The sequence below is a fragment of the Cellulosimicrobium protaetiae genome (assembly GCF_009708005.2).
GTDB classification, from domain to species: Bacteria; Actinomycetota; Actinomycetes; order Actinomycetales; family Cellulomonadaceae; genus Cellulosimicrobium; species Cellulosimicrobium protaetiae.
Window position 1 is genome coordinate 863,940 of record NZ_CP052757.1, and the last position, 57,671, is coordinate 921,610.

A 57,671-nucleotide genomic window follows, 5' to 3' on the forward strand; every position below is an offset into this window, starting at 1 on the left:
GAGATCGCGAAGGCCACCACGAAGGACGGCGCGTACGGGCTCGGGTGGGGGCTCGCGAGCCCGACGGCCGCGTTCATGGCGATGGCCCCCGGCTTCGGCGGCCAGTACTTCGAGGGCACCGGCGCCGACGCGAGCATCACCATCGGCGAGGGCGAGATGGCCCTGCCGGAGCTCGTCGACGAGATGGCGCACACGGACAGCACGGTGCTGCCGGTGACGCTCACGCAGTCCGGCTCGGAGACGCTCGCGTCGTTCTACGCGGGCCAGGTCGCGATGACGATCCAGGGCTCGTTCCAGGCCGCGAACATCGCCAACGACGCGCCCGACGGCTTCGACTGGGTCGTGCTGCCCCCGCTCGAGGGCCCCGACGGCGCCGAGCAGGCCGCCAACCCGCAGACGCTCTCGGTGAACATCGACTCCGAGCACGTCGAGGAGTCCGCGGAGTTCATCGAGTTCTTCACCGACACGGAGAACCTCGCCGCGCTCAACGAGGCGGACGCGCTCATCCCGGCCACGACGTCGGCGCAGGAGGCCATGGCGGCCTCGCTCGGCGACGAGAACGGCTGGTCGACGATCCTCTCGTCCGGCCAGTTCCTCACGTCCGCGCCGTACCTGTTCGTCGACGCGTACGCGCAGTGGAAGGACACGGTCGCGACGCCCGCGTACCAGAAGTTCCTCGCCCAGGAGATCGACGCCGACCAGCTCGCGACCGAGCTCGAGGCCGGCTGGGACGAGATCACCAAGTAGCACCTTGACCGCTCGCCACGGGTCCGCGCCCCCACGGGTGCGGGCACGACGAGCACCGAGCAGCAGCGGCCGGGGCGGCCGCGACCGTGACCGCCCCGGCCGGGAACCGCGGCCCGTACGGGTCGCACCGGGCGCGACCTGCGCCGTGGAGAGATCGACAGGGAGTGGACCGTGACCTGGCTGGACGACCGAGCGGTGGCAGTGATCACCGGAGCGGCGGTGGGGGACGCGCTGGGGGGCGCCACCGAGGGCTGGACCCCCGAGCAGATCGAGGAGCGCCACGGGGGGCGCGTGACGGGGATCGTGGAGCCCTGGTACCCGAACTGGCAGGACGCGCGTCCGATCGCGCCCTACCACAAGGGTGACGGGCACATCACGGACGACACCCTCATGACGCGCGCGCTCGTGGAGGTGTACGCGAAGCGTCGCGAGCACCTCGACGCGTACGCGATGGCCGAGGACCTCGTGCCGCTCATGATCGGCGAGCCGCGCTGGATCCCCGAGCTCGAGTCGACCGCGCTGCTGCTGCAGCGCGTGTTCCTCGCCGAGAAGTGGATCGTCGCGCGTCTGCACTACGGGCACGTCGACCCGCGCGAGGCCGGGGTCGGGAACGTCGTCAACTGCGGCGCCGCGATGTACGTCGCGCCCGTCGGCCTCGCGAACGCCGGCGACCCGCGCGGCGCGTACGCCGAGGCGATCGACCTCACCGGCGCGCACCAGTCGAGCTACGGCCGCGAGGCCGCAGGCGTCTTCGCGGCCATGGTCGCCGCGTCCGTCGCGCCGGGGGCGACGGTCGACGACGTCGTGCACGCCGCGCTCGACGTCGCCCACGACGGCACCGCCGCGGCGCTCCAGGCCGTCGTCGAGGCCTTCGACGGCTGGACGACGGCCCCGACGACCGACGAGGAGGAGCGCGCGCTCGCGCGGCTCGTCCGGGAGACGGTCGCGCCGTTCGACTCCGTCGGTCCCGCCTACCGGCAGATGTCCATGGACGCGCGCCGCCCGTCGCGCACCAAGTCCATCGAGGAGCTCCCCGCGGCGCTCGGCTTCGTGCTCGGGCACCGCGGCGACTTCCGCGGCGCGGTGCTCGGCGCCGTGAACTACGGTCGAGACGCCGACTCGATCGCCGTCATGGCCGGCGCGGTCTGCGCGGGCCTCGGCGGGACCGCCGTCGTGCCGGACGAGTGGCTCGACGCGATCGAGGAGGCGAGCCGCATGGACGTCCGCGAGACCGGCCGCCTCATGGCGTCCGCCGCGGCGGACATCCTCCGCTCCGACCGGGAACGCGCCACGTCGCGCCTGCGCGCGCTCGCCGAGCTCGGCGGCGCGGCGGTGGACGTCGACGGCCTCGGGCTGCCCGACGGCGCGGCGCAGGCCGCGCGGGCGGGTGACCCGGCGTGAGGCTCACCTGGGCCCAGCCCGAGGACCTGCTCGCGCACGAGCTCGTCCAGGCGGCGGCGGAGGGCAAGGACGCCGCGGCGCTCGCCGACGTCCGCGACCGCTGGGTCGCCGCGGGCGGCGACCCCGTCCCCGCCGTGAGCGGCGCCGGTCCCGTCTCCGCGACCCCGGCGCTCCGTGCGCTCGCGCGGGACCTGCTCGTCGAGCTCGACGCGCTGCCCGCGGCGCCCGCGCCGGACGAGCCCGACGACTGGGACGCGATCCTCGCCACGCTCCCGGCCGCACCGGACCTGCCGCGCCGACCGGGCGGCGTCGGTCGGGCGGCCTCGACGGACGTGAGCCGCGACGCCGCGTACGCCGACCGCGTGCTCGGCGCGTGGACGGGCCGTGCGGCGGGCTGCCTGCTCGGCAAGCCGGTGGAGAAGATCCCGCGCGCGGGCATCGAGGAGATCCTGCGTGCGACCGGCCGGTGGCCGCTCGACCGCTGGTTCACCGCCGTCGGGCTGCCCGACGACGTCGCCGCGCGCTGGCCGTGGAACCGGCGCAGCGCCCCGACGTCGCTCGAGGAGAACATCGACGGGATGCCGGAGGACGACGACCTCAACTACCCGATCCTCGCGCTCGCCCTGCTGGAGCGGCACGGGCGCGGCTTCACGACGGACGACGTCGCGCAGCTCTGGCTCGACGCGCTGCCCGCGGGTCGCGTGTTCACGGCCGAGCGTGCGGCGTACCGCAACATCCTCGACGCGCGGCCGGTGCCGGAGACGGCGACGCACCACAACCCGTTCCGCGAGTGGATCGGCGCGCTCATCCGTACCGACGTCCTCGGGTGGGTCTCGCCCGGCGACGTGCGCGAGGCCGCGCGCCTCGCGTGGACGGACGCGCGGCTGAGCCACACGCGCAACGGCGTGTACGGCGCGATGTGGGCCGCCGCGCTCGCGTCGGCGGCCATGGTCTGCGAGACGGTGGACGAGGTGCTCGACGCTGCGGACGCCGTCGTGCCGCCCGGCAGCCGCCTCGCCGCCGCGATCCGGCTCGGCCGTGACGCGGGCCGCGGCGGCGACGCGTCCGAGGCGGGCGTGCGTGCCGGCCTCGACGCGATCCACGCCGCCTACGGCGACCTGCACTGGGTGCACGTGCTCAACAACGCCGCGGTGGTCGCCTACGCGCTCACGGCAGGGCGCGGGGCGGACGGGCGCGGCGACTTCGGCGCGAGCGTCGCGATCGCCGTCACCGCGGGCTGGGACACCGACTCCGCGGGCGCGACGGTCGGCGGCGTGGTGGGTGCGCTGCAGGGCGTCGACGGGATCGGCCCGCAGTGGACGCGCCCGCTCGACGGTCACATCGCGACCTCGCTGCCCGGTGGCGAGCAGAGGATCGTGGACCTCGCGGCGCGGACGGTCGCGCTCGCGGCGCCGCCGGTCGCGGTGGCCGGGGGAGCCGCGCAGGGAGCCACGGAGGAGGCGCACGCATGAGCACGACGGCGGACGCGGGGCAGGGTGATCGGGTGCCCACGGGCGCGGCGACCGGTGCGCGGGACGACGTGGCCCCGTCGGAGGACGTCGGGGCCGGGCGGGTCGTGGTGGTCGGGTCGGCGAACGTCGACCTCGTCGTCGACGTGCCACGCCACCCCGGCGGCGGCGAGACGATCCTCGGCGGCGACCTGCGCCGGAACCCGGGCGGCAAGGGCGCGAACCAGGCCGTCGGCGCGGCGCGCGCGGGCGGCGCGGACACGACGTTCGTCGGGGCGCTCGGGCACGACGACGCCGCGGACCTGCTGCTCTCGTCGCTCGACCGCGGGGGCGTGCGCACCGACCTCGTGGAGCGCGTCGACGTCTCGACGGGGACGGCGCTCATCACGGTCTCGCCCGACGGCGAGAACGCGATCGTCGTCGCTCCGGGCGCGAACTCGCACGTGACGATCGGCGCGGCGCAGGCCGAGCGGATCGCCGCGGCGGACGTCGTGCTCGCGCAGCTCGAGATCCCGCTCGACGTCGTGCGCGCCGCCGCGGCGGCGCGCCGCCCCGGCGCGCTGATGGTGCTCAACGCCGCGCCGTCGCGCGGCCTGCCCGACGACGTGTGGGACACGATCGACGTCCTCGTCGTCAACGAGCACGAGGCCGCCGACCTCGCGGGCGTCCTACGTGCGGGCGCGTCTCCCGGTGACGCAGGATCGGCCGACTCGCTGGACAACGACGGCGCGCCGGGCGCTCCGGGTCCCGAAGAGGCGAGGGCGCACGAGAACGACCCGAGCGGCCTCGCGAGTCTCCTGCTCCTGCGCGTCCCTGCCGTCGTCGTGACGCTCGGCGGCCGGGGCAGCCTCGTGGCCGAGCGCCTGCCCGGCGGAAAGCTGCTCACCGACGTCTCGGCGATCGCTGTGGAGGCCGTCGACACGACCGGCGCGGGCGACACGTTCTGCGGCGTCCTCGCCGCTGCCCTCGCGCGCGGCGCGGACCTGCCCGACGCCGCGCGCCTCGCCGCCGCCGCGGGCGCGCTCGCGGTGACCCGGCCCGGGGCGCAGGACGCCGTGCCCGACGCGGCGGACGTCGTCGCGCTCGCGCACCGGGCCGAGGGCCTCACCTGACCGACCTGAGCCACTTCGCAGCACGACCGAGCGCGGGCCCGCCCGCCGAGGGAAAGGCACCATGACGTACACGTTCGACCCGCTCGTCCCGCGACCGATCGACAAGCCGACCGAGGTCGCGCTCGACGGGGCGTTCACGCCCGAGCAGTCCCTCGCGCTCGACGAGGCGAAGATCTTCGTCGGCCCGGCCGACCCCGCCCACCGCCCCGCGTGGCGCGAGCGGCTCGCCGCCTGGCGCGACGACGCGCGCCGCCGGCACGGGTACACGGGCGCGGCGTACGACCGCCCGGAGGCGACGTGGGCCGCGGGCTGCTCGACGGTCGCGCAGGTGTGGCTCTGGGACGAGCTGCTGTACTCGTTCGACGAGCACCGGTTCACGCCCGAGCGGTTCCTCGCGGACGCGCGCGAGCGGTTCGGCGGCCTCGACGCGGTGGTCCTGTGGCACGCGTACCCCGTCATCGGGATCGACGACCGCAACCAGTGGGACTTCTACCGGGACGTCCCGGGGATCGTCGACCTCGTGCAGACGTTCCACGACGCGGGCCTGCACGTGTTCGTCGACTACAACCCGTGGGACGTCGGCACGCGCCGCGGCGACGACGACCTCACCGAGCTCGCCGCCGTCGTGCGCGACCTCGGCGCCGACGGCGTCTTCCTCGACACCCTGAAGAAGGCCGAGCCGGAGCTCGTCGCGCGGCTCGAGGCGGCGCGTCCCGGCATCGTCCTGGAGGGCGAGTCCAAGCTGCCGGTCGAGCGCATCGAGGACCACTCGTCGTCGTGGGCGCAGTTCTTCGCCGACTCGCCCGTGCCCGGCGTGCTGCGCGCGCACTGGTACGAGCGCCGGCACATGCAGCACCACGTGCGCCGCTGGCACCGCGACCACTCCGAGGAGCTCCAGTCCGCGTGGCTCAACGGCGTGGGCGTCATGGTGTGGGAGGTCGTGTTCGGCGTCTGGGTCGGCTGGTCGCCGCGCGACGCCGCGACGGTCAAGCGCCTGGTCACGGTGCAGCGCGCGGCGCGGCCGCTGCTGCTCGACGGCGAGTGGACGCCGCTCGCCGAGCTCGCCCCCGAGGCCGAGGCGGCAGGCGTGTACGCGTCGCGCTGGGAGCTCGACGGCACCACCCTGTGGACGCTGGTGAACCGCGGCGACTCGGACTACGACGGCCCGCTGCTCCCGGCCGACCAGCCCTCCCGTCGAACCCTGGGTCCCTCCCCAGCCGGGGCGGTCGGTGGGGAAGAGCCCCGGGCTCGGCGCGACGTGCGGGTGCCGGGGCGGGGGGTCGCCGCGGTGCTGCACGTGGCCGACGGCGCCGGTGAGCCCGACTGGCTGCCGCACCTGCGCGACGTCGTCGCCTCGCTCGACGAGTCCGCGCCCCACGACCCCGACGCGCGGTTCCCGTACCGGATCGCGCGACGGCTCGCATCGGGCGGCGACGTCGGGCTGGGGACGGCCGGGGTGACGGACCGGACCGGGCCGAGCGCCGCCGTCGGGCAGGGCGGGACCGCGGCGACGGGCGCGCCCGAGCCAGGCGCCGTCGTCGTCCCCGCGGGGCCGTACGTGCTGACGGTGCGGTACCGGGCGCGCGAGACGGGCATGTACCAGGGCGCGCCGTACGTCGACGAGTGGAAGCCGCTGCCGCCGCGCCTGCACGACGCGCGGACCCTCCAGCGCGACGGCGAGCTCGCCGCGCCGGTCGCGGTCGGGGGCGACGTGACCAACGCGGAGTTCGCGGAGTTCCTCGCCGCCACCGGGTACGCGCCCGCGGTCGCGCACCGCTTCCTCGCGCACTGGCCGGACGGGCGTCCCACTCCGGGCACGGAGGACGAGCCCGTGACGTTCGTCGACCTCGACGACGCACGTGCGTACTGCGCGTGGCGCGGCGGGCGCCTGCCCACCGAGGACGAGTGGCAGCTCGCGGCCGAGCAGCCCGGCTGGACGCGCCGCGAGCCTGCCGTGTGGAGCTGGACGGGCTCCGAGCACTCCGACGGCCGCACGCGGTTCGTCATGCTCAAGGGCGGCAGCGACTACCGCGCCGACGGCTCCGACTGGTACGTCGAGGGCGGGCGCCACGCCCCGGACTACGCGGTCAAGCTCCTCGTCCCCGGCCTGGGGCTCGCGCGCGGCGCGACCGTCGGGTTCCGCTGCGCGTGGGACCTCGCCGCCGACCAGCCCGCCGAGGAGGTGACGGCATGACGGACGCACCGCGCGTCTCGCGCGACCCCGCCGCGGGCGCGCTCGCGGGCCTGCGCGTCGTGGACGCCTCGACGCTGTTCGCCGGGCCCATGGCGGCGATGCACCTCGGCGACCTGGGCGCCGACGTCGTCAAGGTCGAGCACCCGACCAAGCCCGACCCGTCGCGCACGCACGGCGCCGCGAAGGACGGCGTGAACCTGTGGTGGAAGACGCTCGGGCGCAACAAGCGCACCGTCACGGTGAACCTCGGGAGCGACGGCGGCCGCGAGGTGTTCCTCGCGCTCGTCGCCGAGGCGGACGTCGTCGTCGAGAACTTCCGGCCCGGCACGCTCGAGCGCTGGGGCCTCGGCTACGACGAGCTGTCCGCGCGCAACCCGCGGCTCGTGCTCGCGCGCGTGAGCGGGTTCGGGCAGGTCGGGCCGTACCGCACCCGCCCCGGGTTCGGCACGCTCGCCGAGGCGATGAGCGGGTTCGCCGCGATGACCGGCGAGCCCGACGGCCCGCCGACCCTCCCGCCGTTCGGGCTCGCCGACGGCGTCGCGTCGCTCGCGACCGCGTTCGCCGTCATGGTCGCGCTGTCCACGCGCGAGCGCACCGGGCACGGGCAGGTCGTCGACACGGCGATCATCGAGCCCATCCTCGCGATGCTCGGGCCGCAGATCACGCGCTGGGACCAGCTCCGCACCGTGCAGCCGCGCACCGGCAACCGGTCCGCGAACAACGCGCCGCGCAACACCTATCGCACGCGCGACGGGCAGTGGGTCGCGGTGTCGACGTCGGCGCAGTCCATCGCCGAGCGCGTCCTGCGCCTCGTGGGTCGCCCCGAGCTCGTCGACGAGCCCTGGTTTGCGAGCGGCGTCGAGCGCGCGCAGCACGCCGACCTGCTCGACGAGGCCGTCGGCGGCTGGATCGCGCAGCGCACGCGCGACGAGGTCGTCGCCGCGTTCGAGGAGGCCCAGGCCGCCGTCGCGCCGATCTACGACGCCCAGGACATCGTCGACGACCCGCAGTTCCGCGCGCTCGGCACGATCCACGAGATCGAGGACCCCGAGCTCGGGCCGATGCTCATGCAGGGCCCGCTGTTCCGGATGTCCGAGAACGACGGCGTCATCCGCTTCACCGGCCGCGCGCACGGCGCCGACACCGACGCCGTGCTCGGCGAGCTCGGCTTCTCGACCGAGCGCGTCGCGGAGCTCCGGGCGGAGGGGGCGGTATGACGGGCCGGGACGACCGGTCGGGCGGCGCGCCGCCGCTGACGCTGCTGTACGTGCCCGCGGACCGGCCGGACCGGGTCGCGAAGGCGCTCGCGTCCGCGGCCGACGTCGTGCTCGTCGACCTCGAGGACGCCGTCGCGCCGGCGCGCAAGGACGAGGCGCGGGCGCACGCCGTCGCGCTGCTCGACGACGCGGCGGCCGCGCGCGGGGTCCAGGTGCGGATCAACCACCCGGCGACGCCGTGGCACGCCGACGACGTCGCAGCCCTCGCCGGGCTGCCGCTCGCCGTCGGGGCGCGCGTGCCGAAGGTCGAGTCCGCCGACGAGGTGCGGGTGCTCGCGGCGGCGCTCCCGGGGCGGGCGCTGCACCTGCTGGTCGAGTCGGCGCTCGGCGTCGAGCGGGCGTTCGAGCTCACCACGGCGTCGCCGCAGGTCGCGTCGCTCGGGCTCGGCGAGGCGGACCTCCGCTCCGACCTGCGGGTCGACGACGAGGCGGGGCTCGCGTGGGCACGGAGCCGGGTCGTCGTGGCTGCCCGGGCGGCGGGGCTGCCCTCGCCCGCGATGTCCGCGTACACGCACGTGCGCGACCTCGACGGGCTCGCCGCGTCGTGCCGCGTCGGTCGCGCGCTCGGGTTCTGCGGCCGCACCGCGATCCACCCGCGCCAGCTCGACACGATCCGCGACGCGTTCCTCCCGACCCCGGACGAGGTGGACCGCGCGCGCGAGGTCGTCGAGCGCGTGGGCGACGCCGCGGCGTCGGGCACGGGCGTCGTCGCGCTCGCGGACGGCACGTTCCTCGACGTCGCGATGGTCGAGCGAGCCCGCACGGTCCTCGCGCTCGCGGCGCAACACCCCGCCGGGTAGTGCCCGGCAGAGCACGACCCTGCCCGCGGTCGAGCACGACTTGAAGGTCGCTGTCGGCCCGATCACGACCCTCAGGTCGTGCTCGGCGGGCGGGGGAGGGGGCAGCACATCACCGGATCTCGACGAGGAGACACGATGGACGCAGCACCACGAGACGTCGCACCACGAGGTACCGCGCCGCGCGACGCGGCACCACGGCCGGGCCGACGGCCCGGGACGACGGCGGTCGGGACCGCGCTGGCCCTCGCCGTCGGGCTGGGCGGGCTGGGGCTCGCGCTGCCCGCGACGGCCGCGGAGCAGGGCACGGTCGAGCCGGGGCGGGTCGCCGACTCCGCGGCCGGGCCGATCGACTACACGGTCTACCTGCCGCCCGGCTACGACGACGCCGAGCAGGAGTACCCGACGCTCTACCTGCTGCACGGGCGGGGCGACACGCAGGCCGCGTGGCAGCAGGTCACGGGCGACCTGGACGAGCTCATCGGGGCGGGGGAGATCCAGCCGATGGTCGTCGTCATGCCCGACGCACCGTGGAACGACCGCGGCTCCTGGTACACGGACTCGCCGTACACCGGGGACGCGACGGGCGCCGGTGCCGGCACGGCGGTCGAGACGGCGTTCACGCGCGACCTCGTCGCGCACGTCGACGCCACGTACCGGACGGTCGAGGACAGGGAGGCGCGCGCCGTCGGCGGCTACTCCATGGGCGGCGCGGGCGCGCTGCGGTTCACGCTCGCCCACCAGGACACGTTCTCCGCGGGCATCGTGCTGAGCCCTGCGGTCTACGTGCCGCAGCCCCCCGCGGACTCGTCCGCGCGGGACTATGGCGCCTACGGCGTCGGCACGGCGCTCTTCGACGCCGACCGGTACACCGAGCTGTCGTACCCGGCGTCCCTTGCGGCGCTCGACCCGGCGCTCTCGGTGCACCTGTTCGTCGCCGTCGGCGACGACGAGTGGGCCAACCCCGACCCCGCGGAGGCCACGCACGACATCGACTTCGAGTCCGCGCGCCTCTACAACCAGGCGCGTCGCGTGCCCGGCGTGACGGCCGAGCTGCGCGTGCTCGACGGCGGCCACGACTGGGACGTGTGGCGACCCGCGTTCCGCGAGGGGATCGTCGACGTCTCGGCGCGCCTGCGCACGACCCCCGCGACGCCGTGGGACGCCGAGCTCGTCGGCTCCGCGGGTGACGACCGCGCGGGCGGCGTCACGGCCCTGCCCGACGGCGGCACCGCCGTCGCGCTGAACCTCGCCGGGGCGTGGGACGGTTACGAGCCCGCGGGCGGGCTGGACGCGGTGGTCGTGCGGCGCGACGCCGCGGGCGCCGAGGTCTGGCGGCACGCGGTCGTGACGGGCGCGGACGACCGGGCCTACGGCGTCGTGCCAGGCGCCGGCGGCGGCGTGCTCGTCGCCGGGTACACGCGCGGGGACCTCGACGGCGAGCACGCCGGGGCGTCACGCGACGACGGGTTCGTCGCCGCCGTGACCGCCGACGGCGAGCGGGCCTGGACGCTGCAGACCGGCGACCCGGGGTCTGCCGACCGCTTCTACGCGGTCGCGTCCGTCGGCACGGGCGGCGCCTACGTCGCCGGGTACACGAGCGGTGCGGTCGGTGACGTCCCGAGCGCGGGGGACAAGGACGCGCTCCTGGGCCGGGTCTCCGCCGACGGCGAGCTGCTGTGGCTGCGCCAGGTGGGCGGCCCCGGCGAGGACAAGGCGCTCGCGGTCGCGGCGTCGCCCGACGGCGCGGTGTACGTGGGCGGGGTGTCGGGCGGCGGGATGCCCGGTGCCGAGCATGCCGGTGCGAACGACGGCTGGGTCGCGCGGTACGACGCCGACGGCGGGCAGGCGTGGCTGCGGGCCGTCGCGACGAGCGAGAACGACCAGGTCAACGGCCTCGTCGCGCGCTCGGACGGGTCGGTCGTCGCGGTCGGGCACACGCGCGGCGGGCTCGGCGAGGACGGCAACCTCGGGGACAACGACGTCGTGGTGCGGGCGTTCGACCCTGCGGGCGAGGTCCTGTGGACGACGCAGGTCGGCACGTCGACCGACGACCGCGGCGTCACGGGCATCCTCGGCGCGGACGACGCCGTGCTCGTCGTCGGCACGACGTACGGCGCGCTGGGCACGGCCGTCGGCGGGGTGGACGTCGTGACGTTCCCCGTCGCGGCCGACGGCACCCCGGGCGAGGCGACGCAGACCGGCTCGCGCGAGCGCGACGGCGCCGACGAGTGGGACGACGCGAACCTGTTCGCGGCCCCGGCCCCGGCCTCCTTCGGTCCGGGCTCGGCCAACTCAGCCGACTCAGCCGACCCGGTCGGCTCGACCGGCGAGGGAGCCGCGTTGCTCACCGGGCTCACGTACGGCGCCCCCGCGGGCACGACGAACGCGGGCGCTGCGGACGTGTTCGTCGCGCGCGTGGCGTGGGACGCCGTCGTGCCGGGCTCCGGCCCGGGCGAGCCGCCGGCGACCGTGACGGCCGAGGCGAGGTGCCTCGCCGGGAAGGCGTACGTCGCGGTGCGCGCGACGAGCACGGCCGTCGTGCCGGTCGACGTCGAGCTCGCCACGCCGTACGGCACGCGGCTCGTCGCGGACGTCGCCCCGGGCGCGAGCGCGTACCAGTCGTTCCCCGTCCGCGCCGCGACCGTCCCCGCAGGCGAGGCGACCGTCACCGCGGAGGGCCGCACCGCCGTCGTCCCGTACGCGGCTCTCACCTGCCGCTGACCGCAGCCGCTGCCGACCACGACCCTGCGCGCTGCCGAACACGACCTGGGGGTCGTTGTCCGGTCGACAACGACCCCCAGGTCGTGCTCGGCGCGGGGTGACGGGGCGGCGGGTGGCGGGGGCGACGACGTCGGGCGGGCGGCGGGGATGCTCAGCAGGTGAGGTGGTCGCCCGTCGTGGTGCCGACGATCTCGACGTAGTGGCGGAAGAGGCGGACGCGGTTGTTCATCTGGCGGGGGTTGCCGCCCTCGCACTCGAGCGGGCCGTTGATGGAGCGGATGGTCTCGGCGAAGCCGTGCTCGCCGACGATCGCGTCGTGGCACGTCATCGACGCGGTGCCGGGCTGCGTGTTCCAGTACCAGAGCGCGGTCTGCCACGCGACGGTCGGGTCCTGCTCGACGAGCCACGGGTCGGCCAGGAGGTCGATCCCGAGGGCCTCGCCGGCCGCCCGGTAGTTGAAGTTCCAGGAGAGCTGGAGCGGGCCGCGGCCGTAGTAGGCGTCCTGCCCGGCCGGGCACCCGTACGGCTGCGCGGGGTCGCAGTAGTGCGGGTAGTTCGCGGTGTTCACCTCGACGACGTGCACCAGCCCGTGCGTCTCGTGGCTCACGTTCGCGAGGAACGCCGCCGCCTCGCGCCGCGCGACCCGCTCACCGCCCGTCGTCGCGAACTCCGGGTACGCCGCCGTCGCCGCGACCAGGCCGGCGTAGGTGTAGAACGGGCTCCGCTCCGGGAACATCGCCTCGAACTGCTGCTCGGTCACGACGAACGTCGGCGAGCGGTCCGACGCCGGTGGCGAGGCGTGCGTCGTCGGGATGAGCGAGGGCGTCGGGTCGGCCATGGGGTCCCCTTCGTCGGCGGCGGGCCGCGGCGTCGCGACCACGGTCCACCCTACGGGATTCGTGAGGACGCCTGCGTAAACCCGAAGGCCGGGAGGACCGACCGTCGTACCGCCTGAGCGACACACCCTCCGCCCGCGCTCGACCACGACAGTGCCCGCATTCGAGCACGACATGAGGGTCGCTATCGACGCGATGACGACCCTCATGTCGTGCTCGGCGGGGTGTGGTCAGGAGGTCAGCCGCAGGTCGTCTCCGGGTACGGCGCCGTCGACTCGGTCTGGACGCCCTGGCCGTCGACGTTCTTGTACGCCGTGAGCGTCGCCTCGCCCGCGTCGAGCGTCTTGCCCTTGACGGAGAACGTCTTCTCGACCGTCTCGCCGACGGGGATCTTCGAGAACTTGTGCTCGCCCGAGACGGTCTTCACCCGGACGTCGATCGGCACCGTGTCCGTGTTCGTCACGGACGTCGTGAGCCAGAGCTGCTTGCCCGCCGCCTTGCACGACGGGGTCGCCGTGCCGGTGAAGAGGACGGCGGTCGCGCCCGGCTCGGCGCCGATCTCGTCCGCGGTCGCGGACTGGTCGAACGACGCGTTGCCGTAGGTCGCGAACCAGCCCTGGGCCGTCGCGAAGTCGTCCGTGAACGCGCGGGACAGGAGCAGCAGCAGGCGCGCCTTGACGGCCGTGAGGTCGCCCCCCGCGAGGATGCCGTTGCCGCTCCCGTACGACGACCCGGACCCGGTGCGCGTCGTCGACACGAACCACATCCCCTTGTCGCGGATCGCGGCCGAACGGGCCTGGCTCATCGCGGACGAGATGCCGCCCGCGCCCGTCCCCGCGGTGACGATCCCCGCGACGCCCGCGTTCGCGAACGCCGTCACGGCCTCGCCGCCGGCCTGCTGGTACGACATGAGGATCTCGACGCGCGGGAGCGACTTCGGGTCGGCCTCCGCGAGGTCGAAGGGCGTGAACCACTCCTCCGTGTCGCACGACATCACGCGTGCCGGCGCGCGGCCGAGCGTGATGTTGTCGCCGTCGATCCAGCCGAGCACGCCGTACTCGCGCGTCTGGAACGTGTCCGTGCGGTACGAGTTCGACTTGGTGACCTCGCGGGCCGCCTGGATCTCGTCGTTGAGCATGAGCACGGTGCCGAAGCAGAAGGTCTGCTGGGACGCCGCGACCTTGATCGCGTTGTACAGGTTCGCGGGCGCGTCGGTCCCGAACACGAGGCTCGAGTCCGGCCCGGCGCCCGACCCCCACGGGCGCATCGAGCCGGACGTGACCACGGGCTTGCGCGACTGGACCGTGAGGTCGAGCCAGTAGGCGAACTCCTCCTGCGTGTCGGTGCCGGTCGTCACGACGACGGCGTCCGCCGTCTCGAGCTGCTTCTCCACCTCGAGCGTGAGCGCGTGGAACTGCTCGATCGAGTAGCCGGACGAGCCGGCGTTGCCGAACTGGACGGCGGTGACGTCGGCGACGGCGTCGAGCTCGGGCCGCAGCGTGTTCAGCATGTCCTCCATGAGGTACGTGCCGGCGCGGTAGCTCGTGAACGTGTCGCGGCCGGTCGCCTTGCCGGCCATGGTCCCGCCCGTCGCGACGACCACGACCTTCGGCTTCTCGGCCGCGGCGGTCGCCGTGGCCGTCGTGTACCGGGCGGACGTGATGCCGAGCGGGTTGGCCGCGGCCGATCCGGACGCGAGGACCGGCGCCGCGGCGCCCGCGGCACGCGCGGCGGCGGCGGTCGCACGGGAGTCGGCGACGGCGTACGCGACTGTCGCGGCGAGAGCGGCGCACGCGAGCACGAGCGCGACGACGGCCGCGACGGCGCGGCCGGACAGGGTCAGTGTGAACGTTCTCAACAGGGGGCCTTCCGTCGGGGGAACATCTGGCCCGCCTGACGCTAGGCACCGTGTGTTGCCTGATGATTGCCTGGGCGTAAGAAGTACGCGCGTCCAAGATCGACGCCACGGCGGTCGAGTGGCCGGTCCCGGTCCACCGCGGTTGACCCGCGCCCGACGCGGGTCCAGCCTGGCGGGAGGGGCCGGCGTCGGTCCGGCCCGGTCAGGAGCGGTCATGGACGATCGCGACACCGCCCTCCTGCGGGCGCACGAGCACGCGGCCGCGTGGCTCGACTCCCTCGCGACACGGCCCGTCCCGCCCCGGGCGACCGTGGCCGACGTCGTCGCCGCCCTGGGCACCGACCTGCCGGACGGCCCGACGTCGGCCGCGGACGTCGTCGACCTGCTCGCCACCGCGTGCGGGCCCGGGCTCACGGCCATGCCGTCCGGCCGCTTCTACGGGATGGTCATCGGCGGGAGCCACCCGGCGGCGCTCGCGGCCGACTGGCTCACGAGCGCGTGGGACCAGAACTCCGCGCTGCGCACCGTGACCCCCGCGCACACCGCCGTCGAGGACGTGACCAGCGCGTGGCTGCTCGACCTGCTGGGCCTCCCGCCGTCGGGCGCGGTCGGGTTCGTCACCGGCGCGACGACCGCGAACTTCACGTGCCTCGCGGCCGCGCGCGGGGAGGTCCTGCGGCGCGCCGGGTGGGACGTGCGCCGCGACGGCCTGACCGGGGCCCCGCGCGTCCGCGTGCTCGTGGGCGCCGAGCGGCACGAGTCGGTCGACCTCGCGCTGTCGTACCTCGGGCTCGGCGCGCCCGAGGTCGTGGCCGCCGACGACCAGGGCCGGATCTCGGTCGCCGCGCTCGAGGAGGCGCTGACCGACCAGGGTTCTACCTCGGCGGACCACGGTTCTACCTCGGCGGACCGGGGTCCTGCCTTGCGGGACCAGGGTTCTCCCTCGCGGCCCACGATCGTCGTGCTGCAGGCGGGGAACGTGCACTCGGGCGCGTTCGACCCGTTCGGGGCGGCGGTCGAGGTCGCGCACCGGCACGGGGCGTGGGTGCACGTCGACGGCGCGTTCGGGCTCTTCGCCGCCGCGTCGCCGACGCACCGGGGCCTCGTCGCGGGGTACGAGGGCGCGGACTCGTGGGCCACCGACGCGCACAAGACCCTCAACGTGCCGTACGACTGCGGGCTCGCGATCGTCGCGGACCCCGCCCCGCTGCGCGCGGCGATGGGGATGCACGGCGACTACCTCATCCAGAGCGACACGGGCGACCCGTTCGAGAAGGTGCCGGAGCTGTCGCGCCGCGGGCGGGCGTTCGCCGTGTGGGCGGTGCTGCGCGCTCTGGGTCGCTCCGGCGTCGCGGACCTCGTGGACGGGTTCTGCCGGCACGCGACGACGTTCGCCGCCGGGATGCGGGCGCTCGACGGCGCGGTCGTGCTCAACGACGTCGTCTTCACCCAGGTGTGCGCGACGTTCGGCGACGACGCGCGCACGCGGGAGGTCGTGCGGCGCGTCCTCGACGACGGCACGGCCTGGATGTCCGGGTCGCGCTGGCACGACCGCGCGGTGCTCCGCGTGTCGGTGAGCTCGTGGGCGACGACGGACGCGGACGTCCGGGCGAGCCTCGACGCGCTCGCCCGGGCGTCCGCCGTCTAGCGACCCGTCAGCGCTTCCCGCGGTCGAACCACGACCCCGGTCCGTGCCGGTCGTCGTCGCCCCAGCCGCGGTGCCAGCCGCCGTGCCCGTGCCCGCGGCTCGGGCCGGTCGTCACCGTGACGAGGTGCCCGTCCGGGGGTGCGCCCTCGCCCGGGAGGGCGTTCGTCGTGGCGACGAGGCCCTTGCCGGTCCACTCGACGGCGCCCGGGAGCGGCACGTCGACGAGCGTGCGCGGGGCCCCGCGCTCGATCACGGAGATCTTGCCGCCGAACATCTCGGCGACGTACACCGTCCCGCGCTCGGTGACCGCGAGGTCGGTCGCGCCGACGAAGCCGCTCGCGAGCTGGCGCACCTTCCCGCGCCACGGGTCGACCGTGTAGACGATGCCGCGACCTCCGAGCGTCGGGTCCTCCGGGCCCCCGGGCAGCACCGAGACGTAGAGCTGACCCCACGGCCCGACCTCGACGTCCGTCGGGACCGACTCGAACCAGTACGTCTCCCCGACCGTGCACTCCGGCCAGCCGACCTCCGCCGCCAGGGCCGCGGTGATGACGTACGGCTGGGAGGGCAGGACGGCGACGGTGCGCACACCGCGCCGGTCGATCGCGAGGATCGCGTTCGCCCCGGCGTCGGCGACGTAGGTCGTGCCGTGCGACGAGGTCGTCGCGTACGGGTGGGAGTCGAGGTGCCCGGTGTACAACGGAGAGACGGGTTCGGCGGGCACCTGGGCGACGCACGCCGGGTCGGTCTCGAGCAGGCCGTAGGACACTCCGCCGTCGGGGTTGTTCGCCGTCTCGTACGCGTGGATGTCGGCGAGCACGGTCGGTTCCCCGACGGGATTGCCTGCCCGGTCGGTCCGGACCGTCTTGACGACCGCGGACTCCGACACGGGGCTCGTGCCGTAGAAGGTCTCGGTGAACGTCAGGGTGCGGTCGGCGTAGGAGACCCCGGCGGCCTCCGCCCCGCCCTCGGCGGCGTGCAGCACCGTGGTGGTGCCGTCGGGCCGGACGGCCGTGACGAGCGCGGCGAAGTCCTGCGTGACGTACGTGGTGCCGCGTGGGCCGACGGCGGCGCTCAGCGGGCCGACGAGCCCGCCGACGACGTCCGTGACGGCCGGGGGCTTGGGGTCGGGTCGGCCGCCGCCGTGCGCGACGGCAGGACTGGCGACGAGGACGAGGGCGGTCGCTGCGGCGAACCCTGCGGGCAGGGCGGTGCGGAGTCTACTCATGGGTGCTCCAGGTCCGGCGGTCCCGGGGCGCGGCAGGGGTGTCGTCGCCGTGCTGCGGGGCAGCACGCGAGCGCGTCGCGCCGGGGACGTGGGTGTGGTGGTCGTCGGGCCGGACGACGTGGCGCGCCACGGGTGTGTGCCGAGGGCGTGCCGTGCGGTCGGCAGGGTGCCGGCCGGGAGTCTCCTGTGCGTCGGCGGTGAGCACAGACCTCCGAGTGTGCACCCGGCGGGCGCAGCGGTCCAGCACCGTCGCCCCGGGCGACGGCCCGTCCGCCCCGCCGGTGCGCGGGCGGACGGGCTCGGTACCCGTCAGCGGCGGACGGCCAGGTCCACCCACACGAGCCGGTGGTCGCTGCTCGGGAACGGGTAGACGCCGGTGAGGCGCGACAGCGGGTCCGCCTGGACGGGCCAGAACACGCCGGCGTCGCGCACGCGCAGGTCGCGCGACGGCAGCACGTAGTCCGCGCGCAGGTTGCCGGGCGCGGTGTCCGCGAAGTCGGCCGTGTCGAGCGCGGGGTCGCCGAGGTGGGCCGCGTTCGCGCCGCCCTGGAGGGTCGCGGCCTCGGCGCCGCCGTCGGAGCGGGGGGCCGGGTCCTGGACGCGCCGGTGGTCGAGGAGCTGGTCGATCGCCGCGTCCACGGAGTCGCCGTCGAGCGGGTCGGCGTTCTGGTCGCCCAGGACGACGAAGCTCTCGCCGGGCTTCAGCCCGCCGCGACGACCGTCGTCGTCGTACACGTACCGCGACGCCTTGCCTGGCGTGACGTAGTCGGCCCAGAACCGGATCTCGTCGTGGTTGCGGCGCCCGTTGCGGTCCTCGGGCCCGTCGAACGTCGGCGGGGTCGGGTGGGACGCGAGCACGTGCACGGTCTCGCGGCCGACCCGCACGGGCACGTCCCAGTGCGACTTGCTCGACAGCCGCACGACCTCGAGCTCCTCGGGCGTGAACCAGTCCGCGGGCGCGGCCGTCGCCGGGTCGTCGGGGAGCAGCGCGCCGGGCATGTCCTTCCAGAGGAAGTCCTGGAACGTGCGGACGCCGCGCGTGTCGATCGGGTACCGCGAGAGGACGACCATGCCGTACTGGCCCTCGAACGTCCCGAAGCCGAGCGCGTCGTCGCCCCCGCCGACCGTGCCGTCGTTGTTGAGGTCGAACCCGCTGGGCACGCCCGTGTTCGACGGGGCGACGTACGCGTACCGGTACTCGATCGCCTGCGCGCCGCCCTGCGGGACCTCGAGGTAGTGGTCGCGGAACAGGTCGACCGCCCGGCCGTCGGGCACGAAGTCGAACTCGTTGAGCAGCACGACGTCGGGCCGCGTGCGCTGGAGCACCTCGGCGATCGTCGCGGCCTGCGGGTCGTCGGGGGTCGAGAGGTCGGCCTCGAGCTCGCCCGCGGCGGCGCGGTTGAGGCTCGCGTTGTACGTCGCGACGCGCAGCGTCCCGCGGTCGTGGTCGTGGCCGTGGCCGCCGCCGTTGCCGTGGCCGCCGTGCGCGACGGCGGGGCTCGCGGCGGCGCCGACGCCTCCCACGGTCAGGGCGAGGGCGAGGGCGAGGGCGGGGACCAGTGCGGTCCGGGCCGCGCGGTGGTGGGGGACGGGTCTCGTGGACACGGTGGCTCCTCGTCGTCGGGGACGGTGGTCGTCGAGAGGTTCCCCGCCACCGTACGCACACGCGTCGCGCGCGGGAAGGACGGGCGGGTGACCGGTGGGCGAACGTGCGGGGGTGCCGGTCCGGGAGCGGCCGGGCTGTGGCCTGTGCGGGGGTGACGATGTCGGCGGCCGGTGGGACGGTGGAGCATGGACACCACGCCGCAGCCCCGGGACGAGATGCGTACCTACCCGCACGGCGTGCCGTGCTGGGTGGACACCGAGCAGCCCGACGTCGACGCCGCGCTCGCGTTCTACGGCGCCCTGTTCGGGTGGGAGTTCGAGGAGAGGCTCCCGCCCGGGTCGGGGGAGCGGTACGTCGTGGCGTCGCTCGGCGGGAAGGACGTCGCCGCGGTCGCGTCCGGGGCCGGCCTGCCGGAGTGGATCACGTACGTCGCGGTCGACGACGTTGACGCCTCGTCGCGCGGCGTCCCTGACCTCGGCGGAGAGGTCCTCGACGGACCGACGACGGTCGGCCCGCCCGGCCGGACGGCGTCCGTGCGCGACCCGCAGGGCGCGACCTTCCGGATGTGGGAGCCCGGCACGCGGCTCGGGGCGCAGCGCGTCAACGATCCCGGCACGTGGAACTTCAGCGTCCTGCGCACGCCCGACGTCGCGCGCGCCCTGCACTTCTACGGCCCCCTGTTCGGGTGGGAGGTCGACCCGGACCTCGGTGCGGGCATGGCCCGGGTCGAGGGGTACGGCGACCATCTCGCCCGGACGGTCCGGCCCGAGATCGACGTGGACCAGAAGAACGCCCCACCCGGCTTCCGGGACGTCGTGGCGGGAGTCCTGGAGGCTCCCGGCCCGGCCCGGCACGACGTCGTCTTCGCCGTCGTCGACCGTGACGCGTCCGCCGCGACCGCCGAGCGCGCGGGCGCCACCGTCCTGTCGACCGAGGACGGGGAGTGGACGCGCGAGGCCACGGTCCGTGACCCGCAGGGCGCCGTCCTCACCCTGTCGCAGTTCACGCCGCCCGAGGGCTTCTGAGCCTGCGGCAAATATTCCTTGACAGGAATATTCCTGGCAGCGAATACTTGTCGCCATGGACGCCCTCCTCGCCGCGCTCGCCGACCCGGTCCGGTGGCGGCTCGTCACGCTCCTCGCGGAGCGTCCCCGCGCGGTGGGCGTGCTCGCGCGGCTCGCCGACGCGCGCCAGCCGCAGACCACCAAGCACCTCCAGACGCTCGAACGCGCCGGCGTCGTCGTCTCGCAGCGCTCCGGGCAGCGCCGCGTCTACGCGCTGCGCCCGGAAGCGCTCCGTGAGGTCGCCGCCACGCTCTCCGCCCTCGCCGCGACCGCGGACCACGCGCCGTCGCTGGAGACCTTCGCGCGGTACGGCGCCACCATGGACGACGAGCGCGAGGCCGCCCGAGCGGCCGGGTGGGCGGACGGGCGCACGTTCGGCTTCACCCGGGCGCTCGCCGCCACGCCGGACGTGGTGTGGCGCCACCTCACCGAGGCCGCGCTCCTCGCGCGGTGGTGGACGCCGGACGACCTGCGGGTGTCCGAGCTCGTGTTCGAGGCCCGGCCGGGCGGCCTGATCGTGCAGGAGTACCGCGACGCGGAGGACGTCGACGCGTCCGGCGAGGTGGTCGGGCGCGCCGAGGGCCGGGTGGTGGAGGCGCGGCCCGCGGAACGCCTGGCGTACCGGCTCTCGCCGGTGCTCCCCGACGGGAGCGTGGCCTTCACCGCGCACGTCGACCTCGACCTCCGCCCCGACGGGGCCGGCACCACCCTCGACGTCCGCTTCCGGGTCTCCGACAGCACGGTCGGCTCCGCCGACTTCGTCGCCGGGATCGAGATCGGCTTCGGGCAGAGCCTCGACACGCTCGTGGCGACCGTCGCGGGCACGCACCAGAACGACACCGACACCGACAGGAGCACGTCATGACCGCACCGACCGGACGACTCGTCACCGCGAACCTCGCCCTCACGCTCGACGGGCGCTACCACGGCCCCGGCGGGCCGGGCGACCTCAGCCCGATCGGCCCCTACGTCGCGTCGGACACCGCGCGCGACCAGATGGCCCGCATGTGCGCCGGAGCGACCACGGCGGTGCTGGGCCGGGGCAACGCCGAGGGTTTCCTGGGCTACTGGGGGCCCGTCGCCGAGGACGACTCCGCCGACCCGCGGGACCGCGCGTACGCGCGCTGGCTCGTCGGCACCGAGAAGGTCGTCCTCTCGACCACGCTGACCGAGGCCCCGTGGGACCGCGCGCGCGTCGTGAACGGTCCGGCGGCCGACGTCGTCGCCGACCTCCGCCGTTCCGGGGAGGGCGACATCCTCGTCAACAGCAGCCCGGGCGTCATCAAGGACCTGCTCGCGGCCGACCTCGTCGACCGGCTCTACCTCGTGGTCGTCCCCGAGATCGCGGGCAGCGGGGGACGGCTCTTCGAGGACGGCCTGCCGTCCACCCGCTGGGCCGTCGCGTACCAGGAGGCGGGTCCGACGGGCGAGCTCGCCCTCGTCTACGACCGGGTCCGCTGACCCGGCACCCGTTCGCCTGGCGGTGAGCGCGCCGCGGGGGTGCCGTCGTCCGGCATCATGACGCCGTGAACGTCGTCACCCGCACCCCGCACGACCAGGTCCTCGCCCGTCTGCGCGCCGCGGACCTCGAGCACGGGCGGGTCGGCCCCACGGACGAGCGCGGCTGGACGTTCGCCGAGGTCGACACGGAGCCCAGCACCGACGAGCGGCCCGCGCCCGCGTCCGTCGCCGAGGCGCTCGCGCGCGTGGACGGGCTCGTCGCGGCCCCGTGGGTCGTGCAGCTCGACGCCGGGTCGGACGAGCTGCCCGACGGGGTCAGCGCGATCCTCGCCGCCCGACCCGACCACGTCGCGGCCCCCGTCGCCGTCACCTGGGTCCCGCTCGACCCGGGCGGCACCGACCACACGATGCGTCTCGACGGCGACCCGGCCGGAGTCCTCGCGGCCGTCGCGGCGCTCGTCGGGCTGCGCGACGCGACGTCCGCGCCGGACCGGCTGCGCGAGCTGGACCACCCCGACGACCTGCTCGACGCGTTCGTCGAGGTCGCCCACCTTCCGACGACCGACTCGGCCGCCCCGGACGCCGTCGTGCAGCTCGTCCGTTCCGACGCCGGGTTCGTGCGCGCGGTCGTGCGGCGTGCCTCGTCGGCATGGGTGCGCGCGACGGACGAGCGCACGACCGTCTGGGCGACGTCCCGTCCTTCCCCGCCGGTCCCGGGGTCGACCGACGAGCGGGTGCTCGACGAGTTCACCGCGGCCCTCGCGGGCGAGTTCCGGGCGCGCAGCACGATCGAGCGCGGCCTGCGTCCCGGCGAGGCCGTCGTCGGCATCGAGCGCGCGGGCACGGCGGTGTCCTGGACGGTCGTCACCCCCGGGCGACCCTGGGCCTACGGGGTGTGGGACGACGGCTGGACCGATCTGTCGACGTCCGGGTCGGAGGGCGCGTACGAGGCGCTCGTCGAGGCCTTCGGCGAGCCCCGCGACCCGGCGCGGCTGCGGGCGCTGCTCACGGCGTCGACCTGGCCCGGCGACCCGGTCGCCGAGCTCGCCTACCTGCTGGGTCTGCCCTCGGCCCTCGTCGAGGCGGTCGGAGATCCCGAGCGGTTCCGGCACGGCGCGGAGCGCGTCCAGCCCCTCGGCCCGACGGCCCCGCTCACCGCTGCCGAGCGGGCAGCGGTCGAGGCGCGCGCCCCGCGGCGGGCGACGGGGAAGACAGCCCGCGACGTGGTCCTGCTCGTGCTCGGACTGGTGTTGCTCGGCCTCGGGACGGTGACCTTCATGACGGACGGCGCCGTCGTCGGGCAGGACGGCTCGCCCGGATGGGAGATCGTCGCGTGGGTCGCGGGCGGCGTGCTCGCGCTCGCCGGCTGGGCGGGGCTCGGCTCGGCCCGGTCGGACCGCCGCCGCTTCCTCGACCTCTGACCCCATCTCGCTGAGACAGCGACCTCCGGTCGGGAGAGCGGCACTCGGCGCGCGGCACGTCGCTCTCTCGGCCGGGCGTCGCTATCCCGGGGGCGTACCGGGGTCGGTGTCGGCGTGCGCGAGGAGGCGCGCGACGTCGGCGCCGGCCTCCAGCAGGGCGACGGTGCGGCGGGCGACGGCGACGAGCCGGCCGTCGAGCGCGGCGAGCGGGTCGGCGACGTCCTCCGGCCCGGTGGTGCGGCGGAGCGCCTCGATCGCGCCGCGCACCTCCGGGACCCGGTACCCGGCGGCGCGCAGCGCGACCGTGACGCGGGCCTCGCGCACCGCCGACGGGGGATAGAGGCGGGCGGAGACCGAGCCGCCGCGGGTCGCGACGCGCTCCGGCGCCACGAGTCCTTCCGTCTCCCAGAAGCGCAGCGTCGACGTGCGCACGCCGAGCGCCGCCGCGAGCTGCGTGATGGTGAGGGCTCCGGCGTCGCCGCGCGCGTCGGGGTCCGCCGTCCCCGGCTCGGCGCCGATCGCGAGGAGCGCACGCCTCGCGGTGAGCGCCTCCTCCCGTTCGCGCGCCAGGGTCACGTGCAGCCCGCCGACGAGCGCGGCCGCCTCGTCGAGCGGGAGCGCACGGACGTCCCGCAGCACCCGGCGCGCGACGACCGGCCCGACGGCGGTCGCGAGACCGCGGTACGCGCGCAGGGCCAGGACGTGCTCGGCACCGAAGGTGCGGTACCCGTTCGCGGACCGGCCGGTGGGCGGCAGGACGCCGAGCGCCTCCAGGTCCCGCACCTGCTGCACGGACCAGCCGGTCGCGCGCGCGACGTCGGACGTCCGCAGCGGTCCCGTCGCTCCCGAGCGCCCGCGCCCCGACCCGGCCATGGCCAACCTTCCGCAACCCTCCACAAGGACTTCAAGCACACACTCGAACCATGAGTATGGAGCAGATCCTCGGAACGGTCCGGTCGTTCGACGGCGTCCTCGTCCTCTCGCCCGGTCCCGGCAGCGAGTTCCCCGACCTGGCGTGGGGCGACCACTTCTTCTACTTCGCCCCCGACGGCGTGATCCCGCACGGGCAGCCGTACGGCACGGTCGTCACGAAGAACTACCCCGACGACACCACGTCACGTCTCGACGAGGAGGGCCGGTGGAGGGTCAACGTGCACGTCGGCCGCGACCGGTTCCGGGCGCTCCTCGGCACCGACCCGCGCGACGGGGAGGCGTCGGAGGCGGAGACGACCGACGTCGTCGTGCCGCACCCGGTGTACGGGTCGCTCGGGTGGGTGTGCGTCGTGAACCCGGGCGAGCGCACGACGGCGCTCGTCCTCGACCTGCTGCGCGCCGCGCACGACGACGCCCGCGCCCGCGCCGCCCGCCGCACCGCGAGATAGCGACGCCCGGTGTCGCTGTCTCGGGGTAGGGGTGATGCTCAGGCCGGGACCGGGGTGCCCGACGGCGCGGGGCGGGCGGCCACGTGACCGTGCCCGGCGACGTCGACGCCGACCGCGAGGACGCGCGGGACGCCGTCGGTCACCTCGACGGTCGAGACCGACGCGTTCGGCAGGGCGACGAGACCGGAGGGGTCGAGCGTCGCGAGCCACGCGCCGAGCGTGAGCCCGTGCCCGACGACGAGCACGTGCCGGTCGAGCGCCGCACCGGGGCGGGACGCGTCGTCGTGCGCGGCGACGACCCGCGCGAACACGTCGCGCACGCGCGCCATGAAGTCCTTGCCGGGCTCGCCGCCGCCGACGCCGGGGTGCGTGCCGGCGAGCACGCGCGGCACGAGCTCGGCCCACGGCTCGACGGCGTCGAGGTGCGACTCCGGTCGCCGCTCGTACGAGCCGAACGACAGCTCGCGCAGGTCGGGGTCGACCGTGAGCGGGAGGTCGGGGTGGTGGCGCAGGATCTCCATCGCCGTGAGCACGGCGCGGCCCTGCGGCGAGGAGTACACGGCCGCGAAGTCGTGGCGCGCGAGGTGCTGCGCGGTGACGCGCACACCGGCGCGGCCGGTGCGGGTCAGGGGGGAGTCGCACGACCCCTGCAGGTGGCGCCGTGCGTTGAGGTAGGTCTGCCCGTGCCGTACGAGCGTGATCGTCAGGGTCATCGTCGCTGTGCCCTCCGGTCGTCCCGGTCTTCTGGTCACCGCCGAGGCTAGGGCGCGCGGGTTTCGGGACGGCGACCCACAGGTGACGATCGCGTGGCCGGGCGCGGAACCTCCGGTCCGTACGATGTGGCCCATGCCGGACGCCGCAGACCTCGCCGCCGCCGTCGGACAGCGCCTGGAGCAGACGCCGTACCGGGTCGTCGACCTCCGCCCGGACGGGTTCACGATGGTCCTCGACCTCGCCGACGCGCGCTGGTGGGGAGTCCTGTCGGCGAGCGGGCTCCGCGAGTCGTTCGAGCACGTCGTGCGCGTGACCCCGGACGGCAGGTACGCGACGACCGACCGGCACAGCGAGCTCGAGTGGACCGTGGGCCCGCAGGGCGGCCCTGTGCCGCGCGTCGGGGCGCGACTGCGGGCGTCGTCGTTCCAGGGGAGGACCTGGTCGTTCTCGACCCGGACCGTCGTGGGCGGGCGGGAGGGCGGCACGGTCGGGCCGGTCGTGGCGTACGCCTACTCCTCCGCGACCGGGCGCCGGATCATCGATGACGCGGCGCGGGGTCTAGGCCTGCGGGAGCGGATGGCGCCCGCGACGAAGATCGGGCTCGTCGCGGCGATCTTCGGCGGCGTCGTCGCGGTCGGCGGGGTCGTCCTCGCGGTCGTCGTGGGCGCCACCGGCGGCTGAGCGGTCGGTCAGGCGTTCGCCGGCACCTCGGTGCGTTCGCGCGCGTCCTCCCGGGGAGCGTCGTCCCGGGGAGCGTCCGCGGCCGCCGGGGCGGGCTCGTCGGTCGGCGGCTCCTCCGTGGGGGCGGGTTCGCGCGTGTCGTCCGCGGCCGTCGGCGCGGGCCACGGTTCCTCCACCTCCCCGTCGTCGTGCCGGACGGTGCCCGCGGCGCGGTGCACCACGACCGCGAGCGGTGCCACGAGGACACCGCACACCAGGCCCCAGGCCAGCCCGGCCTGGAGGACGGGGAGCGTGCGGCCGACGTCGGGCAGCGCGCCCCCGGCGTCGAGGGTCGAGACGACGACCGGCACGGCCGCGGCGAGCGCCGCGCCGAGCACGCACGCGCACCACGTCGCGAGCAGCAGCGCCCCGGTCCCCTCGACCGGGGGCAGCCGGCGTGCGGCGAGCGCGGTGAGCAGGGCGACCGTCAGTCCGACGGCGAGCGGCAGCGCGAGGTGCACCGGGTCGGCGAGGAGCGCGTCCCGGTCGACGGCGAGACGCGCGGAGGGCAGCAGCACGACGTCGCGGGCCACGCCCCACGGCGACTGCGGGTCGGCCGAGCCCGGGAGCGTCGTGCGCCCGATCCCCGCGGCGGCCCAGAGCACGGCCGTCGCCGCGCCCGCGACGAGGGCGGCGGGCCAGGCGCGCACCGTCCGCGGGCCGCGGGTGTGGCGCGTGCCCGCCGGGTCGTCGCGCCGGTCCAGCAGGGCCCGGGTCACCACGACCGCGAGCCCGACGAGCAGCCCGTTCACGAGTCCCCACCAGCCGCCGAGCGCGGTCGCGACGAGCTCGGTGATCGTGTCCGCCCGCCAGGGCAGCGTGACGCCCGCGAACCAGACGGCCGTGGCGGCGAGCGCGGACGCCGCCACGGTCGAGAACCAGACGGCGAGGAACGTCGCCCAGCGGCCGGTGCCGGACGGCAGACGGCGCAGCGCGACGTGGGTCCCGAGGGCGACGAGCGCGCCCGCGAGCGCCGCCGCGAGCAGGGTGCTCCCCGAGACGGGCTCACCTCCCGCGACCGGACCGGTCGGGTGGGGGAGGAGCGTGCGGACGAGGCTGCCGGGCAGGGTGTGCGCGGCGCCCGAGAGCCAGTCGGCGAGGCGTCCCGTCACCACCCACAGGACCGCGCTGAGAGCTCCGGCGACGACGACGGCGGGGACGGTCCTCGATGACGGCATCCTGCGAGGGTAGTGGCAGGGCGCGCCCGGCCGCACGGACCGGTCCGCCCGGGCTGTCATCCTGGGCGCGCTGCCGGACATCCCCTTGCGGAGCGTCGCGAGGGGCGGCGTCGAGGACGACGACAGGAGCGAGGGCCGATGTCCCCACCCCCCGAGGCGAAGGCGCGGGCGCGTCTCGACCGCCTCTACCGCGACCACGCGCGGTCGGTGTACCGGTGCGCGGCGACGCGGCTGTCCCCGCAGGACGCGGAGGACGTCGTGTGCGAGGTGTTCGTGGTGGCCTGGCGCCGGATCACGGAGGTCCCGCCGTACGAGCTCGGCTGGCTCCTGCGGGTCACGCGCAACGTCATGGCGAACCACCTGCGTGCAGGGTCGCGCCGGGCCGCGCTCGTGCGCCGCGTCACGGGCGTCTCCCCGCTGAGCGTGCCCGACCACGCGGGCGACGTCGTCGGGCAGGACGCCGCCGAGAGGCTGCTCGCGCGACTGCCCGCGCGCGACCAGGAGGTCCTGCGGCTCCTCGTGCTCGAGGACCTCTCCGTCCCCGAGCTCGCCGAGGCGCTCGGGTGCCGCCCCAACACCGCGTCGGCGCGGGTGCGGCGCGCCAAGGAGCGCCTGGCGCGCCTGTACGCCGAGCACGACCGGTCCGCGGAGACCCCGAGCCGGACCCCGAGCCCGCCCGCGTCGCCGCCACCGGCCGCGCCGTCGTACGCCACCGTCGGTGCCACCGCCTCGACCCGAGAGGGGACAACCCCGTGAACGACCCGATCCACCGCCTGCGCACCGAGAGCACCCGCCCGGACGCCGACGTCCCGCTCGACGCCGTCCTCGCCGTGATCCACGCCCGGACGGCGGGCGAACGGCCGGGGGTGCTGACCCGGCGACGGCGGACCGTGCGGGTGGCTGCCGTCGGCGGCGCGGGCGCCGTCGTGCTCGCGAGCGCGCTCGCCCTGCCCGGCCTCGTCCCGGGGACCGGGCCCGACGTGCGGCCCGCACCCGTGGCTGCCCCGTCGCCGACCGCCGAGGTGCGGGACGGCGTCGTCGGCGAGGACCCGGACGACGAGGGCACCGTGGTCGCCGCCGTCGCGTACGTCGAGAGGGCGCGCACCGCCGTCGAGGAGATCGACCTCTCGACCCTGGTCCTCGAGGTCGGGTCGACGTTCGGCGTCCAGCACCCGGGCGAGCCCGCGCTCGACACGTCCGCGAGCCGGGAGTTCACGGCGGGCGACGGGAGCGCGACGCGGTGGGTCTCCGAGAAGGACTTCGTGGCGTCGGTCGCCGCCGGCACGGTGGGCGTCGAGGAGGTCAAGCACGCCGACCCGGCCGGCCCGGAGGGACAGATGACCTACTGGTGGGTGAGCCCCGCGGCCGGCGTCTACACGCGGTTCACGCTGCCGGTGGAGAACTGGGACGACATCCCCTCGGGCACCATCCGGGAGCAGCTCACCGCGCAGCTGACGGAGCTGGCCGCGCAGATGGACGCGATCCGGGCGCTCGCGGACCAGCCGGACGTCGTGACGAGCGGCCCCGAGGCGCGGACGGTCGGCGGGCGCCCCGCGACGTGCTTCGAGATCTCCGGTCCCGGGTCGGCCGCCCCGAGGAGCGAGACGTCGATGTGGGTCGGCGACGAGCCGGGCACCGTGGACTGGACGCGGGCCGCGTGCTTCGACGACGAGACGCACCTGCCGTTGTCGGACGAGCGGACCGAGCACTACTTCATCGACGGAGCCACCGAGACGAGCCTCGCGGTCACGACGTCGGACTACACCTGGCACCCGAGGGACGACGCGTCGCTCGCCCTCCTCGCGCCGTCGGTCGAGGGCCTGCGGGAGGTCTCCCAGGACGAGTTCACGCGCCTGACGAGCTGACGTGCCCCGTGCGGCGGCCGGGCCGGGCGCCCGGCCGCCGCCGATGAGTTCTCGGCACGGTCGTCGTCTGCACGCTCGGAGCCCGCGGTGCACGGCCGCGGGCACGACGACGCGGAGGACGCCATGAGCGAGCGCAAGACCTACACCCTGGACGTGCCCGGCGCCGTCGTCGCCTACGACGTCCGGACGCCGGACGTGGCGGGCGACCGGCCGCCCGTGGTGGTCATGGGCTCGCCCATGGCGGCCTCGGGGTTCGAGCAGCTCGCGGGGCTGCTCGACGACCGGGTGGTCGTGACGTACGACCCGCGCGGCACCGAGCGCAGCACGCTCGCGGCGGACGGCGAGGTCTCGGTCGAGGCCCACGCCGACGACCTGCACGCCGTGGTGTCGGCGGTCGGCCTGGGGCCGGTGGACGTCTTCGGGTCGAGCGGGGGCGGCGTCGTCGGGCTGTCGTGGGTCGAGCGGTACCCGGGGGACGTGCGGACGTTCGTCTCGCACGAGCCGCCGATCACGCCGCTGCTCGAGGACGCCGCGACGGCGACGGCGGTCCAGGCCGACATCGTCGAGACGTACCGCCGCGAGGGGTTCGGGCCCGCGATGGCGAAGTTCGTCGCGCTCGTGAGCCACGTGGGCCCGCTGCCGGCCGACTACCTCGACCGTCCCGCGCCCGACCCGGCGATGTTCGGGTTCCCGACCGAGGACGACGGTGGGCGCGACGACCTGCTCCTCGGCAAGAACCTCGCGACCATGCCGTCGTGGTCCCCGGACGGGGACGCGCTGCGGGCGTCGGCGACGCGGGTCGTGCCCGCCGTGAGCGCGCAGGGCGAGGGCACGCTCGCGTGGCGTGGCGGGGCCGCGCTGGCCGCGCTGCTCGGGGTCGACGCGGTCACGTTCCCCGGGGACCACGGGGGCTTCATGGTGAGCGAGTGGTCGCCGGACAACGACCCGGCAGCGTTCGCCGCGGCGCTGCGCGCGGTGCTCGACGCCTGACCGGGCGCGCGTCTCGCGCGCGCCGCACGACACCTGAGCGCGGGGTGGCTGCCCGGGTCCCGCGGGACCGGGCTGGCCACCCCGTGCTCGTCGTGCTCGGCGCGAGTCCAGGGCGACGTCGCGCGAGAAGTGTCGACTGACCGGGGACTTTTGCTTGTTGTCGACACAACTTTCGCCTACCTGTTGACATGTCCCTCTGACTGCGGTGTCATAAACCTCGTTGCCCCTGGAACCGACCAGGGGACCGGACGTCGGCGCAGGGGAGCTCGTCGTCCGGACCGACAGCCGAGGGCGCACACCGACGCGCGTCCCCGGCGGGGCCACGGTGGCCCCGGACCTCGCCCCGCGGCGGTTTCCCTCCGCCCGCGTGTCGAGCCCCGCACGACCGAGAGCACGCCTCGTTCCGCAACGACGCGGGGACGTCCCCCGCGTGCACGCACCTGCCCGACCCCCGACCCGGGGTTCCGTCCGCGCGCCCGCAGGGCGCCGACAGGCGCGGCGCCGTGACGCGCCGCGCCGGTCCGGCGCGCCCGCGAGCGGCCCGGACGGCCCCTCGCGCCCCCCGAAGGAGACCCATGTCCGAGCCGACGACCGAGACCGAGGCCCCACCGCGACCGCTCTCGCGCCGCACCCTGCTCGCCGGGGTCGGCGTCGTCGCCGCGAGCCCGGCGGCAGCGCTCCTGCTCGGCGCCGGCGGCAGCGTCAGCCCCGCTTCCGCTGCCGCCCCCTCCCAGGCGGCCGCGGCCGTCCCCGCCGCGACGGGCACGGTCCGCAAGATCACGATGTACGCCGAGCGCATCTCCGACACGCTCGTCGGGTACGGCCTCGAGCGCGGCAAGGCGAGCGTCCCCGGCCCGATCCTCGAGATGTGGGAGGGCGAGACGCTCGAGATCACGCTCGTCAACACGACGGACAAGCGCCTCTCGATCCACCCGCACGGCGTGAACTACGACGTCAACAGCGACGGCAGCGCGTTCAACAACTCGTTCAACGAGCCGGGCGAGACGCGGACCTACACCTGGTCGACCGTGAAGATGGCGCGCGACCGCGGCATCTGGATGCCGGGCAGCGCGGGCTACTGGCACTACCACGACCACGCGTGGGGCGACCACGGCACGCAGGGCCTCGCCGCCGGTCTCTACGGCGCGCTCGTCGTGCGCCGCGTGGGCGACGTGCTGCCGCAGAAGCAGTTCACGATGGTCTTCAACGACATGACCATCAACAACAAGGTCGCGCCGGACACGCCGATGTTCGAGGCGAAGCTCGGCGAGCGCGTCGAGTTCATCTGCATCGGCCACGGCAACCAGCTCCACACGTTCCACCTGCACGCCCACCGGTGGGCGAACAACCGGACCGGGCTGCTCGCCGACCAGTACGACCCGAGCCAGGTCGTGGACAACCGGGACCTCAACCCGGGCGACGCGTTCGGGTTCCAGGTCGTCGCCGGTCTGGGCGTCGGGCCGGGCGCGTGGATGTACCACTGCCACGTCCAGTTCCACTCCGACGGCGGGATGGCGGGCATCTTCCTGGTCCGCAACGCCGACGGCTCCATGCCGCCGGGCGCGCAGGAGTCCATCGACCGGTTCCAGGGCCACGGCAGCCACACGATGTCGGCACCCTCGGGCGCCGCCCCGTCGGGGGCCACCCCCACCACCGGGGGTGCCGTCGCCGGCGGGACCGGACCGGCCGTCGTCGACCTCACGGGACACGCCGGCCACTGACGCGGGACTCACGGGCCTCCCGCCCGACCCGCACCAGCACCATCGGCTCCCGGCCCACCCGGGAGCGTCGCACCGATGACGAAGGAGTTGGAGAGTGCTGTCCAGACGATCGACACCCCCTACGAGGGGGCGCTCCCGACCGGGAGCACTACGGGCCTTGACGGTCGGCCTGACGGGCGTCGCGCTCGTCGCGAGCGCGGCCGTGATCCCGGCGGCGGCCCAGCCCGTCGCCACGACGCCGGCGAGCACGGTCGCCTCGAGCGGGGCCCCCACGGCCGGGTCCGTCGCGGCCGCGGCGGCCACCGCTCCCGTGCGCGTGCTCGTGTTCCACGGCGCGCCCGACGAGCAGACCGACCCTGTCGTCGCCGCGACCGCGGCGCTGACCGAGCTGGGTGCCGCCAACGGGTTCGACGTCGAGGCGACGTCCGACCCCGCGATGCTCAGCGAGGCGACGCTCGGCGAGTACCGCGGCGTCGTCATGCTCTCCGCGGAGGGCATCGAGCTGAGCGGCGAGCAGGAGGCCGCGCTCCAGGCGTACGTCAACGGCGGCGGCGGATTCCTCGGCGTGCGCGACGCCGCGCGCGCCCAGGAGGCGTCGAAGTGGTTCGAGGGCCTCGTCGGCGCCCGGATCAAGGGCGCGACGATGACGGCGGAGAAGGTCGCCGAGGCGACCGGCACCGGCCGCAGCCCGGCCGCCGAGACCCCGGCCAAGGCCGTCGACGGCGACCCCGGCACCAAGTGGCTGACGTTCGCCCGCACGGGCCAGCTCACGCTGCGCATGGAGCAGCCCGTCGCGGTCGTGAAGTACGGCATCACGTCGGCGAACGACTCCGCGGGCCGCGACCCGAAGAACTGGAAGCTCCAGGGGTCGACCGACGGGCAGACGTGGGTCGACCTCGACACGCGCACCGACGAGGACTTCCCGCAGCGCTTCCAGCCGCGCACGTTCGACGTCGCGAACGAGACCGAGTACGGCTGGTACCGGCTGGACGTCACCGCCAACTCCGGCGACGCCGAGATCCAGCTCGCAGAGCTCTCGATCTTCGGCCCCGACTCCGTCGAGCAGCCCGACCCGGAGATCCCGCTCGAGGAGCGCACGGTCGACCTGGTCGACCGCCAGCACCCCGCGACGGCGGACCTCCCGCTCACGTGGGACCGCGAGGACCGGTGGCTCGACTGGGCCGAGGACCCGACCGGTGACGTGCACACGGTCGCGACGCTCGAGCCCGGCCCCGACGCCGGCCCGACGACCAACCCGTTCCAGCCCCTGTCCTGGTGCCGCGACTACGACGGCGGCCGCTCGTTCTTCACCGGCATGGGCGGCACGCCCGAGAGCTGGCAGGACGAGACGTTCCGCGAGCACCTGCTCGGTGCGCTCCAGTGGACGACGGGCGTGGTGCGCGGCGACTGCCAGGCGACCATCGCGTCGAACTACAAGGCCGAGCGCCTGTCCCAGGTGAACACGGCGGGCACGCTGGACCAGAACGGCGAGCAGCACGGCCTGACGATCGCGCCCGACGGCACGGTCTTCTACATCGGCCGTGGCGCGTGCGCCACCGGCCCGATCGTCCCGTGGAGCGACCCGAACGTGGGCCTCGGCTGCGGCACGATCCACCAGTGGGACCCGGAGACGGGTGAGGCGAAGCTGCTCACGACGCTCGACGTCATGGGCAACCGTGGTAGCGGCGACGAGCTCGTGAAGAACGAGGAGGGGCTGCTCGGCATCGTGCCCGACCCCGACTTCGCGACGAACCACTGGCTCTACGTGTACTGGATGCCGCACGAGAACATCGACCGCGAGCGTCGCGTCGGCTACCGGACCGTCTCGCGGTTCACCTACGACCCCGCGACGCCGACGATCGACCAGAGCACGCGGGTCGACCTGCTCGAGTGGGAGACGCAGATCCACAGCTGCTGCCACGCGGGTGGCGGCATGGCGTTCGACAGCGAGGGCAACCTCTACATCGGCTCGGGCGACAACAACTCGTCCGGCGGCTCGAACGGGTACTCCGGCAACAACTGGACGCAGGAGTACGCGGGGATCAGCTTCCAGGACGCGCGCCGCACGTCGGGCAACACGAACGACCTCAACGGCAAGATCCTGCGGATCCACCCCGAGGACGACGGCACCTACACGATCCCGGACGACAACCTGTTCCCGGTGGGCGAGTACCCCGCGGACAAGACGCGTCCCGAGATCTACGTCATGGGCGTGCGCAACATCTCGCGCCTGCAGATCGACCCCGACACGGACTGGCTGACCGCGGCCTGGGTGGGCCCGGACGCCGGCAGCCCCAACCCCGAGCTCGGCCCGGCCAAGTACGAGACCGCGACGATCATCACGTCCGCGGGCAACCAGGGCTGGCCGTACTGCATGGGCAACAAGCAGCCGTACCGTGACCGGAGCAACGAGGACGCGAGCGTCCTCACCGGCTGGTACGACTGCGACAACCCGAAGAACACGTCGCCGCGCAACACGGGCCTCGTGGACCTCCCGCCGGTGCGGGACAACATGATCTGGTACTCGCCCTCGGGCGGCGGGCCGGTCTTCCCGGACCGCGGGAACGGCATCCCGACGTACGAGGACGACGACGCGACGTACACCATCCCGTGGCTGCGGGGTGGCGGCCAGGCCGTGATGTCCGGCCCGACCTTCCGGCAGTCGCAGGTCGACCCGGAGTCCGACGTCGCGTGGCCGTCGTACTGGGAGGGCAAGTGGTTCGTCGGCGACCAGTCGAACTCGAACAACCGCGTCGCGGTGACGGTCGACCCGGAGAACCTGGACGCCCCCGTGTTCATGGAGGACCTCCGCCAGATCATCCCGGGCGGCCGCGGTGACGGGCTGCTGCAGAGCTGGATGGACGCGAAGTTCGGTCCGGACGGCGCGCTGTACCTGGTCGACTACGCGGGCGGCTTCTTCAGCCTCGACCCGAACCAGAAGCTCATGCGGATCACGTACCAGGGCGGGGCTCCGACCCCGGCCCCGGCGGCGTCCGCGACGAGCATCCAGGGCGACCCGCTGACGGTGCAGTTCACCGGCGAGCGTTCCGGCGGCGTCTCCTACCGCTGGGAGTTCGGCGACGGCTCGACCTCCACGAAGGCCAACCCGAAGCACAAGTACCCCCGCATCGGGACCTACGAGGCCAAGCTCACCGTGACGTACGCGGACGGGTCGACGGCCACGGTCACGACCGACGGCTCGCCGTCGTGCACGCTGCCCGACGAGCGCGAGACCGTGTTCTTCGGCGACGTCGACTCCACGGTCGAGAACCTCGACCTGGGCGCCTGCAACATCGCCGACCTGTTCCAGGACGAGAAGGAGTGGCGCACCCACGCCCGGTTCCTGGCGCACGTCGAGTCGGTCGCGAAGAGCCTGTACGACGACAGCCGGATCGACGAGCGCGAGCGTGCTCGCCTCGTCGACGCCGCGGCGCGCTCGCAGATCGGCGTGGACCCGGGCGGGTACCGCACGATCTTCGACGGCACCGAGGCGTCGCTGTACGACTGGTTCCAGGCACCGGGCGGGAAGTTCACGCTCGAGCCGGGCGGGTCGATCCGCTCGCAGGGCGGGCTCGGGATGCTCTGGTACGCGGGCGAGGAGCTCGGAGACTTCTCCGTCAAGCTCCTCTACCGCGACGTCTCGGCGGGTGACCACCACGCGAACGCGGGCGTGTTCACCCGGTTCCCGAACCCGAACCAGCCCGGCGACGCCGAGTGCGCCGAGGGTCAGTCCCCGGCGTGGGTCGCGATCTCGTGCGGTCACGAGATCCAGATCTACGACGGCCCGACGGGCGAGCCGCAGAAGACCGGCTCGGTCTACAACTTCGACCCGCTCGGCCTGAACACCGGCGGCGAGAAGCCGAAGGGCGAGTGGAACGAGTACGAGATCCGGGTGGTCGGCCAGCAGTACACGATCATCCGCAACGGCGTCGTCATCAACGAGTGGGAGAACACCCCGGGACAGCAGTCGTCCCGGGCCGGTGACCCGCCGACGGACCTGCGCCAGTTCGACAGCGGGTTCATCGGGCTGCAGAACCACGGGAACTCGGACCTCATCGAGTTCCGCGACATCCGGGTGGCGGACCTGTAGCACCCGGGCGGGGACGGCCCAGCCGGCCGTCCCCGCCGACCCGGGGCCGTCGTCGTGCCGCACGACGGCGGCCCCCGGGGCGGGCCGCACGGCCCGCCCCGACCAGCGCCCGACCAGCCCGACAGAACTCTCAGACACCCCCGGAGGAGTGCACCCTCATGGAACGACGTACCAGTCCCGGCGGCTCCCGCCGCCGCGGCGCGCGGCGGTTCCTCGCCGCCACGGTCGCCGGACTCACCGCGACGACGGTCCTCACCGTCGCCCCGGCCTCGGCGACCCCCACCGCACCGGCGTCGGCGTCGTCCGCCGTCGTGTCCGCAGCCGACGCCACCGTCGCCGCCGAGCAGGTCCTCACCTGGACCGCGGACAACAGCGTGTCCGACTACAAGGCCTTCCCCGCCACGGCCGAGGCAGGGCCCGCGACGATCGTCTTCGAGAACAGCCTGGCGACCGGCAGCACGTTCGGCATGAGCCACACGCTCACGTTCGACACGTCGACGCCGGGCTACAACCACGACGTGAACCTCAACATCCTTGCGAGCCCGTTCGACGCCAACGGCGGTCTCCACGAGGCGCAGGTGACCCTCACGCCCGGGACGTACCGCTACTTCTGCGCCATCCCCGGGCACGGCGAGATGTGGGGCGAGCTCGTCGTCACCGACGGCGGCGGGGGCGAGGACACCACGGCACCGTCCGTGACCGCCCAGGTCACCGGCGAGCAGGACGGCGACGGCGCGTACGTCGGCGGTGCCACGGTGACGCTGGACGCGACCGACGACGACTCCGGCGTGGCCGGCGTCGAGTACGACCTGGACGGCGCGGGCTGGCAGGCGTACACCGAGCCGTTCGTCGTCGACGCGGTCGGCGCGCACACCCTGCAGTTCCGCGCGACCGACGCCGCGGGCAACACCTCCGAGGCCCAGACCGCGCAGTTCACCGTCGTCGAGGGCGACGTCGAGGAGGACACCACCGCCCCGACCGTCGAGCCCATGGTCATGGGCCAGCAGGACGAGGACGGCGCGTACGTCGGCACCGCCGCGTTCATGCTCCACGCCTCGGACGAGGGGTCGGGCGTCGCGTCCGTCGTGTACGCGGTCGACGGCGGCGCGTGGCTGCCGTACACCACGACCGTGCCGTTCACCGAGCTCGGCGAGCACACGGTGACGTTCCGGGCGACCGACGTCGCGGGCAACGTGTCCGAGGTCGGCTCCGTGACGTTCACCGTCGTCGCCGACGGCGAGGAGGACACGACCGCCCCGACCGTGACCGCCGAGGTCACGGGCACGCAGGACGACAACGGTGCGTTCGTCGGGTCGGCCACGGCGACGCTCACCGCGACGGACGACGGGTCCGGCGTCGAGAGCGTCGAGTACGACCTCGACGGCGCCGGCTGGGCCCCGTACACCGAGCCCGTCGTCGTCGACGAGCCCGGCGAGCACACGCTCGTCTACCGGGCCACCGACGTCGCGGGCAACGTGTCCGAGGACACCGTCACGGAGTTCGTCGTCGTCGCCGACGCCGGCGAGGACACGACGGCACCGACCGTCGCCCACGAGGTGAGCGGCACGCAGGACGAGTCCGGCGCCTACGTGGGATCGGCGTCCGTGCTGCTCACCGCGACCGACGAGGCGTCGGGCGTCGCGTCCGTCGAGTACGACCTCGACGGCGCGGGCTGGACCCCGTACACCGAGGCCGTCGTGGTCGACGAGCCGGGCCAGCACACCCTCGCGTACCGCGCGACCGACGAGGCGGGGAACGTCTCCGAGGCCGCGAGCGTCACGTTCTCCGTCGTCGAGGGCGACGGGAGCGACACCGTCGCCCCCACGGTCGACCACCGCGTGATGGGCGGCGAGAAGAACGAGGCGGGCGAGTACCTCTCGACCGTCTTCGTGCGCCTGCTCGCGAAGGACGCCGACTCGGGCGTCGCCTCGGTCGAGTACCAGGTGGACGGCGGCGAGTGGACCCCGTACGCGAAGCAGATCTCGGTGCGGACCCCCGGTGCGCACACCGTGACCTACCGCGCGACCGACGTCGCGGGCAACGTCTCCGCGCCGCAGACGGTCTCCTTCGTCATCGCGGGCGGCGAGGAGCCGGGCGACACCGACGGCCCCGTCGTCACGGCGGGCGTCGGCGGCAGCCGCACCCGCGACGGCGACTTCGTCGCGAGCGCGCGCGTCACGCTCACGGCGGTCGACGAGGAGTCGGGCGTCGACCGCATCGAGTTCCAGGCCAACGACGGCGCGTGGCAGCGCTACGCGGCCCCGGTCGCGTTCGCGGCCGACGGCCAGCACGTCGTCCGCTACCGCGCGGTCGACGGCGTCGGCAACGTGACGACGGGCGAGGTGACCTTCACGGTCCTGCAGCTCGTCCGCGACCGCTGCGTCGGGTCGGACATCCGCCCGACGGTGATCATCGGCGGCCACGACAGCACGGTGCAGAACTACGACGACGGCACCGGCTGCACGGTCAACGACCACGTCGCCGAGACCGACGAGTACTCGACGCACCGCGAGTTCGTGGACCACGTGAGCCTCGTGACCGAGGACCTCGTGTGGGACGGTGTGCTCGACGACGCCGAGCGTGAGCTCGTCATCGCCGCTGCCGAGCTGTCCGACATCGGCCGCAGCTGACCGACACCTGACGGTCCGACCGAACCAGTCCGATCGACGACGGCCCGGCCCCGCACCCAGGTGCGGGCCCGGGCCGTCGTCGTGCGCGGACCACCCGCCCCGCGCCTCCCCCCCGCGCCGAACACGACATGAGGGTCGTTCTGGGCGGTATGACGACGCTCATGTCGTGCTCGAGGGCGGGTGAGGTCGTGCTCGGCCGGCTACTCGCCGAGAGACACCAGCACGACGGTCGCGTCGTCCACGTCGAGGTACGCCGTCGCGACGAAGCCCGACTCGGCGAACCGCGCGTCGAGCGCGTCACCGGCCAGGAGCGGGCCGTCGGGGAGGTCGCCCCTCAGGTCGTCGACGACGGCGGGAACCTCGGTCGTCTCCTGCGGCGCCGTCTCGTCCGCGAGGGTCTGGGCGACCGCCGGGTCGAGCCGCACGACGGCGTCGATCCAGTACGTCGTCGGGCCCGGCACGCCCTCGTCCCCGACGGTGCCGGACAACCACGTCGCCGCCACCGGGGCACCGAGCGCGGAGAACCGCTTCGTGAGCGGCTCCAGGTCCGTGCGGACCTCGCCGGTCCCGTTCTTCGCGGGCTCGTCGGCCATCGTCGTCTCCCTCGTGCCGTCGGTGGTGCGGTCTCCCGGTCCGGTCCCCGGCGAGCAGGCCGTGAGCGCGAGGACCGCGGCGAGCACCGCCGTCGGGCCGGCGAGGCGCGGGGTGCGTGCGGTCGCGGTGCGTGCGGTGCTCATCGGTCCTCCGTGACGGGCTCGACCACGGCCGACCCCGCGTCGCCGACCGTCCACGTGACGGTGAGCTGGACGCTGCCGCTGCTGTCGAACGGCTGGGCCCAGCCGAGCTCGGTGAAACGTCCGTTGACGTCGTCCGGCGTGCCCGACGCGATGTCGGACTGGCCGGCGTTGAAGTTGTAGCGGTCCTCCGCGTGCACGGTGATGACCATCGTGGCCTGGTCGCCCACCACCGTCACGTCCGAGCTGGACCACTGCTGGTAGCCGCCGATCGTCTTCTGCCAGTTCTCCGTCTGGGCGTAGTTCGGAGCCTGCGACGCGTCGCCCGTCATGGAGAAGTCGGTGTTCCCCCGGGCGATGAGCTCCTCGGCCCCCGCCTGGGCGCTCGCGATCTCCGCGTCGACGTTGGCCGCCACGCCGGAGTCGTTCGCGTACGCGGCCGCGTAGTCGAACTCGTAGTCCTCGCCGGAGTTCCCCAGGTAGTGCCGGTAGATCGACCCCGCGTCCTGCAGCCCCGGGTGGAGGCGGGTCGCCTCGGCCTTGGCGTTCCACTCGACCCACGAGGTGCGGTCGTCCCACGTCGGGTCGTCGTCGGAGTCGTACTCGAAGTCCTCGTCCCACTCGATCTCGGGGCGCGTGGGTGGCCCGAGGACGTACTGCTCGCCGCCCGGCTCTCCCGGTGCGTCGCCGGGACCGGTGGTGCCCGGGCCACCGGGGTTCGCCGGCGCGGTCGGCGTGAAGGTGACGGGCACCGCCATCGCGAGCGGACCACCGCCGCCACCACCACCGCCGCCACCGCCGGACGTCCCGCCGGGGCCCGCGCCGTCGGTGTCGCCGGAGCTTGCGGAGTCCTGCTGGTCGGCGTCCCGGCGCAGCGCACCGGCCGCGTCCGTGAGCGTCGCCGCGCACGACCGCAGCGCCCCGACGCACATCCCGTCCCAGGCGCCCCGGAAGCCGTCGCCGTCCCGCCCGGTCCACCCGGTCGACGCGACCACGGACGACAGGTTCGCGGTCAACGACGTCAGCGACTGCGCCGCGCCCTCGACGTCCTGCGCCAACCGGCGCAGCCCTGCGACGTCCGCACCCCACATGCCTGCGGTCATGGATCCCCCTCCGTCCGCCGAGCAGCGTAGCCCGGGCCCCTTTGCCCCGACCATGGGGACCGCTCCCCGGCCTGGGTCAGCCGGCCGGCTCGCCGTAGACCGGGCGCACGAACGCGAGGACGATGCCCACGCCGCCGCGCTGCGCGAGACGCGCACGGTCCTCGGGGTGGTCGATCAGGTGCCGCAGCACGCGGGCGACCGCCTCCGCGTCCGTGACGGCGACCGTGTCCGGGTCCGGCCCGTGCGCGGGACGGCCCTGGAGGAGGTCCTCGCCGTCGGCGTGCCGGGCCCGCGCGCCGTCGTGCAGCTCGACCCGCAGGGTCGGGCGCCGCTCGCCCGTCACGACCCGCACGGCCGCGACGTCGTCCCACCGCACGACGACCCGGACCACCTCCGCACCGCCCACGGGCAGCTCGACCTCGTGCGGCCGCAGCACGACCGCCGCCTTCGACGGCCCGCGCACGTAGGCCACCAGCCCGCCGCCGAAGGCGACGGCGACGATGCCGATCAGGGCCGCCGCGAACCCCTCGTCGTTCCGCAGGAGCCACACGGCGAACCACACCGCGCCACCGCACAGCGCGATCAGGATCAGCAGCACCGCGAGGTAGTCGACGGCCGGCGTCAGGCGCTCGCGCCCGCGCACCCCGCCGCGCACCGCCGTCCACACCATGCTCGGCCGGTACGGCTGCCGGGGTCGGCGGTCGCTGCTCACGGTGGACAGTCTGCCGGACCGACGGTCGGAAGCACGTGGCAGGGTGGCGGCATGACGACGCTCTCCCAGGTCCGTGCGGCCGCGCTCGCCCTGCCCGAGACGGCGGAGGACGCGCCCGCCGGGACGGTCACGTTCACCGTGCGGGGGCGACGGTTCGCGACGGTGACGAGGACCGCCGTCGTGCAGCTCCGGCTGGGGGACGACGACGTCGCGCGGCTGCTCGCCGAGCACCCGACGGCCTCGCGGGTGACGCGCGGCGACCACCTGCTCGGCGCGGGCGTACCCCTCGCCGACCTCGACGGCCAGCAGGCCAACCACTGGGTGCGGCGCGCGTGGCTCGCCCGTGCGCCCCGGCGCCTGGCCGCGGCCCTCCTCGCGGCCGACGGCGCGGAGCCGGGGTCGGTCGGCGACCTCCCCGCCGCCATCGGTCGGCCCGCTACGCGCGCGCTCGCCGGGGCGGGCATCACCACGCTGTCCGACGTCGCCCGGCTGGGCGACGCGGACCTGCTCGCCCTGCACGGGGTCGGGCCCCGGGCCGTGCGGATCCTGCGCGACGCCGCGAACGGGTGACGAGAGGGCTATGGTGCCGATAGCATCGGCTATCGGAGGTGGCGATGGTGGAAGGGTCGTCCGTCGAGGCCGCGTTCGAGGCGTATCTCGGTGGGCTCGCGACGAGGGCGCGCGCCCTGCGGGACGAGGCGAGCGCGACGCTCGAGCGAGGTGCGCGACAGGCGGCTGAGCTCGGATGGAGCCAGCGGCGCATCGCCGCAGGCCTCGGGAGGAGTCAGCCGGAGATCAAGCGACTGCTCGACCGGTCTGCCGAGTCAGGTGCCGCGGCGCACGTCGAGGCGAGCACGGGACCGCCGACGGTGCTCGACACCGTGCTGCGGGGGAAGCGCGATGCGGTGGTCTCTGCGGCTGCTCGGCACGGAGCGGGGAACGTCCGTGTGTTCGGGTCGGTCGCGACGGGCACCGACACGCCCGAGTCGGACGTCGACCTCCTCGTCGACGTGGACGACGCGGTCGGCCTCATGGGGCTGGCCGCCCTCCAGCTCGAGCTCGAGGAGATCCTGGGTCGCGCGGTGGACGTCGTGCCGGAGCGATCGCTCCGGCCGGAGGTGCGCGCCACCGTCCAGGCGATCCCCTTGTGACGCGGACCGACGCCGACCACGCGCGTGACGCGCTCGAGCACCTCGCGATGATCGGCCACCACGTGGCCGAGGGTGGGTGGGGTCGTCAGGTCGTCGTCGACGCGGTCTGCCTGCGCCTCGCTGCGTCGATCGAGGCGGCGTCGCACCTGAGCGCGGAAGCGCGGGCGTCGGCGTTCGGTGCGACCTGGCGCGTGATCTGGGCGACGCGAAAGCGGATCGCTCACGGGTGCGCGACGGTCGACCCGCAGATCGTGCGCGCGACCGTCGAGAACGATCTCGTCGAGTACGCCGCAGCCCTGAGGAGCGTCGCGGCGAGGGGTGGCTGAGCGCTCGAACCTCGCTGGCTGAGCCTGGAACTCCGGCGCCGGGCTGCGTCTCCAGCGGGGGGTGCGAGCACGATGTGCGCGCACCTCTTGCGCATGTGCAGTTACTGCGCATAGGTTCGCTGCATGACCACGAACGCGTCGCGACACGCTCGACCTCGCCTCGACGCCGCACGCGCGGCGCTCGACGAGGCCTCGACCGCCGCGCCGGGCGAGGCGGTCGAGCCGCTGTCGCGAGCGCGCGCGCTGCTTGACGTCGCGCTCGACGAGGCGATGGCCGAGGCGCTGCTCGCCGGGTCGTCGATGCGGTCGGTCGCCGAGGCGGCCGGCGTCGCCCCCAACACGGTGCCGCCCCGCATCGCACGGACACCGGCGCTCGCGGGCTACTCCGGCCCCGACGGCCGCGTCTCCGCCGAGGGCGTCACGCGCGCCCGCTATGACCGCGAACGCGGGACACCGCCGCCCGAGCCGACGACCGCCGTCGAACCCCTGAGGTTCCGCCGCCGCACCTGACCGCCCGCCGCACCGTCCGTCCAGCAGCACGACGAAGGGAACCGCTATGCCTGACCAGACCCTCACCCACCTCGCCATGCTGCTCGACCGGTCCGGCTCGATGCAGTCGATCAAGCAGGCCACCGAGCAGGGCTTCGACCTGTTCCTCACCGAGCAGCGCGACGCGCCCGGCCGCTGCACGGTCACGCTCGCGCAGTTCGACAACGAGTTCGAGGAGGTCTACACCGACCTCGACGTGCGCGAGGTCCCCCCGCTCGACCTGCGCCCGCGCGGCATGACCGCGCTGCTCGACTCCATCGGGCGCCTCGTGCAGACGACCGCGCTGCGTATCGCTCAGCTCCCCGAGGAGCAGCGGCCCGGCGCCGTGATCGTCGGCATCATGACCGACGGCCTCGAGAACGCGTCGAAGGAGTACACGCACGCCGCGATCAAGGCGCTCGTCACCGAGCGCGAGGAGCAGTTCGGCTGGACGTTCCTCTACATGGGCGCCAACCAGGACGCGATCGAGGTCGGCGCGTCGATCGGTGTGAAGCGCGAGCGGTCGCTCACGTACGACACGGCGAACGTCGACCAGGCGTACGCCGCGACGTCGCGCAGCATGGCCGCGATGCGCGGCGCCGTGTGGGCCGGCGCGGCGCCCGCTGCGGCACGCGACCAGCACGCCGCGTACACCGAGGCGGACCGCGCGGCGGCCGGTGGCTCCGCGCCTGAGCGCGCGAGCACTCCGACCGGTCGTCGCAGCCCTGCGCCCGCACCGGTGCGGCCCGCCCCGCGCGGGACGAAGGACGACCCGTTCGACGAGCGGCACCTGCTGGACCACGTGCGGTCGGTGCTCGCGTCGGGCGCGCCGACGCTCGCCGACGTGGGGACGTTCGGTGGACGCGCTGTCGTCTGGGCGACCGTGTGCGGCGTGCCGGTCTACCTCAACGCGGACTCGTCGCGCGCGGCGCTGCAGCAGCTCGTGGATGCGGCTGCGGGTGGACCTCTCCCGTGGACCGTCATCGCGAGCCAGAGTGGCCAGCTCAACAAGGTGACGTTCCGGTCCGGAGCGCGCGTGCCCGGGTTCTACTGCTACGCGCGCGAGACCCAGCCCACGGCAGGCCCGCTGGGAGGCGCCGTCGTCGCGCACTGAAGGTCCGACGCCGTGGGACGGGCCGCGAGGTGCGGCCCGTCCTGCGGTGCAGCTCCGGCTGTGGGCCGCCGAGGCGAGCCGACGCGGTCGTCGACTCTCTGCCTCAAGAGAGTCGACTACCGTGCCTCCAGAGACGACGGGTGAGTACCCGACGCACGACGTGAGCAGGGGGCTGCTTCATGGAGGATCCGCGCGCGGCGGCGAGGGCGGGACGAGTCCGGCGGCACGCACGATGGGTCGTGCCGCTCGTCGCCGCACCCGCCGTGTTCCTCGCTTGCGTCCTCGTCCTCGACGCGCTCAACCGGCACGAGCTCTACCACGGGGCGTGGGCGTTCCTCGTGCTCCTGGTGGTCGCCGTGGCGTTCCTCGGGCCGGTCGCCCTGCTCGCTGTCGCGATCGCAAAGGGCGCCAGGACATTCCGGGAGCACCGGCGCAGCCGCGGTCGGTTCTCTGCGACCGAGCGTGCCGAGATCGGCCGGCGCGACGCCGCCGCGCACGCGTGGGCGAAAGCCCAGGGCCTGCACCGGCAACTCCTCGCGCGGGAGGTTCCGCCCACGCTGCGGGTGTGGGACGTCGTCCCGTACGCGGGCGAGGAGTTCTTCTGCGACGTGCCCGCCGGGTACGCGCGCTACTACGGGACGACCGTCAGCTACACGCAGACGTCGGGGTTCTACTACGGGCGGCCGTCGTTCGTCCTCACCGGCCTTGCCGTGACGGCGATCGCCAACGCCGCCGAGCGTAGCGCCGCCCAGGCGCAGGCCCGAGAGCAGTGGCGTGAGCGCTGCGTCTCCCGGCTCGTCGTGAGCAACCACCGGCTGCTGGTCCAGGTGCATGGGCGATGGCTGTCGTTCGACTACTCCGCGATGACGGCGGTATTCCCCGAACCCGGCGGGTGGGCCCTCGTCTGCCAGTTCTCCTCGACCGAGCCGCTCTTGCTCACTGGCGACCACGCCCCTTTCGCCGCGGTGATGACCCTGTACAGGACGCACGGCGAGCAGGCGCTGAGAGATCACCCCGGTCTGGAGCCACTCCGGCCGGTGCACGGCCCGGCCAGCCCGGGGAGCGAGGTTGCTTCCGATCAGCGGGTGAGGTAGACAACTGCCCAGGTCACGAGTGACTGGCGAGACGCCCTCCGCGTGCCGGTCCGGCAACCGCGCCCCTCGCGCACGGTGCCCCAGGAGGAAGACCGGCCCTGGCCGAACGGTCAGGGAAGTGCGAGGTCGACGTCCGCCTCGGTGCGTTGCTGCGCGCCCGGGTGCCGTCGGCCCTGACCGAAGGGCTGCTCCGATGAACCCGACCCCGACCATGACCCTGTGGGTCCGTACCGACGACGCGTGCCAGCTGCTCGTGAGCGACGAGGGGCACCTCGTGTGCCCGGTCCACACCGGGCACCCGCGCCCGGTCCCGTCGCGCGGGTGCTCGTTCAACCCGTTCCTGCGTCTCTGCCACGTCTGCCTGAGCGAGCGCGTCCAGATGACGAGCCGCTTCCACATCGAGCGACGCGTTTGCGACGCGTGCCAGAAGGTCGACGCCTCGCTCGCCAAGTCGCTCGGTGCCGAACCCCTGACCGGGATCACGCAGGACCACCAGACCCTGCGGCGCATGGAGGCCTACGTCACGCTCGTCTTCCCGACGCGGTGGCGGCGCGCGCGCGAGAGCGGCCTCGGCGTCGTCGAGCTCGACACGAGCGCACCGTTCTGGGGCAGGAAGCGCGACGGCCGGGTCGAGCCCCAGCCATCCACGACGGTGCGGCACTTTGCGCGACTCGACCACTGGCGCCACCGTGGTGGTGGCGGGCCGGACTCCGTGTCCCGCCGCGCCGCGTTCCTCGCGTGGGCACGGGCCGTGCACCCCGCGAGCCCCGTGGCGGTCGCAGCGGGTGAAATCCCGTGACGCGCGAGACCGCAGGTCGTCAGGCCCGTGACGTCGTCGGCACGGTGCGGTACGAACGGCACATGCCGCTCGCGTTCCCGCCCGACCCGACGTTCCCCGACGACGGCGGCGCCGAGCGCGCCGTGTGGGACGCTCTGCGCGAACAGCTTCCCGACGACGTCGTGCTGTTCCACGGGGTGCACGTGCAGGAGGACGAGCAGGAGTACGAGATCGACGTGCTCGTCGCCTGGCCAGGGGTCGGGCTCGCCGCGATCGAGGTCAAGGGCGGGCACGTCGACCGGGTCGACGGCACCTGGTTCCAGGGCAACGGTCCCCGGCGGCACCGCATCGACCCGGTGCGCCAGGTCCAGGGTGCACGGCACGCGCTGCAGGCCCTGCTGCGCCGTCGCGACCTGTGGGCCGCGGAGGCGCGCACCGCGCACCTCGTGGCGTTCCCGCACCGGTACGTCCCGCGCGACTGGGAGACGGTCGACCTTCCACGGGACATGCTCGTGGACCGCGGCGACCTGGAGCGGTCGGGCGGCGTCGCCGAGCGGGTGAAGCGCGCCGTCGAGCGTCACGGCCAGGGCCATGCCGGGCTCGCGGCCGACGACGTCCCCGCCCTCGTGGACTCGCTCGCCAGCGGCTTCCCCAGCCAGGCGGAGCACCTGTCGCTCGCCCTGGAGCACGAGACGCGCCTGGAGCAGATGACCCGCGACCAGGCCCGCGTCCTCGACGCGCTCTCCGAGGTGCGCAGGATGCGGGTCGTCGGCGGCGCGGGGGCGGGCAAGACGTGGCTCGCGCTCGAGCAGGCGCGACGGCGTGCACGGGCGGGCGAGCGCGTCGCCCTGCTCTGCTACTCGCGGGGGCTCGGACGCTACCTCGAACGCGTCACCCAGACGTGGCCGGCGCGCGACCGGCCCGCCTACGTGGGACTGTTCCACGACCTGCCGCTGAGCTGGGGCGCCGAGCGCGGCGCCGACGACGACCCGGACTACTGGGAGCGGCACCTGCCGACCGAGCTCGGCCGGCTCGCGGGCGAGCGTCCGTCGACGGACCTGTTCGACGCCGTCGTCGTGGACGAGGCGCAGGACTTCGGCGACCTCTGGTGGCCGTCGCTCCTGCGGTGCCTGCGCGACCCGGACGACGGTGGGCTCTACGTCTTCCTCGACGACGCGCAACGGGTCTTCCCTCGGGGTGTCGACGTACCGCTCCAGCTCGTCCCCGTGACGCTGCGCGAGAACCTGCGCTCCACGAAGCAGATCGCCCAGGTGTTCGGCGCGCTCTCACCCGACACCCTCACCCCACGAGGGATGAACGGCCCCCGCGTGCGGATCGTCGACGTGCCCGCCGCCGCAGCCGTGGAGGCCGCCGACGACGCCGTCGAGGCGCTGCTCGACGAAGGGTGGAACCCCGGCCAGGTCGCGCTCCTGGCCACGGGACGCCGCCACCCCGCCCAGGTCAACGAGGTCACCGTCGGCGGGTACGCCGCCTACTGGGACGCGTTCTTCGCGGAGGAGGACGTGTTCTTCGGGCACGTCCTCGGGTTCAAGGGCCTCGAACGTCCCGCGGTCGTGCTGTCCGTCAACGGCGTCCGGGACGAGGCGCGAGCCCGAGAGATGCTCTACACGGGCCTGTCACGCGCCCGCTCGCTGCTCGTCGTCGTCGGCGACCGGTCGTGGATCGAGGGCGTCGGAGGAGAGGCCGTGCGACGACGGCTCACGGAAGCGCAGGCCTGGGCTCCCGTCGGTTCGGGGGCGGACGCCTGACGGCGCCCGTCCTGGGCCGGGAACGGGTCAGGAGACGGTTGCCGCCTCGGCGTGGGCGGGGAGCAGATCGCTGCGGCGGCCGTTCCACAGGACCGCGAGCTCGTCGCGTGCACGGGTCGCCGCGACGTAGAGCAGGGACCGTTCGCGCAGCTCGCCGTCGGCGCGATCGGCCTCCGGCAGGGCCGACAACCCGTAGCCCCAGCCCTGCTCGTCCGACGAGACGCCGAACAGGATGACACGCTTGAACTCCATGCCCTTGGAGCGGTGCATGGTCATGACGAGCACGCTCCCGGTCCCGGTCGAGGCGTCGTCCTGGATGAACTTCGCCTTGACGCCACGCTCGCTCAGCGCGTGGACGACCTTGTCGCCGGTGTTCTTGGTGCGGACGAGCACGCCGATCGTCTCGGGGGCGTCCCCGGCGTCCCCGGCGTCGCGCCAGCCGCGGACGAGCTCGGCAGCCTGTTCGTACTCGTCGAGGAGCGAGGACGCCCGGACCTCTCGGGGCGCGGGCCCGGACCGCGCGGAGCGGTAGCCGGTGGCGGCCGCGTCCCCTGCCTCCATGTCGACCCAGTCCTCCCCGGCCAGCACGCCGACGGCGTAGCGCAGCACTTGTGCGGTCGTGCGGTAGTTGAGGGTGAGGCGCCGGGACCGGCCGACGATGTTGATCCCGTACCGGGACAGCACGACCTTCTGCCCGTAGATACGCTGCTGCGAGTCCTCGGCGAGGAAGAGGTCGTCCGGTCCCTGGGCGACGAGTGCCCGCAGGAAGACGAGGCGGGCGGGTGCGAGGTCCTGCGCCTCGTCGACGAGGACGTGGTCCGCGACGCGCGGCACCCCGGCCGCGGCCTGGGCGTCGAGGTGCGTCGCGGCGACCATCGCCTTCTCGTCCCAGTCGGTCGATCCCGCGGCGTCCGCGGACGCGCGGTAGGCCTCGACGACGCGCCACACGGCCATGCGCTGGACCCTGCTCAGCGCGACGCCGCGCCCCGGACGGCGGACGCGCAGGTACTCGTCCCGTGTGGTGATGCGGTGGGGGACGACGATCGTCGTGTACTCGGCCTGGAGGAACGCCTGGCTCCGCAGCTCAGGTGCGAGGTCGGCGCCGGCGGACGCGAGTGCCGCCTCCCACCGGGCCGCCGGGGTGAGGTCGAGGACGTAGGGCGAGCGCGGGCCGAGGACGGACGCGACCGTCTCGCCCCAGGCGGCCGACGCGACGTGGACGTCCTCGGCCTTCGCGATCACGCGGCGGGAGAGCGCGTCGACACCGGCGACGTACACCCCGGGGTCCCCGAGGTTCTTCGCGATCGGGAGCGTCGGGTCGAGGAGCCGGAGGGTCTCCTCCAGCGACGACGCCAGGGTCCGGTTGTACGTGGTGAGGACGACGCGGGCCGCCGGGTTCTTCCTCGCGAGGTGTCGTGCGCGGTGGAGGAGGACCACCGTCTTCCCGGTTCCGGCTCCGCCCGAGAGCCGGAACGAGCCGGACCGGTTCTTGAAGGCGTGGTCGCGCTGCTCGGGGTGGAGGAAGACGCGCCAGCGGCCGAAGTTGTCGTCCTCGATCGCTGCACGCAGGGCCGCGTCGTCCTCGATGAACGCGAAGTCCATCTGCGCCGCGGGCTGCTTGAGGGCGTCGAGAAGCTGGTCGTCGCTCTCGGGGTCGGGCTCGACGGCGGGGACTGTCAGGCCGAGCTTGTCCCGCACGGTCGCGAGGCCTGCACCGGTGGCGAGGTCGAGCAGGGCGTCCCCCTGCCAGGTCGCGGGCGCCCGTCCCGCGAGCGCGAGCAGCTCGTCCTCGGTCTCGACCGTCAGGGCGGCGTCCGCGATCGTGGCGTCGATCCCGAGGTCGACGAGGTCGGCGACGGCCACGCCCTGCGTCTGGAGGAGCGGGTACGTGGTGAGGTCGACGTCGTCGGGCTGGGGCCGGGTGCGTCCGGTCCGGGGTGCGGCGGGCTCCGCCACTTCGGTCGCGGTGTCGGCCGCGGCGGCCTCGACCAGCTCGGCGATGCCGTTGCGTGGGTTGACGCGGACCACGGCGGTCTTGGCGCGGGCGATCGCCTCGTCGTGCGGGTAGGTGCCGAGGTAGACGTAGTGCGCCTCCGCGGCCTGACCCTGGACCTTGACGAGCAGGGCACGCCAGAAGTCGTTGACCCGTCCGGTGCGGACGCGGGGGTCGGCCGAACCGTTGATCGGCTCGATGTGCAGGCCCGCGGTGGCGTCGCTCTCCTGGAGCTTCTCGAGGAACGCGTACGCGGCCTTGCGCACGGCGCCGTCGAGCTTGCCGAACGACGGTCCGAGGATGATCTGCGGCATCGGTGCTGGTCTCCGGGGTCGGTGGGTCGGGTGTCGCTGGCAGTGCGGTCGAGGCAGGTGGCCGGTCAGCCGGTCAGGGCGGTGCGGATGACGTCGGCGTCGGGCTCAAGCACCGTCCACCCCTCGGCGTCGAGCTGAGTGAGCGTCGCGGCGTCCAGAGCGTCCGTCTGCACGGTCACCCTACGGTCCGGCCACGACAACGACAGGGGGACACCGTCTCCGAACTCGTCGCCGATGGTCGGGGCTTCCACGCCGTCGGCCGCGAGCGGCAGGAGCTGCTGGAGCAGCTCCCGTTCGACGGCGGTCGCGATCGTGTGAGCCGTCTGCCAGGCCGGGTGGGCTTCGAGGAGGGCGGCCAGCGCGGACTCGACCCGACTGCTCTCCTCCGCCTCTGCGGCGGACGGCAAGGTAGCGACGCCAGCCGCGAGCATCGAACGCGTGGCGATCCGCAGCGGCAGGTCCCCACGGAAGTTCAGCAGGTTGGACAGGCGCAGCCACTCACGCCAGGACTCCTTGTGCTCCTGACCCAGCGCCTCGGGGTCGTCGTCGAGGACGACGGCGATCTCCAGGGCGTCCCCCACGAACGGCCGAACACCAAGGCCCAGGGATCCCTGGCGCCCCGTGGCGGCGAACCGAGGGCCGGCAGGCGGTGTCTGGCCGTCGATCGCGGCGAGCGAGAGATGTGCGAGGCTCACGTCGCTCGAGTGCATCGCCGGGGACAGCTTCATCCCGGCAAGTGCCGGCAGCCACCTGGAGAGCATGGCGCGTGCGGGCCGGTCGGGTCGCTCGACCCAGTCCAGCAGGAGGTCGAGCGGCGGTCGCGAGACCAGCCCGACGGTCGCGGGGGAGAGCTTGTCCTTCGCCTCGCTCAGCACGGCTGCGGGTGCCTGCGGGTGCAACCAGGGCACGGGGACGGCGGAAGCGTGCGTGCGGTCGAGGTCCTCCCACGTGAAAGCGAGCACCTGGTACCCGAGGTCGCGCAGGGCCTGGCGCTTGGTGGCGTCGTCGGCGAGGCGGTTGACGGCGGGGGAGGCGTGGAACTGCCAGCCGTCGGTGTAGATGGCGGTGGGCGGGACGTCGGGCCGGTCGCTGCGCAGGACGAAGTCGGGCTTGGTCCCGGCGTCGTGGACGAGCACCTGTGGTTCGAGCCGCCAGTGTGCGCCGCCGGGCATGGTGACCGACCAGGTGTTGCCCTGGGGCCCCGGCTTCTCCGTGATGGTCGCGCCCATCTTCTCCAGGCGCTCGCGGAGCACCTTGCGGAAGAGCAGCTCGATGTGGGACTCGGGGTCGGTGACGTCGGGCTCGTCCACCGTGACCGTCCACGGGCTCGTCGCGGGGACCTCGTCGTCGCCGACCTGCGACGTGCCGAGCAGGATCGACCTGAGGTGGCGCGCGGCCGTGGCCCGGGAGACGTGCCCGACCTGGTGCGGCGCGGCGTGCGGCAGGAGGCACCGGTCGCACGCGAGCCTGCCGTCGTGCTGGCACGCGCAGTCCTCGAGGTGTCGCCAGGCGTCGCGCAGCATGGTCCACACGGCGTCGTGGTCGGAGAGCTCGGCGAGGTAGCCGGTGCCGCCGCGCACGACGTCGTGCAGGAGCAGGGCCTCGGCCGGGCTGCCCGCCGCGGGGCTGGGGTCGACGACGTCCGTGACCTCCAGGTGGTCCGGGTCGCCGCCGATCCGGATTCGCAGCGCGAGGAGCAGGGCTGCACGCAACGACGGGAGCGAGAAGTCGTCCCCCAGCGTCACGGACTCGGGGAGCCGCAGCACCAGACCCTCGGTGGTGAGCGACCGCGACAGGGCGACGGTGCGGACACTCTCGTCTCGTGCCCGTCGCAGGGGGCACCAGGGGCGGTGCTCCGACGCGCGGTTGGCACCGGTGGAGGTGTCGAGCTTGCCGCACCGTTCGCAGACGCGGAACAGCGCGACGTCGTGGGGCTGCCCTGCGAGCTCGAGGGTCGCGCCCTGTGCGGAGGACCGGCCGAGGTTGAGCCAGCGGATGGTCATCTCGCGCTGGTAGCGGGCGCCGAAGCCGTAGCCCTCGACGAACCACTGCCGGGTGACGGCGGCGGGGTCGACGTCGGCGAGGGTGCGGATGGTGAACCGCTCGCGCTCGCGTTCGTCGCTCCGGTCGTCGATTGTCGCCTCCTCGCGCCGGATCACGGACGAGACGCGCTTGAGCTCGACGACCTCGATCTGCTGGGCCACGTCCGCGAGGGCCGGACTGCCGCAGCGCGGGCAGGCCGCGAGCGCGGCCGTGCCGCCCGGTGCCGAGGCGTCCGTGACGTCGTGCGTGAACCCGCAGTGGGGGCAGCAGGCCCAGGTGCGGACGGCGTCGTCGTCCCGCCCGAGGTCGAGCGCGTCGACCGCGATGGCGTACCCGCGTGCGTAGAAGGTGGAGCCGGGCGCGAAGTCGCGCAATGCCTGGGCGGATCCGCGGCCCAGCTCCATGAGCTCGGTGCGGAACTCCTGGGAGTCGGGGTCCACCCAGGACAGGGAGACTTCGAGCGCGACGGAGTCGTCGAGCAGCGTGTAGTTGGGGAGCAGCCCGTGCTCCTCGAGCACGCCTACCCAGTGCACGGTCGCGGCCCGCGCCTGCTGGTACTGGGTGAGCTTGAGCGCGGCCTGCGCGGTGCGCAGCGCGCGTTCGTCGTCGCTGGTCGCGGCGGGAGAGTCGGCCTTGATGCGCAGCCCGTCCGCGGCGTTGATCGCGGTCTGGATCTCCTTCTCGCGGTGCGCGAGGGTCTCCATCCGTCCCCGCCACGCGAGGGAGGCGGTGTGCGCGCGCCGGGCGAGCTCGGACGGGACGCTCTCGCCCGATGCGGTCACCGTGGGCAGCGCCCACGCGCGCAACGTCTCCTTCACCGGGTCGGAGACGTCGACGAAACCGCACAGGAACCGGTTGAGAAGGGCGGGCCCCTCCGCCTCGGACAGCGCGACGAGCTCTCCGAGGAACGAGCCCGGTTCGCTGCTGCCGAGCGCGTCGGACGCGGTGCGCGGGTGCGGTGCGTCGGCACGGCGGGCGAACTCGTCGGCGACGGAGGCCACGTACTGGCGGCGCAGGATCTCCTCGGCGTCGAGGTAGGTGGCGGGCGGTCGTACGGCACCGTTGATGACGCTGCCGGGGTCGGCGAAGCGTGGCAGCTGGTCGCCGCGGGCAGTGACGAACGCGATCGCGAGGGCGTTGCCGGTCGCGCGCCCGGCGCGGCCGACGCGCTGCAGGTACGACGCGACGGTGCGGGGCAGGGAGGACAGCATGACGGCGGACAGCTCGCCGATGTCGATCCCCATCTCGAGCGTCGGCGTGGCGACGAGGACGTTCGGGGCGTCCGGCGCGGGCACCTCCTCCTTGAACGCCGTCTCGTACGCGAGGCGGACCTCGTCCTCCAGCATGCTGGTGTGCTCGCGTGCGACGACGCGCGCCGGGTCGGAGTCCTCGTACATCCGGCGGTAGAAGTTGTCCGCGACGGCGTGCCGGCGCAGACGCCCGGTGCAGCGGGCGACCAGGCACGGTGCCCCGTCGAGCTGGTCGACGACGGTGGCCGTTGCCGGGACGGTGGATCCGCAGTCGCTGCACTCGAGGCACAGGGCACCGTCGCGGAGGGCGTCCGTCGTCGCGACCTGGACGATGACGTTCCGGGGCGCGAGGTGGTACGTCGTGGCGCCGGACGACGAGAGGAGACCGGCGACGACGTCGAGCCGCGCGAGGTGCTTCATCAGCAGGCGCGCGAGCGTCGCCGCCTCCGTCTTGTCGACGTGCAGGCACTTGGCCGTCCAGGCCGCGTACCAGCCGCGTGCGGAGCCGACGGGTTCCAGGTCGTCCCCGGCGGCCTTCGCGCCGGCCCCGGTGGTGACGGAGCCGCCGACGCGCGGGTAGCCGGGTGCGCTGGCTCCCTTGCCGAAGCCAGGCATCCCTTCGTGACGTCGTCGGCCACCGGTGATCCACCACCGGTTGCCGTCCTCCTGCCTGAACGTGTGGAACCACTCGTGCTCGATCGCCCCCCGGGTACGCATGTGCTCGAGGACACCGCGGACCCAGGCGCGCAGCTCCGCGTCGGTGGGGGCGAAGCCGTCGAGCACCTCCTGCCGGTCGACCTCGTCGAGCGCGGCGCGTGCCGCGCCGAGCAGGGGGCGTGGGTCGACGCGCACCTCGGCGACGAGCGTCCCCGTGGCCTCGAGCGTCCGGCCGACGGCGGAGCGCAGACCGTGCTCGAGGAGGACGTCGAGCAGGAGCCGACGCCGCACCCGGTCCCGGACCTTGTCCTGGCCCTTGGCCCGCGGGCCCTTTTTCCAGAACGGCGCGAACGGCTCACGCTCCGCGAGGTCTGGCGGGAGCAGCCGGTACCGCTTCTTCCCGTCGTCGCCGGCGTCGGCGATCATCTTGTCCACAAGGGTGGCGAGGTCGACCGGGTCGTCGCCGACGGCGTGGCGCATCACCGCACGCAGGGTGAGCGCGTGCGAACGGGACTGGACGAACCCGGCGCGGTGCGCGGCGTCCTGCACCGAGTCGGTGAAGACGAGGGCCCGCTTCTCCCGCGGGTCGAGCCCGGCCGTGCCGAACAGGCTGGACAGCGACACGGACAGCAGCGTCGCGATCGCGGACCCGAGGAACCGGATGCCGTCCTTCTGCCCGCACGACGGGCAGTCGTCGTCCTTCGAGGGCTTCGCGCCGACGTCGTCCAGCGGGTGCACGAGGACGGGAAGGACCCCGGCGTCCGTGTCGTCCCCCTCCGGCAGGGAGGAGACGAGGCGGCGCTGGCCGACGAGGAACCACCGCAGTCCCTCGACCTTCTCGCCGCCCTCGGCCCGCTCGCCCTCGGCGGGGGCGTGGACGAGGGCCCGGAACCGGTCGTCGCCGCGAAGGTGCCGGCCGCGGATGTCGTCGTCGTGCGTGTCCAGGTCCGTGCCGGTCGGGGCGAGGGCGACGCCCCAGCCCGAGCGGCCGCAGTGGCGGCAGTACAGGGCGGGGAACGCGTGCGTCCCGCCGCCCGGGCCGTCCTCGTCCGCGTCCTGCACGACGACGCCGTCGTCCTGCCAGCGGAACTGTGCCACTCCCGCGGTGGTCCTGTTGAGCCGGGTCAGCTCGCGCGTCCACAGGTGGACGTCGACGGACAGAGCGCCGCGACCGGTCCTCGCGCGCAGGTGCGACAAGGCGGAGAGCAGCGCGGTGAGGGTCTGTTCCGCGCGGACCGGCCACGACGGGTCGGACGACGGCGGGAACGCATCCCGGACGAGCACCGACAGGTCCACCGCCTGTGCGGCGAGCCGGACCAGACCACGTTCCCCGGTGACGATCGGGTGCGCCTTCGCGAGCCAGAGGAGGGCGTCGTGCGAGTCGCCCGAGAGATCGGGTCGGTCGGACGTCGGGTCGACGAACCCGGCGTCTCCGGTGTCCGTGCGGAACAGGTTGCGCAGCACCGTGCGCGTGAGGGCGCCGACGTCGGTCACGTCGACCGCGGCGAGGTCGTCGAGGAGGAGCCGAGCGACGACGTCGTCCACCTCCACCGCCCGCAACCCGCGGGCAGCGGCGCGCTCCACGGCGTCGCCCACCCACTCGTCGAGCGGCAGGCGCGACTCCGTGACGACCGAGTCGGGCCCGAACGCCTCGCCGAACACCGTCCGCGCGAAGTCGAGCATCGCCGACGGATCGCCCTTGTCGCCCAACGTCGCGGACGTCGCGACGGGTGTGACGATCCCCAGCGGGCGCGCGACGTCCGCGTCCGTGAGTCCCGCCGCCACGCGGTCGGCGGGATCCGTCGGCCAGTACGACTTCAGCGCGAGGCCGAGCCGCCGGATCAGCATCGCGACGTCCGTGCCCTGCGCGCCGTCGTACGTGTGGAACTCGTCGAGCACCAGGTACTGCAGGGACCGGGCGCTCGCGGACCACAGCTTTGCGTCGTCCCGACGCAGCAGCAGCTGGTCGAGCATCTTGTAGTTCGTCAGGAGGATGTCGGGCGGCGAGTCCCGGATCACCGGGCGATCCGTGATCAGCCCAGCCGTCGTCACCTTCGTCCGCGTGGGGCCCTCCTCGCCCGTGTACAGAGCCGCCGTGATGCCGCGCAGCTCCGGGTTCGACGGCGACGTCAGCAGCTCGGTGAGGCGCTTGGCCTGGTCGTTGGCGAGCGCGTTCATCGGGTAGAGGATGACCGCCTTGATACCGCCGAGCCCCGCCTTCTTCGCGCGCAGCACGTGGTCGAGGATCGGGTAGAGGAACGACTCTGTCTTGCCCGAGCCCGTGCCCGTCGTGACCAAGGTGGGCTGCGGGCGGCGCAGCCGACCGTCTGGGGCGAGCGAGGAGAGCCGCCGGAACGCGTCCGCCTGGTGCCCGTACGGCTGCGGGTACCCGCCGTACCAGTCCAACGACTCACGCCAGCCGGGCTCGGCCGGCCGAAAAGGCAGCCGGAGTCGCACGTACGGACCGCGGAACAGACCGGTGCTCGGTGACCGGAGAAAATCCTCCAACGACGCCCGCGTGCTCGCGTCGGCGAGGGCGAACGTCGTGCCCAGGTACTCCAGCAGCGCAGCGCGCAAGGACTCGGCCTGGGACACGGGGAGGAGCTCACTCACGGAGGCATGCTGTCAGATTCTCGGTCATCGCGAGTCGTTCCTTCGCGGAGGCGATCGCATGCCTGCTCGGGCGGAGCGGCTAGAGAGCTGTTGCCTGCACTTCTGCGTTCGGTCCGGGCGCGTGGATTTCACCCGTTCGGGGAGAATGTGCTGCGCGGTTGACCGGTAGCCTCCGGGCATGAGTGAGAGCGACATCGCCGATGAGTTCCTCCGCCAGTGGCAGGAAGCCCAGGAGCAGTACGCGGAGATGGGCGATCCCAGCGCTGCTCGCGCCCACGAAGCGTTTCGCCTCGACGACGTCGCGGACCTGAGCGAGGACGACGCTGCTGAACACCTTGCGGACGGGTGGGAGAAGCTCCATGAAGTCGTCCCGCGCTTCAACCTCGCCGTTCTGGGCAACACCGGGGCGGGCAAGTCCAGCCTCGTCAACGCGATCTTCGGGGAGGTCCGTGCCGAGGTCGGCGTCGGTGCTCCCGTGACCCAGGAGGTCAAGCCTCATGACAACGAGGCCGGCACACTTCGACTCTACGACTTCCCCGGTTTCGAACTGGGCAAACATGGCCGCGACCCAGTCTCGATCATCAAGGATGATCTGACCGCGATCCAGAAGGGGCCCGAGGAAGACCGTATCCATCTCGCATGGTTCTGCTGGGACCAGGGGACACGCCGAGTCGAGGATGCGCACCTCAAGGCGATCGCGGAGCTCGCGTCGCGGAACATCCCCGTCATCGGTGTGGTGACCAAGGTGCGCGACGACGAGATGGAGGACATCCTCGAGTTCGGCCGGTGGATCTGGAACAACGTCGACGGCCTGTGGATGCGTCACGACGGGAAGCCGGCCCTCTGCTTCACCCGTTCGAGGACTCCGTCCGCGGGGTTGCTCAAGCTCCTGGACGAGACGCGTGCCGCCGCTGATGCGACGTTTCGAGACGCGATCGACGCCGCGCAGAAGCTGGATGCGGAGAAGAAGCGTCGCGCGGCGCGCGGGCTGATCGCTGCCGCAGCTGCCTCGGCCGCAGGCGCAGCAGCCATCCCGGTGCCCGTCGCCACCGCCGCCGTCCTGGCGCCGATCCAACTCGGCATGATGGGGCAGGTCGCCCGCATGTACGGGCTGAGCCTCAAGGGCGTGCTCGGTGGAGGTACGGCGCTCTTCCAGCTGGCTCTGCAGCTGACGGGCCGTGCCGCGGCCGCGAGCCTTGTCAAGGCCATCCCGGGCGTGGGATCGGTGATCAATGCAGCTGTCGCGAGCGCCTGGACCTACGCGGCCGGTGAGGCGTGGCTCTTCCTGTGCGACCGAATCGCGTCGGGAAAGATCGACCCCGACAAGATCGGGCCTCTGCTCAGCTACCTGAAGCCCAT

42 protein-coding genes and 1 riboswitch (2 of these 43 cut by a window edge) are annotated in these 57,671 nt (G+C 74.2%); of the genes, 30 read left to right on the forward strand and 12 right to left on the reverse strand.

All coding sequences use genetic code 11. The features are described 5' to 3' along the window. The 8 genes from FIC82_RS03750 to FIC82_RS03785 form a co-directional block, all read left to right on the forward strand. Nucleotides 1-747: the 3' portion of an ABC transporter substrate-binding protein gene (locus FIC82_RS03750; RefSeq protein ID WP_154797618.1), read on the forward strand. The gene continues 543 nt to the left of window position 1, outside the view; only the last 747 of its 1,290 coding nucleotides appear in the window; its start codon lies beyond the left edge, outside the window; its stop codon occupies nucleotides 745-747. 195 nt (nucleotides 748-942) lie between these two features. After that, entirely contained in the window at nucleotides 943-2,148 is a 1,206-nt protein-coding gene (locus FIC82_RS03755) for an ADP-ribosylglycohydrolase family protein (RefSeq protein ID WP_216609979.1), read from the forward strand. Further along, the gene (locus FIC82_RS03760; protein ID WP_168731460.1) at nucleotides 2,145-3,620 is read left to right on the forward strand and encodes an ADP-ribosylglycohydrolase family protein; all 1,476 of its coding nucleotides are present in this window, start codon (nucleotides 2,145-2,147) and stop codon (nucleotides 3,618-3,620) included. The genes FIC82_RS03755 and FIC82_RS03760 overlap by 4 nt, the downstream gene beginning before the upstream one ends. After that, entirely contained in the window at nucleotides 3,617-4,729 is a 1,113-nt protein-coding gene (locus FIC82_RS03765) for a ribokinase (protein ID WP_154797619.1), read from the forward strand. Before FIC82_RS03760 ends, FIC82_RS03765 begins: the two co-directional genes overlap by 4 nt. Before the next feature lie 61 nt (nucleotides 4,730-4,790). Then, the gene (locus FIC82_RS03770; protein ID WP_154797620.1) at nucleotides 4,791-6,923 is read left to right on the forward strand and encodes an SUMF1/EgtB/PvdO family nonheme iron enzyme; all 2,133 of its coding nucleotides are present in this window, start codon (nucleotides 4,791-4,793) and stop codon (nucleotides 6,921-6,923) included. Beyond that, nucleotides 6,920-8,140 (forward strand): CaiB/BaiF CoA transferase family protein, encoded by a 1,221-nt coding sequence (locus tag FIC82_RS03775; RefSeq protein WP_154797621.1) that lies wholly within the window; start codon nucleotides 6,920-6,922, stop codon nucleotides 8,138-8,140. The genes FIC82_RS03770 and FIC82_RS03775 overlap by 4 nt, the downstream gene beginning before the upstream one ends. Further along, complete coding sequence (locus FIC82_RS03780; RefSeq protein WP_154797622.1) at nucleotides 8,137-9,000, forward strand: HpcH/HpaI aldolase/citrate lyase family protein; 864 nt, start codon at nucleotides 8,137-8,139, stop codon at nucleotides 8,998-9,000. The genes FIC82_RS03775 and FIC82_RS03780 overlap by 4 nt, the downstream gene beginning before the upstream one ends. Before the next feature lie 135 nt (nucleotides 9,001-9,135). Beyond that, complete coding sequence (locus FIC82_RS03785; protein ID WP_154797623.1) at nucleotides 9,136-11,721, forward strand: alpha/beta hydrolase-fold protein; 2,586 nt, start codon at nucleotides 9,136-9,138, stop codon at nucleotides 11,719-11,721. Nucleotides 11,722-11,872: 151 nt separating this feature from the next. Here the strand turns inward: FIC82_RS03785 and FIC82_RS03790 are convergent, their stop codons facing one another. Then, complete coding sequence (locus tag FIC82_RS03790) at nucleotides 11,873-12,559, reverse strand: chitinase (RefSeq protein WP_253691407.1); 687 nt, start codon at nucleotides 12,557-12,559, stop codon at nucleotides 11,873-11,875. 236 nt (nucleotides 12,560-12,795) lie between these two features. After that, on the reverse strand, nucleotides 12,796-14,415 hold the full coding sequence (locus FIC82_RS03795) for an asparaginase (RefSeq protein ID WP_253691409.1): 1,620 nt from the start codon (nucleotides 14,413-14,415) through the stop codon (nucleotides 12,796-12,798). A 214-nt stretch (nucleotides 14,416-14,629) separates the two neighbouring features. Here FIC82_RS03795 and FIC82_RS03800 point away from each other — a divergent pair, with 214 nt between their 5' ends. Continuing rightward, nucleotides 14,630-16,063, forward strand: a complete 1,434-nt coding sequence (locus tag FIC82_RS03800) for a pyridoxal phosphate-dependent decarboxylase family protein (RefSeq protein WP_154797625.1) — start codon at nucleotides 14,630-14,632, stop codon at nucleotides 16,061-16,063. A 7-nt stretch (nucleotides 16,064-16,070) separates the two neighbouring features. Here FIC82_RS03800 and FIC82_RS03805 read toward each other — a convergent pair whose 3' ends face one another. Then, on the reverse strand, nucleotides 16,071-17,291 hold the full coding sequence (locus FIC82_RS03805) for a ScyD/ScyE family protein (protein ID WP_154797626.1): 1,221 nt from the start codon (nucleotides 17,289-17,291) through the stop codon (nucleotides 16,071-16,073). Between the two features lie 309 nt (nucleotides 17,292-17,600). After that, nucleotides 17,601-18,896: an endonuclease/exonuclease/phosphatase family protein gene (locus tag FIC82_RS03810; RefSeq protein ID WP_253691412.1), complete on the reverse strand. Its 1,296-nt coding sequence runs from the start codon at nucleotides 18,894-18,896 to the stop codon at nucleotides 17,601-17,603. Nucleotides 18,897-19,082: 186 nt separating this feature from the next. Between FIC82_RS03810 and FIC82_RS03815 the strand changes: the two genes are divergently transcribed. The 4 genes from FIC82_RS03815 to FIC82_RS03830 all read left to right on the forward strand — a co-directional run bounded on the left by FIC82_RS03815 (nucleotide 19,083) and on the right by FIC82_RS03830 (nucleotide 22,843). Beyond that, the gene (locus FIC82_RS03815; RefSeq protein WP_253691414.1) at nucleotides 19,083-19,922 is read left to right on the forward strand and encodes a VOC family protein; all 840 of its coding nucleotides are present in this window, start codon (nucleotides 19,083-19,085) and stop codon (nucleotides 19,920-19,922) included. Nucleotides 19,923-19,977: 55 nt separating this feature from the next. Continuing rightward, entirely contained in the window at nucleotides 19,978-20,826 is an 849-nt protein-coding gene (locus tag FIC82_RS03820; protein WP_154797627.1) for a metalloregulator ArsR/SmtB family transcription factor, read from the forward strand. Then, on the forward strand, nucleotides 20,823-21,422 hold the full coding sequence (locus FIC82_RS03825; protein WP_154797628.1) for a dihydrofolate reductase family protein: 600 nt from the start codon (nucleotides 20,823-20,825) through the stop codon (nucleotides 21,420-21,422). The genes FIC82_RS03820 and FIC82_RS03825 overlap by 4 nt, the downstream gene beginning before the upstream one ends. Nucleotides 21,423-21,487: 65 nt before the next feature. Continuing rightward, nucleotides 21,488-22,843, forward strand: coding sequence for a hypothetical protein (locus tag FIC82_RS03830; RefSeq protein WP_154797629.1), 1,356 nt, complete (start codon nucleotides 21,488-21,490; stop codon nucleotides 22,841-22,843). Between the two features lie 81 nt (nucleotides 22,844-22,924). Here FIC82_RS03830 and FIC82_RS03835 read toward each other — a convergent pair whose 3' ends face one another. Then, on the reverse strand, nucleotides 22,925-23,716 hold the full coding sequence (locus FIC82_RS03835; RefSeq protein WP_171445689.1) for a MerR family transcriptional regulator: 792 nt from the start codon (nucleotides 23,714-23,716) through the stop codon (nucleotides 22,925-22,927). Between the two features lie 50 nt (nucleotides 23,717-23,766). On the opposite strand from FIC82_RS03835, the gene FIC82_RS03840 reads away from it, so the two are divergent. Continuing rightward, nucleotides 23,767-24,225 carry a DUF6194 family protein gene (locus tag FIC82_RS03840; protein ID WP_154797630.1) on the forward strand — a complete coding sequence of 153 codons (459 nt, stop codon included), beginning with the start codon at nucleotides 23,767-23,769 and terminating at the stop codon, nucleotides 24,223-24,225. A gap of 38 nt (nucleotides 24,226-24,263) precedes the next feature. Here FIC82_RS03840 and FIC82_RS03845 read toward each other — a convergent pair whose 3' ends face one another. Further along, nucleotides 24,264-24,938 (reverse strand): histidine phosphatase family protein, encoded by a 675-nt coding sequence (locus tag FIC82_RS03845; protein ID WP_154797631.1) that lies wholly within the window; start codon nucleotides 24,936-24,938, stop codon nucleotides 24,264-24,266. A gap of 133 nt (nucleotides 24,939-25,071) precedes the next feature. On the opposite strand from FIC82_RS03845, the gene FIC82_RS03850 reads away from it, so the two are divergent. Continuing rightward, nucleotides 25,072-25,620: a hypothetical protein gene (locus tag FIC82_RS03850; protein WP_154797632.1), complete on the forward strand. Its 549-nt coding sequence runs from the start codon at nucleotides 25,072-25,074 to the stop codon at nucleotides 25,618-25,620. A gap of 8 nt (nucleotides 25,621-25,628) precedes the next feature. On the opposite strand, the gene FIC82_RS03855 is transcribed toward FIC82_RS03850, so the two are convergent. After that, nucleotides 25,629-26,837, reverse strand: coding sequence for a hypothetical protein (locus FIC82_RS03855; protein ID WP_154797633.1), 1,209 nt, complete (start codon nucleotides 26,835-26,837; stop codon nucleotides 25,629-25,631). Nucleotides 26,838-26,975: 138 nt separating this feature from the next. Between FIC82_RS03855 and FIC82_RS03860 the strand changes: the two genes are divergently transcribed. The 6 genes from FIC82_RS03860 (at nucleotide 26,976) to FIC82_RS03885 (ending at nucleotide 38,133) form a co-directional block, all read left to right on the forward strand. Beyond that, entirely contained in the window at nucleotides 26,976-27,593 is a 618-nt protein-coding gene (locus tag FIC82_RS03860; protein ID WP_154797634.1) for an RNA polymerase sigma factor, read from the forward strand. Beyond that, the gene (locus FIC82_RS03865; RefSeq protein ID WP_154797635.1) at nucleotides 27,590-28,702 is read left to right on the forward strand and encodes a hypothetical protein; all 1,113 of its coding nucleotides are present in this window, start codon (nucleotides 27,590-27,592) and stop codon (nucleotides 28,700-28,702) included. Before FIC82_RS03860 ends, FIC82_RS03865 begins: the two co-directional genes overlap by 4 nt. Nucleotides 28,703-28,825: 123 nt before the next feature. Next, entirely contained in the window at nucleotides 28,826-29,692 is an 867-nt protein-coding gene (locus tag FIC82_RS03870; protein ID WP_154797636.1) for an alpha/beta fold hydrolase, read from the forward strand. Nucleotides 29,693-30,267: 575 nt separating this feature from the next. Then, on the forward strand, nucleotides 30,268-31,413 hold the full coding sequence (locus tag FIC82_RS03875; protein WP_154797637.1) for a multicopper oxidase domain-containing protein: 1,146 nt from the start codon (nucleotides 30,268-30,270) through the stop codon (nucleotides 31,411-31,413). A gap of 157 nt (nucleotides 31,414-31,570) precedes the next feature. Continuing rightward, complete coding sequence (locus FIC82_RS03880; RefSeq protein ID WP_253691417.1) at nucleotides 31,571-35,503, forward strand: ThuA domain-containing protein; 3,933 nt, start codon at nucleotides 31,571-31,573, stop codon at nucleotides 35,501-35,503. A gap of 158 nt (nucleotides 35,504-35,661) precedes the next feature. Then, on the forward strand, nucleotides 35,662-38,133 hold the full coding sequence (locus FIC82_RS03885; RefSeq protein ID WP_154797638.1) for a chitobiase/beta-hexosaminidase C-terminal domain-containing protein: 2,472 nt from the start codon (nucleotides 35,662-35,664) through the stop codon (nucleotides 38,131-38,133). A gap of 200 nt (nucleotides 38,134-38,333) precedes the next feature. Here the strand turns inward: FIC82_RS03885 and FIC82_RS03890 are convergent, their stop codons facing one another. The 3 genes from FIC82_RS03890 to FIC82_RS03900 all read right to left on the reverse strand — a co-directional run bounded on the left by FIC82_RS03890 (nucleotide 38,334) and on the right by FIC82_RS03900 (nucleotide 40,682). Then, nucleotides 38,334-38,870: a hypothetical protein gene (locus tag FIC82_RS03890; RefSeq protein ID WP_253691419.1), complete on the reverse strand. Its 537-nt coding sequence runs from the start codon at nucleotides 38,868-38,870 to the stop codon at nucleotides 38,334-38,336. Continuing rightward, nucleotides 38,867-39,970 (reverse strand): WXG100 family type VII secretion target, encoded by a 1,104-nt coding sequence (locus FIC82_RS03895; protein WP_154797639.1) that lies wholly within the window; start codon nucleotides 39,968-39,970, stop codon nucleotides 38,867-38,869. Before FIC82_RS03895 ends, FIC82_RS03890 begins: the two co-directional genes overlap by 4 nt. Nucleotides 39,971-40,046: 76 nt before the next feature. Continuing rightward, complete coding sequence (locus FIC82_RS03900; protein ID WP_154797640.1) at nucleotides 40,047-40,682, reverse strand: hypothetical protein; 636 nt, start codon at nucleotides 40,680-40,682, stop codon at nucleotides 40,047-40,049. Nucleotides 40,683-40,733: 51 nt separating this feature from the next. On the opposite strand from FIC82_RS03900, the gene FIC82_RS20995 reads away from it, so the two are divergent. From FIC82_RS20995 to FIC82_RS03940, 8 genes are all read left to right on the forward strand, one after another. Continuing rightward, nucleotides 40,734-41,252, forward strand: a complete 519-nt coding sequence (locus FIC82_RS20995; protein ID WP_154797641.1) for an MmcQ/YjbR family DNA-binding protein — start codon at nucleotides 40,734-40,736, stop codon at nucleotides 41,250-41,252. A 47-nt stretch (nucleotides 41,253-41,299) separates the two neighbouring features. Continuing rightward, a complete protein-coding gene (locus FIC82_RS03910) occupies nucleotides 41,300-41,833 on the forward strand; it encodes a nucleotidyltransferase family protein (protein ID WP_253691421.1) in 534 nt (177 codons plus the stop codon). Beyond that, nucleotides 41,830-42,159 carry a HepT-like ribonuclease domain-containing protein gene (locus FIC82_RS03915; protein WP_216609980.1) on the forward strand — a complete coding sequence of 110 codons (330 nt, stop codon included), beginning with the start codon at nucleotides 41,830-41,832 and terminating at the stop codon, nucleotides 42,157-42,159. Before FIC82_RS03910 ends, FIC82_RS03915 begins: the two co-directional genes overlap by 4 nt. Nucleotides 42,160-42,282: 123 nt before the next feature. Beyond that, on the forward strand, nucleotides 42,283-42,669 hold the full coding sequence (locus FIC82_RS03920; RefSeq protein ID WP_154797643.1) for a hypothetical protein: 387 nt from the start codon (nucleotides 42,283-42,285) through the stop codon (nucleotides 42,667-42,669). Between the two features lie 46 nt (nucleotides 42,670-42,715). Then, nucleotides 42,716-43,801, forward strand: a complete 1,086-nt coding sequence (locus FIC82_RS20790) for a hypothetical protein (protein WP_216609981.1) — start codon at nucleotides 42,716-42,718, stop codon at nucleotides 43,799-43,801. Nucleotides 43,802-44,040: 239 nt separating this feature from the next. Next, the gene (locus FIC82_RS03930) at nucleotides 44,041-44,895 is read left to right on the forward strand and encodes a hypothetical protein (RefSeq protein ID WP_154797644.1); all 855 of its coding nucleotides are present in this window, start codon (nucleotides 44,041-44,043) and stop codon (nucleotides 44,893-44,895) included. An 11-nt stretch (nucleotides 44,896-44,906) separates the two neighbouring features. Then, nucleotides 44,907-45,022: riboswitch (SAM riboswitch) on the forward strand. A gap of 66 nt (nucleotides 45,023-45,088) precedes the next feature. Continuing rightward, nucleotides 45,089-45,694 (forward strand): hypothetical protein, encoded by a 606-nt coding sequence (locus tag FIC82_RS03935; RefSeq protein WP_154797645.1) that lies wholly within the window; start codon nucleotides 45,089-45,091, stop codon nucleotides 45,692-45,694. Continuing rightward, a complete protein-coding gene (locus FIC82_RS03940; protein WP_253691424.1) occupies nucleotides 45,691-47,442 on the forward strand; it encodes a nuclease-related domain-containing DEAD/DEAH box helicase in 1,752 nt (583 codons plus the stop codon). Before FIC82_RS03935 ends, FIC82_RS03940 begins: the two co-directional genes overlap by 4 nt. 27 nt (nucleotides 47,443-47,469) lie before the next feature. Here the strand turns inward: FIC82_RS03940 and FIC82_RS03945 are convergent, their stop codons facing one another. After that, entirely contained in the window at nucleotides 47,470-49,749 is a 2,280-nt protein-coding gene (locus FIC82_RS03945; protein ID WP_154797646.1) for a UvrD-helicase domain-containing protein, read from the reverse strand. 65 nt (nucleotides 49,750-49,814) lie between these two features. After that, entirely contained in the window at nucleotides 49,815-56,312 is a 6,498-nt protein-coding gene (locus FIC82_RS03950) for a DEAD/DEAH box helicase (RefSeq protein WP_168731463.1), read from the reverse strand. 178 nt (nucleotides 56,313-56,490) lie between these two features. Between FIC82_RS03950 and FIC82_RS03955 the strand changes: the two genes are divergently transcribed. After that, on the forward strand, nucleotides 56,491-57,671 hold the 5' portion of the coding sequence (locus FIC82_RS03955; RefSeq protein WP_154797647.1) for a GTPase. Its footprint extends 79 nt past the window's final position; only the first 1,181 of its 1,260 coding nucleotides appear in the window; its start codon is at nucleotides 56,491-56,493; its stop codon lies beyond the right edge, outside the window.

Coding starts and splice junctions, on each gene's coding strand:
- FIC82_RS03765 (WP_154797619.1), top strand. CDS start 3,617: ATGAGCACGACGGCGGACGCGGGGCAGGGTGATCGGGTGCCCACGGGC.
- FIC82_RS03770 (WP_154797620.1), top strand. CDS start 4,791: ATGACGTACACGTTCGACCCGCTCGTCCCGCGACCGATCGACAAGCCG.
- FIC82_RS03775 (WP_154797621.1), top strand. CDS start 6,920: ATGACGGACGCACCGCGCGTCTCGCGCGACCCCGCCGCGGGCGCGCTC.
- FIC82_RS03780 (WP_154797622.1), top strand. CDS start 8,137: ATGACGGGCCGGGACGACCGGTCGGGCGGCGCGCCGCCGCTGACGCTG.
- FIC82_RS03785 (WP_154797623.1), top strand. CDS start 9,136: ATGGACGCAGCACCACGAGACGTCGCACCACGAGGTACCGCGCCGCGC.
- FIC82_RS03790 (WP_253691407.1), bottom strand. CDS start 12,559: ATGGCCGACCCGACGCCCTCGCTCATCCCGACGACGCACGCCTCGCCA.
- FIC82_RS03800 (WP_154797625.1), top strand. CDS start 14,630: ATGGACGATCGCGACACCGCCCTCCTGCGGGCGCACGAGCACGCGGCC.
- FIC82_RS03805 (WP_154797626.1), bottom strand. CDS start 17,291: ATGAGTAGACTCCGCACCGCCCTGCCCGCAGGGTTCGCCGCAGCGACC.
- FIC82_RS03815 (WP_253691414.1), top strand. CDS start 19,083: ATGGACACCACGCCGCAGCCCCGGGACGAGATGCGTACCTACCCGCAC.
- FIC82_RS03820 (WP_154797627.1), top strand. CDS start 19,978: ATGGACGCCCTCCTCGCCGCGCTCGCCGACCCGGTCCGGTGGCGGCTC.
- FIC82_RS03825 (WP_154797628.1), top strand. CDS start 20,823: ATGACCGCACCGACCGGACGACTCGTCACCGCGAACCTCGCCCTCACG.
- FIC82_RS03835 (WP_171445689.1), bottom strand. CDS start 23,716: ATGGCCGGGTCGGGGCGCGGGCGCTCGGGAGCGACGGGACCGCTGCGG.
- FIC82_RS03840 (WP_154797630.1), top strand. CDS start 23,767: ATGAGTATGGAGCAGATCCTCGGAACGGTCCGGTCGTTCGACGGCGTC.
- FIC82_RS03845 (WP_154797631.1), bottom strand. CDS start 24,938: ATGACCCTGACGATCACGCTCGTACGGCACGGGCAGACCTACCTCAAC.
- FIC82_RS03850 (WP_154797632.1), top strand. CDS start 25,072: ATGCCGGACGCCGCAGACCTCGCCGCCGCCGTCGGACAGCGCCTGGAG.
- FIC82_RS03855 (WP_154797633.1), bottom strand. CDS start 26,837: ATGCCGTCATCGAGGACCGTCCCCGCCGTCGTCGTCGCCGGAGCTCTC.
- FIC82_RS03860 (WP_154797634.1), top strand. CDS start 26,976: ATGTCCCCACCCCCCGAGGCGAAGGCGCGGGCGCGTCTCGACCGCCTC.
- FIC82_RS03870 (WP_154797636.1), top strand. CDS start 28,826: ATGAGCGAGCGCAAGACCTACACCCTGGACGTGCCCGGCGCCGTCGTC.
- FIC82_RS03875 (WP_154797637.1), top strand. CDS start 30,268: ATGTCCGAGCCGACGACCGAGACCGAGGCCCCACCGCGACCGCTCTCG.
- FIC82_RS03885 (WP_154797638.1), top strand. CDS start 35,662: ATGGAACGACGTACCAGTCCCGGCGGCTCCCGCCGCCGCGGCGCGCGG.
- FIC82_RS03890 (WP_253691419.1), bottom strand. CDS start 38,870: ATGAGCACCGCACGCACCGCGACCGCACGCACCCCGCGCCTCGCCGGC.
- FIC82_RS03895 (WP_154797639.1), bottom strand. CDS start 39,970: ATGACCGCAGGCATGTGGGGTGCGGACGTCGCAGGGCTGCGCCGGTTG.
- FIC82_RS20995 (WP_154797641.1), top strand. CDS start 40,734: ATGACGACGCTCTCCCAGGTCCGTGCGGCCGCGCTCGCCCTGCCCGAG.
- FIC82_RS03920 (WP_154797643.1), top strand. CDS start 42,283: ATGACCACGAACGCGTCGCGACACGCTCGACCTCGCCTCGACGCCGCA.
- FIC82_RS20790 (WP_216609981.1), top strand. CDS start 42,716: ATGCCTGACCAGACCCTCACCCACCTCGCCATGCTGCTCGACCGGTCC.
- FIC82_RS03935 (WP_154797645.1), top strand. CDS start 45,089: ATGAACCCGACCCCGACCATGACCCTGTGGGTCCGTACCGACGACGCG.
- FIC82_RS03945 (WP_154797646.1), bottom strand. CDS start 49,749: ATGCCGCAGATCATCCTCGGACCGTCGTTCGGCAAGCTCGACGGCGCC.